The following is a 57,671-nucleotide window of genomic DNA, read 5'->3' on the forward strand; positions in this document are numbered from 1 at the left end:
TTTCAGTTTGGTTTCTAATTTCTTTTTGACTTTATAATCTGTAAGATCGAATTGAACGGGAACAACACTTACAAAATTGTGTTCGAGGGCCCAAACATCGGTATCTTTTCCTTTATCGAAGTTTTTAAATTCGCCGGTAAGCCAGTAATAACTTTTTCCTGAAGGGTCTTTGCGCTCATCAAAATCTTCTACATACTTCGCATATGCTTGCCGGCAAACTTTTACGCCTTTAATTAAACTTGCATCTACATTGGGGAAGTTTACATTGAGGCAAAGATGTTTGTCCTGCTTGCCTTTAAGCAGCTGCTGCACAATCTGGCGGGCATACTGTTTTGCACCGCTGAAATCGGCTTCCATACTGTAGTTGAGTAAGGAAAACCCAACCGACGGAATGCTTTCAATACTTGCTTCAATAGCTGCACTCATAGTACCGCTGTAAATAACATTAATACTGTGATTGGCACCGTGGTTAATACCGCTGAGGCAGATATCGGGTTTGCGGTGCAAAACTTTATCAACTGCAAGCTTAACACAATCTGCAGGTGTACCACTGCACTGCCATGTTTCTACATCATCCATTAAATGCACACGCTGTAAACGCAATGGAAAACCAATCGTAATGGCATGGCCCATTCCACTCTGTGGTTTATCAGGAGCAACCACCACTACTTTTCCTAAATCTTTTACTGCTTCCACCAGGTTGCGGATGCCCGGTGCGGTTACGCCATCATCGTTGGTAATGAGGATGATGGGTTGTTCTTTCTTTTTAATACTCTTCGCCATAAACTGTTCCTTTCTTATACAGCGTAAAAGTGAGATTTATTAGGGAGTTGGCAAAATATGGTCTGCACCATGTTGAATAAGATCATCTGGATTTGTAGAATAAAGTACGCTGTTGTTTTGTTGATGCGTCTTTGTTATCAATACTCATGTGGAAATTTGTGAGCAGTGATGTTAAGGGGAAGAAATAAAAATTTGTCAAGCTAAAATAATTAGTATATTAGCGCCATAAAAATTAGTAAGCTATGGCAATTGCTAATCAAAATCTCAAATACCTGCGCAAGCTGCGTGGGTGGACCCAGGAAGAGTTTGCACAGAAGATCGGTATCAAGCGTTCGCTGGTAGGCGCCTACGATGAGGAGCGTGCCGAGCCGAATTATGATGTGCTGGAAACAGTAAGCGATCTGTTTAAAGTAAGTATTGATGATCTGCTGCGTAAAGACCTGAGCGAAACCAAGGGAAGTTATCTTGCCAAACGCCGTCAGTTAAAGATGATGGCAGAAACCAATGTCATTCATTTTGTGCCGGTAAAAGCAGCAGCAGGTTATCTCAATGGCTATGCCGATCCGGAGTTTCTGGACGAGCTGAATACTTTTACATTACCCATGCTCAGCGGCGGTACTTATCGTGCATTTGAAATTGTGGGCGATAGTATGTTGCCAACACCCAGCGGCAGCGTAATTGTGGGAGAGAAAGTGCATAACCTCGATGATGTTAAGAACAACAATGCCTACATCATCCTCAGTAAATCGGAAGGGGTGGTGTACAAGCGGGTATTGAAAAGCAACCGCAGCAAAAACAAACTTACTTTGGTAAGCGATAATCCCACTTATCAGCCATATACAGTAAATGCTGAAGATGTCCTGGAATTCTGGAGTGCGCAAATGGTATTGAGCCGTGTAAACCAGCAGCAGCGTTGGGATGTTACCAATCTGGCTTCTTTGGTAACCAACCTGCAGGATCAGGTAAATAACCTCAAGAAGAAAATGAATTAAATGAAATGAGTTGCCCCCGGCTTAAGTCGGGCAACTCATCATATTAAGCCGCTCATCCAAATCGAAAAGGGTGAGCGGTTTTGTTTAGTAGCTTGCCTCTTTATGAAACTGATTGTAACCCTTATCTCACTGCTTGCCACCCTTCATTTGTTTGCCGGAAATGAACCGGAAAGAAGTCTCCAGGCCAATAAAATTTTACAGGCTCCAAAAATTGATGGTGTGTTGGATGAAGCCTTTTGGCAAACAGCACCGGTTGCAGAAAACTTTATCGTAAACAGTCCAAATTATGGTGAGCCATCGGCATACAAAACCAAAGTGTATGTTGTGTACGATAACAGCTCTATTTACATTGGTGCTTATTTGTACGACGATCCGAAACTGGTGCGTACGCAGTTAACTGCACGAGATAAAGAAAACCTGCAGGATGTAGATTATTTTTCAGTTTTCTTTGATACGTATAACGATGATCAGAATGGGTTTCAATTTTTAGTTACAAGCAGAAACGTACAAAGCGATGGCCGTTTGAGTCCAAACAGAAATTCATCGTTTGGTCCGCCTAGCGACTATAGTTGGGATGCAGTTTGGGAAAGTAAAGTAACCATGCGTGAAGATGGCTGGGTTGTGGAAATGAAGATTCCTTATTTCTCCCTTCGCTTTGCAAAAAAAGAAAAGCAGGATTGGGGGCTTAACTTTCAGCGTTATGTCCGTCGCAGTAACGAAAGCTCTTACTGGAACAACATCAATCCTAATCAAAATGGTTTTGTAAATCAGTTTGGCCGTTTAAGTGGTTTGGAAAATCTTACACCTCCTTTACGTTTATCGTTTCTGCCTTATGTTACGGCGGGCTACAGAACAGTACCAACTGCAAAAGGAAGAGTAAATGAGTTTTTGCGCAACGGTGGTATGGATGTAAAGTATGGCATCAACGAAAGCTTTACATTGGATATGACCTTGATCCCCGACTTTGGACAGGTGATAAGCGATAACGTTGTAAATAATCTTACGCCTTACGAAGTACAGTTCCAGGAAAACCGTCCCTTCTTTACCGAAGGCACAGAAATATTTAATAAGTCAGGGTTGTTTTATTCACGAAGGGTTGGTGCAACGCCATCAGGTTATTACAAAGCAAGAAGCATGGGCTCAACAGACAGCACACGTATTATTTCCAACCCCGGTGTTGTGCAGTTGTTCAATGCAACAAAGTTTTCAGGAAGAACAAAACAGAAGCTGGGCATTGGTGTATTTAATGCAGTAGGTGCGTCGATGTTTGCTGAAATTGAAAACACCAACACAAAAGAAGTTCAGCGTGTACAAACAGAACCTTTAACCAATTACAATTTAATCGTCATCGATCAGGCGTTGAAAGGTCGTTCATCAATAACACTAACCAATGCCAATGTTACACGCAGCGGTGTAGCAAGAGATGCAAATGTAACGGGGCTGGATGTGTACCTGTTTGATAAGCGAAACCGTTATGGTTTACAAGGTAAATTCGATTACAGCAAAATATCAGGGCTGAATCCTTATAATGGATTTAAAACAATGTTGAGTCTTGGAAAAGTAAGTGGAAAGATCCAGTACAATTTCTTAAGTAACATAGAAAGTGACCGCTACGATCCGAATGATCTTGGTTATCTCGGTGCTCCCAATAAAGTAAATCATCAGTTTCGCATCAGCTATAATCAGCTAACTCCAACGGATAAATTTATCTCGTACAATTTTAATTTTACTGTGCGGCACGAGATGCTGTATAAACCGTTTGTGTTTACCAATGTGCAATACAATGCAGGAGCGTTCTGGTTCTTTAAAAATTTTTGGGATCTGAGTGCAACCGCTATTTATCAACCACTGTGGCAGAAAAATTATTTTGAATTACGTACACCCGGCCGTTACCTGCGGCAGGTGCCCTGGGGCTTTTTACGTTTGAGTGGAAGCAGCGACAGCCGCAAGCGTTTGTTCTTCCGTTATGCATTTGGTTTTGCAGAGTCGGTTGATATTAAGAACGATCCTTACATTGTTGCCAACCCAGGATTACGTTATCGTTTCAGCGATCGCTTAAGTATGGATATCGATTGGCGTTTGCAGGACGATCGTGGACAGTTTGGTTATGCATTTATGCGTGAAGCAAACGGTGAACCTATCATCGGCCGCAGACGTAACCGTGATGTTACAACACTCATTACCGGCATTTACAATTTTACCAGCCGCATGAATGTAACCTTGCGTGCACGCCATTACTGGAACAAAGTGGAGTATGTAAGTTTCCATAATGTAAGTAATGATGGCTGGTATCTCGACCGTGCTTTTATTCCGGGGCAGGATCAAAACTTTAATGCTTGGAATGTGGATGTGTTCTATACCTGGGATTTTAATTACGGAAGCCGTTTTGTTATTGGTTGGAAAAACTGGCTGGCAAATGATTACCCGGTTAATGGCGACCGTTATAAAACGTATTGGGGTAATGCTGCACGTGTTTTGGCATCACCACAAGGAAATGAATTTACTGCACGGATGATCTTCTTTATCGATTCGCAAAAGCTGAAGAGAAAACGAAATCAGCTGTAAGCCGATAGTGGTAAGTAGCGAGTCCTGAACGTCCTTCGACTTCGCTCAGGATTGAAGGGTGGTTGCTGATTGGATATTGGAATTTGTCTCTTGATTTTCTTTCCTAATTCAAACCATAAATATCTTTCGCCAAACGAAACGTGTTGCAATGCGCTTCAACAATAGTTCGTACATCGGGCGAATAACCACCACCCATTGCAACGGTACAAGGTATTTGATGTTGCTGCAGTTTGCTGAACACAATTTCATCACGCTGTTTGCAGCCCTGCATGGTTACTTTCAATTTACCAAACTTGTCTGTTTCTAATATATCAACACCGGATAAGTAGAAAACAAAATCAGGCTTTACTTTTTCAAGCAGCATATCCAATGTGTTTTGCAAAAGCGGAAGATAAATGCCGTCATCTGTACCATCTTTCAAACCAATATCAAGGTCGCTGGTTTCTTTGTGGAAAGGATAGTTGTGTGCACCATGCATACTAAAGGTAAATACACTGTTGTTTTGTTCAAACAGTTTTGCAGTGCCATTGCCCTGGTGCACATCCAGATCAACAATAAGAATTTGCTTTGCCAGTTTTTGATGTAAGAGATAATTGGCTGCGGTTGCAAAATCGTTGAGTAAGCAAAAGCCTTCGCCTCTGTCTGCAAATGCATGATGTGTTCCTCCCGCAACATTCATGGCTATGCCGTTTTCAAATGCCAGATGACAGCAATCGATGCTGCCTTGTGTAATGATGAGTTCACGTTCTGTTAATGCAGGCGATTGCGGAAAGCCGATATGCCGTTGCTCTTTTGCAGAAAGCGTTTGTTGCTTTAATTTATCCAGGTAGTTTTTATCATGTGTAAGCAGAACGATCTCATCGGCGCAAACAGTTGGTGCAAATAAATTCTTCTGTGTAATGCTTCCTTCGTACAGCAGCTGTTCAGGTATCAGTTCGTATTTCAACATAGGGAAACGATGACCTTCCGGCAGCGGATGTGCATAAATAGGAGCATGGGCGATATGTAAAATTCTGTTACTGATGATGCACGTATTTATTGCAGTTCAACCAATCGCTGTTCAGCAATGGCAAATATTTTATCTTTCTTCTTCGGACGCACAGCGTGTAAACCTGTGAATCTTCCAAAAGCCGGTAATACGGCATGCTGTTCGCCAAAATAAAAACAAGGAAAACGTAATGATTGTTTACCCAATCCTGCTATGTGAATGCCCGGATGAATATGCCCGGTAAAAATGTACTGACCTGTTGTTGTTGCTTCTTCCGGTAGTTCATGCATAAATGCAAACGGTCCGTTTACAAGTTGTGTTTCATGAACAACGATCGTATTCGCATCGTACCAATTTGGTTCCAGAATATCGTGATTGCCTTTTACCAAATGAATGGGTAGGCTTGCAAGATCGTTACGCCATTTTTCAAACAGTTTTATTTCGTTGTTGATGTGGCTGTGAAAAAAATCGCCCACAACGATTAATTGTGCGGGTTTAAAAAACTGGATCTGTGTTACCAGCCTGTGCAGATCTTCTTTAAAAACTGTTTGCGGTATTCCAATGCCTGCTTTGCGAAAATGCCCGCTCTTGCCAAAATGAATATCCGATACAATGAGCCAGCGTTCTTCTTCCCAAAAAATACAGCGCTCAGGCGAAAGCCAGAGAGTTTGATTGAAATGTTGAAAATATGTTGGCTGTTGCATGCTGGCATGCAAATGTAAGCTGTGCTTTTCTACGCATGTGTTGCAGAAATGATTTATTTTGAAAGAAAAACGGCATGGAGCAAAAAGATTATCTGCAAGGTTCGTATGTGGAACCACCATCAACGCCACAAGGCATTAATGTATTAACCATTCTGAGTTTCATCGGGAGTGCTTTCCAGATTGTTACTGCTGTGATTGGTTATTATATTATTCCTTTTAGTGTAAAGCAGGTAAATGAACAAAGGGCGCTGGAGAAAACAAGAGAAATGAAACCTTTCAGAGGATTTTTAAAATGGTCTACCGATACTACACTCCGACAGTACGAAATACGTGAAGCGATATTGATTGTTTCAATTATTACAGCACTCATTTGCATATGGGGTGCCATGCAAATGCGTAAGCAAAAGAAAATCGGATTTACTGTTTATTCAATCGGGGAGTTTGGCTTTCCTTTATTTTCAGCATTGGCCATTGATGTATGGTCTTCTGTTTTCGGATTTATTATTGCAATTGTGTTTGTGCTGCTTTTCTGGTTTCAACGAAAGTATTTGACCGAATAATAAAGAAGCCCCGTTCGGGGCTTCTTTATTTATGTTCACTTTTGTTATTGTCCGATTGTTGTTCGGGTTCTGCAGGAGGCAAGGTTGCAATATTTTCTTCGCACCATTTGTACAATGCATTCTTTTGTTCTTCGGTAAGTTTTGCATTTGTATGAATAAGAGTGTAACTCTTCAATGGCATCTTTCCTTCCTTCACTTCATCCATAATTTCATTAAACTTTCTACGCTGGCGTTTGGCTGTATAGCCCGCAAATTCCGAAAAGTTTAATTCTTTTTTTCCATCATTCACATGATCGGCCAACCACCATGCAACAGGTTGTACATTGGCATACCACGGATATACAGTGTTGTTGCTGTGGCAATCGTAACAAGCTTCTTTAAGAATGGATGCTACATTATCGTTAACTGCAAACTTAGTGCTGATGTCGTTTGCGTATGGACCGGCAGAAATATTTTTTTCAGGACGAATAAATTGAATGATGACCAATGCCGCAATTAATACGTAAACTATTTTTTTAAGCATAGGAGGTTGTTTTGATAAATGTAACGATAAAGTTGAACTTGTGAAGTGTTCTAGAATAGTTTACGGTGCTTAATCCTTCATCAGTTGTGCCTGCATTCGACGGATGCGGTCTTCAATATTTTCGGAAGAGAGATTGTTGCGGTTTAATCCATCGGCAATAATCGGAAAACAAAGCGGCGTAAATTTTTGCGGAACGGTGATAACAATTGTACTGTTGCCAATACGTGTAAATGCATTCCGCAAACGAACTTCTTCCATTTGCTGATCGAATACTTCCTGGTAAGCCTGCCGCAACAATACATTTTTTGAATCGTATTCGCTGAACACGTTGAATAACAAACTTGCTGAAGCCTGCAAGTGTCTTGCTTTCTTTTGTTCGCCGGGAGCAGTTTGTGTAATGAGGCCACCAATAACTGCAATATCTCTGAACTTGCGTCTTGCCATTTCTGTTGCATTAACGCTTCGTTGAATATCGGCAGTAAGATCATTGAGTGTAAACAATTCGCTTGCATTGGTATCGTCAACAGGTATGGGTTGATCGCATAGTAATTCAAATCCGTAATCGTTCATGGCAATGGAAAAAGTAAGCGGAGCAATTTTACCAATGCGGTAGGCGAGGATCGCACTCATAGCTTCATGCACCTGCCGCCCTTCAAAAGGATAAACAAGTAAGTGATAACCATCTTTGCTTTCGTGATGTTCGATAAGCAGTTCATTATCTTTTGGAATATGCGACAACTGTTGCTGCAATTGAAACAAGGAGGAGAGATGAACAAGCTCCGGTGCCTGATTTTTTGACCCCATTATTTTACCGGCGTCAGCAACATCATTGAACGTTTCTCTTAACTTACGGCCAAGGTTAGCCGTTAAACTCATGCGGCCTCCGTTCCAGCTGGGTACAATTGTTTTTTTAGAAGTTGATTTCTTTACCAATACGGTCATGTCTTTTATCTGTAGCAATTCAAGATTTCTTCCGGCCAACGTAAAGCAATCGCCGGGTTCTAAACGGCTGATGAAATATTCTTCAATTACTCCAACATAGCCACCGCTTTGCATTCTTACTTTCAGCATGGCATCACTTACAATTGTACCGATGTTTAAACGATGCTGCATTGCAATACGGCGACTTGTTATTTTGTACAGCCCGTCGATTACTTCAATCTTTTTATAATCATCGTATTGTTGCAAAGCTTTACCGCCTTCTGTTAAAAACTTCAATACTTCTTCCCATTCTTCCTGCAACAGATCACGGTAGCAGTAAGTCGATTTTACTTCTGCAAAAATTTCTTCTGGTTTAAAACCATCTGAAATTGCAAGCGTATTCAAATACTGTATCAGCACATCAAAGCAAAGCAGCATCGGTTCTTTGCTTTCGATGAGTTCTTCATCAATTGCATTTTTTAAGGCAGCTGCTTCTACTAATTCCAGCGAATGTGTTGGCAGAAAATAAATTTTACTTACAGCATCGGGGCTATGACCGCTACGTCCTGCTCGTTGCAGAAAGCGTGATACACCTTTCGGCGAGCCAACTTGTATAACGGTCTCGACCGGCCGAAAATCGACACCCAGATCGAGGGAAGCCGTGCAAACAACTGCTTTGAGTTTGGCAGTATGTAATGCTTCTTCCACCCACAAACGTAGTTCCTGTTCTATACTGCCGTGATGCAATGCAATAGCTCCTGCAAACTCAGGTGCATGATTGAGTAACTCCTGGTACCAACGCTCACTCATGCCTCTTGTGTTGATGAATATGAGTGTTGTTTTACTTTGTTCAATAATGGGAATTACTTTGTGTATGAGTTTTATTCCTAAATGACCGGCCCAAGGGTAATTCTCTATTTCATCGGGCAAAACAGATTCTACTACGATCTGTTTTTTCATTTGCGCTTTTACAATAACGCCTTCTTCTCTAATTGCTGAGAGCAATACATCTTTCGCATCGCTTAAGTTGCCGATGGTTGCACTAATGCCCCAGATCATTGGTGGCTTAGTCGCCATTGACTTCCGATGGCTATTCACAATTCTACTGATTGCTAACTCAACCTGTACACCTCGTTTACTTCCCATCAGTTCGTGCCATTCATCAACAGCTATCAGTTGCAGATTTTTAAATGCATCGGCATAACCTTTTTGTGCAAGAAACAAATGCAGACTTTCAGGTGTAATGATGAGTACTTCGGGTAATTGTTTTTTTTGCCTTGCCCGTTCTGCCTGCGTTGTATCGCCGTTGCGGATACCAACAGTCCAGCTCATGCCCAGTTCCTCAATCACTTCTTCCATTGCCCGGCCAATATCTTTTGCCAAGGCACGCAAAGGAGTGATCCACAAAAGCTGCAGGCCATTTTTTGATTTGCTTTTATAATCGGTTGGATGCTGGTTAATGAAACGGATAACGGAACCAAGAAATACAGAAAATGTTTTACCGCAACCGGTAGGAGCATTTACCAATCCGCTTTTACTAGAAACAATATGTTGCCATGCTTCTTCCTGGAACGGAAAAGCATGATGGCCTTTGGCCGAAAGCCAGGAAGCAATGCATTGATAACCAGGAGTGAGATAAAGCTTCATAAACGATTGACAAATCTAAGTTATCTCGTTGTTTGTACAGGTACTGCCACAAATGTTGAAAGGAATATATGACAGCAAAATATATCTGTTGAGGCAGTTGTAAGAACACATTATTTCTTTTATTTTCATACTTTACTGATAAGCCAGTTGCTAAATGCATTTGATCCGGTCTATCCCAATCCTCTGAAACCTTCCACTACCTTTTAAGATCGAACTTCAACTTACGTGTAATATACAGTTATGTCTGTGTGTTTATAGTTTTATCCACTCCTTCCCAAAACCAGCATCGCACAATCCTTTTTTCCGGGCAAACCACCCAAACTAAAACCACTGTTTATGTTGCAACTGCTCCGCTTGTCAGTTAATCAGCATGCCTTAAATGCACTGCTAACGCCTTTTTATTTCCTGATCCAATCAAAAAAACTATTGCTTCGTTTTGCAATGCTTGTGATAAGTGTTGGGATGATGAGTGGGGTTGTTGGGCAGGCAACAGTGATTAGTGATAAACCTGATTATGCGCCCAGATCGAATGCAGTCTTTACTGGTGCGGGTTTTCAGGCATTTGAACAAGTGCAGCTAAAGGTTAAAAATCTCAACAGCCCTTGTAATACAGTTACTGCTGATTCTTCCTATTTACCGTGGACAGTCGTTGCTGATGCAAATGGTGCGTTTGTTACAAATTGGACGGTTTGTGATTGTCCTGGGGATTCACTAAGGTTAAAAGCAACTGGAATAACAAGTGGGTTAATTGCTTATGCATATTTTACTGATGGTGTAATATATCCAAGCGGAATTTCTGTTCCGGCAAATTCTGATCAAAATTTGTGTTTGAATTCTACCGCATCTCCGATCACGGCAACAATGACAACTTGTGAGCTAGGAGGAGGAGCAAGTAGCTACATCAATATTACATATACTTGGTATTACAATACTTCAAATACAAACGTAATTAGTGGTTCAACTGTTACTGTTCAAACCTCTAGTAGTTTAACTTCACAAACGACTACAAATAGTTATACACCATTAACTACTACTACCGGAACAAGATATTATTTTTGCAGGGTTACATTTACACCTCGTGCAGGAAGTGGTGGTCAATGTGGGCAAAACAATGCTCCTGGTTATCCATTTACCACTAATCCAGTTGCTATTAATGTCAATACCATTGATTATGCAAACCTTCAATTTCCGTCAAACGCAAATTTTTGTGCGGGCGGGGATTTTACTGCTTATGGACAAGTATATGAACCGGGCATTACAGAAGGTGGTGGACAGGGTTCAGGTGTAGAAGTTCAGTTTGGTTACAATACTTCTAATACTAATCCAGAAACATGGACAAATTGGAGTAATGCTACTTTTAATACTCAAGTAGGAAATAATGATGAATATACATTTACATTTTCAACTTCCACTCCAGGTACATACTATTATACATTTCGTTATAAATTAAGCTCGTGTACATCTTGGCAATACGGTGGTTACCCCAACGGTTTTTGGAATGGAACAACGCAAAACAGTGGTGTACTTACGGTAAATTCTAATCACACACTTTTACATAATTCCGGATCTCTTTCTCAATCTATTTGTGAAGGCACTGCAATAGCTCCGATTCAATACTCATTTGGCGGTGGTGCAACAGGAGTTACCGTTTCCGGATTACCTGCAGGGGTTAGCCCTTCAATAGTTGGCAATACTGTTACGCTTAGTGGTACACCAACAGTATCTTTTGGAACATATAACTATACCGTTACTACTACGGGTAATAGTTGTACGACACAAAGTATTGGAGGTACAATAACTGTTAAGAGTAAACTTAATGTTATTAATCTTGATCCTCCGTTAACCCCTTCTATCTGTTTTGGTAATTCTTATACTGCTTATTCTGAAGTATACGAGCCGGGAGTAACAGAAGGCTCAGGGCCTGCAAGTCCTAATATTGTGGCAGAATTCGGCTATGGAACAACTAACGATGTTGGCTCGTTTACATGGGCAACTGCAGCTTTTAATGGTCCCGCAAGTCTTTTCAGCTATGATGGATATCTGTACACATTTACTCCTCCTGCCGCAGGAGTATACTATTATACATTCAGGTACAGTTTTAATGGATGCGATTGGCAATACACTCCGCAGGTGGGAACACTTACTGTTGATGTACCGCATACATTAACCCTTGCATCTGGAGATAATACCCAGGAAGTATGTGAGGGTACAGCAATTACTGCTATACAATACGAATTTGGAGGAGGTGCAACCAGCGTAAATGTTTCAGGATTGCCAGCAGGTGTGAGCTCGTCTATTGCTGGAAATGTATTGACAATTAGTGGTACACCCACCGTGCAGTTCGGTACGTTTAATTATACAGTTACAACAGTCGGCGGTAGTTGTCCAACTCAAAGTCTTGGGGGTACAATAATTGTAAAAAGCAAACTTGACTATGTCAATCTTCAATACCCTTTAACCGCTACTGTTTGTCTTGGACAATCTCTTACAGCGTATGGCCAGGTTTATGAGCCAGGTATAACTCCGGGTAGTGGTTCGCCAAGCACAAATATTATTGCCGAGTTTGGATACGGCACCACAAATAATTCCGCTTCGTTTACATGGGTTACCGCATCATTTAACAGCTCAGGTAGTAACGGAAATAATGATGAATATCAGTACAGTTTTACTCCAACAGCTGCAGGCAACTATTATTATACGTACAGATATAGTTTTAATGGATGCGATTGGCAGTATGCAAGTGAAATGGGCACTTTAACTGTTAATGAGGCGCCTGTAATTACTACTGTTTACAGTAATATCTCAAAAAATAATGATCCTGGTTTTTGTGGTGCTGTTGTAACATATACTGCCGCTAATGCATCAGGATCACCGGCTCCAAACTTTACTTATTCGCATCCTTCAGGTTCGTTGTTCCCTGTTGGAACAACTACAGTTACGGTAACTGCCACCAATAGTTGTGGAACAGATGCAAAAAGTTTTACAGTAACCGTTACAGACAACGAAGATCCAACCATTACAGCACCGGCAACAGTAAATGTTAATGCAGATAATGGAAGTTGTGCAGCAACAAACGTATCACTTGGCACTCCGGCCACCGGCGATAATTGTGCAGTTGCAAGTGTAACAAACAATGCGCCTGCAAGTTTCCCTGTTGGATCAACAACTGTAATCTGGACAGTAACTGATGTACACGGAAGAACAGCAACCGCAACGCAAGTTGTAACGGTTACTGATAATCAGGATCCAACCATTACTGCACCAACTGCAGTAAGTGTAAATGCAGACAATGGAAGTTGTACTGCAACAAATGTTGCGTTAGGTTCAGCAACTACCGCTGACAATTGTGGCGTAGCAAGTGTAATCAACAATGCACCTGCAAGCTTCCCTGTTGGTTCAACAACAGTAACGTGGACAGTAACTGATGTACACGGAAGAACAGCAACCGCAACGCAAGTTGTAACAGTAATCGATAATCAGGACCCAACCATTACAGCACCGGCAACAGTAAATGTTAATGCAGATAATGGAAGTTGTGCAGCAACAAACGTATCACTTGGCACTCCGGCCACTGGCGATAATTGCGCAGTTGCAAGTGTAACAAACAATGCGTCTGCAAGCTTCCCTGTTGGTTCAACAACCGTAACATGGACAGTAACAGATGTAAACGGAAGAACAGCAACCGCAACACAGGTTGTAACAGTAACCGATAATCAAAATCCTGTTATTTCTAATACGCCTTCTAATATTTCGGTGTATACAGGCGCAGGAAGCACAACATGTAATAAAATTGTTACCTGGACTGCGCCTACTCCTTCGGATAATTGTGCAATCAGCACATTTACAAGTTCGCATACAAGTGGAACTACGTTTGCTGTGGGAACAACAACAGTAACTTATACTGCAACAGATGTAAATGGCAACTCTGTAACTTCTTCTTTTACAGTTACAGTAATTGATAATACAAATCCTGTTGTTAATGTTCAAAACATTACGCTGAATCTTACTGCAGCAGGAACCGGAACTATTACTGCCGCACAAATAAATAATGGATCTACAGATAACTGTGGTATAGCAAGTGTTGTTTTAAATAAAACAAACTTTACCTGTGCAGATTTAGGTAGTCAAACAGTTACTCTCACAGTTACAGATATTCACGGCAATTCAGCTTCTGCCAATGCAACTGTATTGGTTAAAGATATTACTCCGCCAACTGTACTTACAAAGAATATCACTGTAAATCTTGATGCTGCAGGCAATGCAAGCATTACAGCAGCCCAAGTGGATAATGGTAGCAGTGATGTTTGCGGACCTGTTACGTTGAGTGTGAGCCCTGATGCGTTTAATTGTAGTAATGTTTCTCTACCTGCTCCAACTGAATTATTTATTACAGAATATATAGAGGGTAGTTCTAATAATAAAGCGATTGAGATATATAATGGTACTGGTTCTTCAATCAATTTAGGTACAGGCGGATATGCAATTCGTGTATATTTTAATGGATCAACTTCATTTACTTCAGTTAGTTTAACAGGAACTATAGCCGCAGGTGATGTTTACGTGATTGCAAATGGATCATCAAATGCATCAATATTAAGTCAGACAGATCAAACAAGTTCTGTAATGTCATTTAATGGAAATGATGCAGTTGCATTAGTTAAAGGTTCGACGATAATTGATGTTATTGGTCAAATAGGAACTGACCCCGGTACAGAGTGGGGCACTGGATCAACTTCAACAGCGGATAATACAATCAGACGCAAATCTTCAATTAATAAAGGTGATAATAATGGTTCAGATGCATTTAATCCTGCAACTGAATGGGATGGATTTGTAACTGATGCTACAGGTGGCTTAGGTACTCATACATTTACAACTGGAGCCGTTTCGGTTACCTTAACTGTAACCGACGGCAGCGGTAACCAATCTACAGGAACAGCATACGTTACTGTTATTGATAATATTGCTCCATCGCTTACACCTGCAGCCAATCAAAATGTAAATCTTGGCGCAAGTTGTTCAATTGTTGTGCCGGATGTACGTGGTACTGCAACAGATAATTGTGCAGGAGTTACAATTACACAAAGCCCTGTTGCCGGTTCTACAATTTCTTTAACACACGATCAAACAACAAATATTACTGTAACAGCAACGGATGCTTCGGGCAATACAACTGTAAAAACAGTTGTGTTAACAGCGAAGGATGTAACGCCGCCTGTGTTAACGCCAGCAGCTAATCAAAATGTAAATCTGAATACAAGTTGTTCAATTGTTGTTCCGAATGTTATTGGTACTGCAACAGATAATTGTACCGGGGTAACAATAGCGCAAAGCCCTGTAGCAGGAACAGTTATTCCGTTAGCACATAATCAAACGTACAACATAACCGTTACCGCAACCGACGCTGCAGGCTTAACAGATATTAAGACGGTTGTATTAACAGCGAAAGATGTCACTGCTCCAACAGTAATTACAAAAAATATTACTGTTCAGCTCGATGCAAGTGGAAATGCTTCAATTTCTCCGGCTGATGTGAATAACGGCAGTACAGATAATTGCGGAACTGTGAATTTAGTATCAGTTACTCCATTTACGTTTAATTGTAACAATACGAATCAGCCGTCGGCATTAGAATTGATAATTTCGGAATATGTTGAAGGCGGAAGCCCTAACAACATAAAATATCTTGAAATTTATAATGGTACATCATCATCGGTAAACCTTGCAAATTATTCTTTGAGGGTTTATTCAAATGGATCAAATTCTGTAACAGCGTCTAATACATTATCAGGAACACTTGCTCCTGGTGCTACTATTGTTTATAAAAACACTTCTGCTACTGGTTATTCAGGTGCAGCTACTTCACTGGGAATGATGACCTTCAATGGTAATGATGCAGTTGCTTTGTTTAATAACACAACTAATCAATTTGTTGACATTATTGGTAAAATTGGGAATGATCCCGGAGCTGCCTGGACAGGCACAGGAGGCTATACAACAGTAGATGCCACATTACGGCGAAAGTCTAGCGTGAGAAATGGTATCACAACAAACCCATTAGGAATTGGTGCTAATGCATTTACAACTTTAACAACAGAATGGGATCTATTTACAACCGATGATGTTTCTGGTTTAGGTAATCATTTCATGAATACTGGTAATAAGAATACAGTAACACTTACGGTGAATGATGGTAATGGTAATCAGGCATCAGGATATGCATATGTAACCGTTGAAGATAAAATTAAACCTGTTATCACCAACAATGGCGATAAGACAGTCAACACCGATCCTGGTGTGTGTGGTGCAACAGTAACTGTAAGTGCAAGTGCAACCGATAACTGTTCAGTAGGAGCAGTAACGGGCGTACGCAGCGATGGTCTAGCATTAACCGCCTTGTATTCAGTTGGCACAACAACCATCAAATGGAATGTTACGGATATAAATGGTAATGCAGCAATTGAAATAACGCAAACCATTGTGGTAACAGATAATGAAAAACCTGTTATCACCAGCAATGGCAATAAGACAGTCAACACCGATCCGGGAGTATGTGGTGCAACAGTAACAGTAAGTGCAAGCGCTTCTGATAACTGTTCAGTAGGTACACCAACCGGAGTTCGCAGCGATGGTCTTGCATTAACAGCGTTATACCCTGTAGGCACAACCACCATCAAATGGAATGTTACAGATGTAAATGGTAACGCAGCAATAGAAGTAACCCAAACCGTTGTGGTAACAGATAATGAAAAACCGGTTATCACCAGCAACGGTAATAAGATTGTCAACACCGATCCTGGAGTGTGTGGTGCAACAGTTGCAGTAAGTGCAAGTGCAACAGATAATTGCACAGTTGGTACACCAACCGGAGTTCGCAGTGATGGTAAACCATTAACTGATTTATTCCCAGTTGGTACAACCACTATCAAGTGGAACGTTACCGATGTAAATGGTAACGCAGCAATAGAAGTAACACAAACCGTTGTGGTAACAGATAATGAGAAACCTATTATTACCAGCAATGGCGATAAGACAGTCAACACCGATCCGGGAGTATGTGGTGCAACAGTTGCAGTAAGTGCAAGCGCAACAGATAATTGTACAGTAGGTACACCAACAGGCGTTCGCAGTGATGGTCTAGCATTAACGGCCTTGTATCCAGTTGGCACAACCACTATCAAGTGGAATGTTACGGATGTAAATGGCAATGCAGCAATTGAAGTAACGCAAACCATTGTGGTGACAGATAATGAAAAACCTGTTATCACCAGTAATGGTAATAAAACCGTCAACACCGATCCGGGAGTATGTGGTGCAACAGTTGCAGTAAGTGCAAGCGCAACAGATAATTGTACAGTAGGTACACCAACAGGCGTTCGCAGTGATGGTCTAGCATTAACGGCCTTGTATCCAGTTGGCACAACCACTATCAAGTGGAATGTTACAGACGTAAATGGTAACGCAGCAATAGAAGTAACCCAAACCGTTGTGGTAACAGATAATGAAAAACCGGTTATCACCAGCAATGGCGATAAGACAGTCAACACCGATCCGGGAGTATGTGGTGCAACAGTTGCAGTAAGTGCAAGCGCAACAGATAATTGTACAGTAGGTACACCAACAGGCGTTCGCAGTGATGGTCTAGCATTAACGGCCTTGTATCCAGTTGGCACAACCACTATCAAGTGGAATGTTACCGATGTAAATGGCAATGCAGCAATTGAAGTAACCCAAACCGTTGTGGTGACAGATAATGAAAAACCAACTGCAATAGCACAAAATGTAACCATCTATCTGAATGCAGCAGGCACAGCAAGCACAACAGCCGCAGCAGTAAACAACAGCTCAAGTGATAATTGCGGCATAGCAACATTGTCACTATCGAAAACAGACTTTAACTGCAGCAACGTAGGTACAAATAATGTAGTGTTAACAGTTACAGATGTAAACGGCAATAGTTCAACAGCCAATGCAGTTGTAACAGTGGTTGATAATATTGCCCCGACAGCAATATGCAAAAACATAGCAGTTTATCTTGATCAGTCAGGAACGGTTTCTATTGCAAATAATGCATTGAATAATGGCAGTTATGATAATTGTACAATTGCTGGATATAGTCTTTCGCAAACCCTGTTTACAGCAGCAGGCTCATATACTGTAACCATGACGGTAACTGATGTGAACGGCAACTCATCAACATGCTCTGCTACAGTTACTGTAGATAAACGCCCTGTTACACTTGTATACACAGGTGATTACAGCGAACAGTATTCAGATCAGCAAACGCTTACAGCGAAATTAACTGACCAGATGACCGGCAACTCATTAAGTGGTAAAACGATTTCATTTACTATTGGATCGCAAAACGTTACAGCTGTAACGAATGCATCGGGCATAGCTTCAGTAACATTAATATTGACTCAGAATCCGGATGTTAGCGGGTATAAGGTTAATACCTCATTTGCCGGGGATGCAACTTATTCTGCTGGAAGCGATGAGGACGACTTTGATATTCAGGATGAAGATGCAAGAGCAGAATACATCGGTACACAGTTCCAGGCTACTTCCAGTGCAACAAGTGGTACAGCAACTGTACAATTACAGGCAAGCATTCTTGATATAACTGCTGTAACCGGTAATTCTGCAACGGATGCTTATGCTGGTAATATAACCAATGCACGTGTGAAATTTGTATTATACAATGGAAGTACGTTTACGGACATATCAGGTTGGTTAACACCTGCATTAATTAACAGCAGCGATTCGAAAGTAGGTGTAGTGTCTTATAATTGGCCGGTAAATATCAATACTGCAGATGCTGCTCAATATAACGTAGGTATTGTAATTGATGAAGGATACTATATAGGCGAAGCTCCGGTTAATACGATTACTGTTGTTACTGTATATAAACCTTTGGGTGATTTTGTTACAGGCGGTGGATATATTATGCCTACACAGTCTGGAGGTACTTATGCATCAACTCCGGGTTTAAAAATGAACTTTGGTTTAAATGTGAAGTACAATAAGAAAGGAACAAACCTGCAGGGAGGTGTTAATATGATTTTCCGTAGAAATGTAGGGGGGGTAATACGTACTTACCAGATTAAGTCTAATTCAATGACATCATTGGGTACTAGTGGCACATCAACACCTGTAGTTGACCGTTATGCTGAGTTCTTATCAAAGGCCAATCTTACTGATGTTACAAATCCGTTGGCTCCGGTTGCTTTGGGTGGTAATCTTGATTTACGTGTAAGCATGCGTGATCGTGGAGAGCCGGGCAATACAGATGAAATTGCAGTAACTCTCTTTAACGGAGGCACTTTACTGTTTTCAAGCAAATGGACAGGTTCCAATACGCAACGAATGCTGTTAACGGGCGGTAACATTGTTGTACGTGGCGATAATTATGGAACAGCTCCTGCAATAAGGATGGCAGATCCAACACCTGTCATAACTGCTACTGATATATTCAACGTAAAAGTTCTCGGCAACCCATCGCTCTCAAGTTTCCGTTTGCAATTGCAAAGCAGCGATAAGCAACAGAAGATAACGGTGAAAATTGTGGATGTGAATGGACGTATTGTTGAGGTGAAAGAGAATTTGTATGCAGGCCAGGTAATTGAAGTGGGATCGAAATATACACAGGGTACTTACTTTGCAGAGGTAATGCAAGGAACAAACCGCAAAGTGGTTAAGCTCATTAAAATTGCAAGGGAATAATAAATAGAGGTACGAACAGATAGACGACAAGGCCGGTTGCGAAAGCAGCCGGCTTTTTTATTTTTATGCGAAAGATAATGTTGAAAGAAAAATCTTTCAGTCAAGTGGTAGTAACTGATTGAAAGATTTTTGGCGGTTATTCCTGCATCGGTCGCTGCAATACTTTACTTCGTTCCAGACTTTTTCCCATTTTTTGCGCCAGCTAAAATGTCGCTGACAAACGATGCAGATTTTTTCGGGCAAATGTTTTTTCTTGTGCGTCATGTATAACTAACACTTACAAGAATGCTTTGTTGTAACCCGGGTAGAGAATGTTATAGGGCGTGCTCTTAGTTCATTCTTGAAACAAGATTGTTGCTCCGTTTCAAAATGTAAATACGTTTGTTTTCGAAATAATCGGGTTTGCCGCTTGTACTGTTTAATACCGGTCTGAAATCAAATTCGGTAAATGAACGATAAGTACGCTCATTCAGGTGTTGCATCAGTTGTGTATCGTAGCGTAAAAGTAATTGCACAAAAAAACGAGTGAGTTCATAACCTCTGTATGCAACATCCGATGGTCGCCCGTAAGTAAGATCGGTAAAGCCTTTTGTAAAATTCGTTGCCGCCACTGTTCCCGTATTAAAGAATGTAGCTGTGTAAAATAATGAAAGGTCTTTGTATTCGGGTTTTGTAAGATCCTTCATGCCATCCCATGTAGGCATACCAATCAATTCCATGGGATATGTTTTGTGAATTTTCTGTGCAACATTCACCAGGTTTAAACCAAATGCTTCATCGAGTGAACCACAGATAAGCACATTGGTTTTTAAACTGTCGAGTTGTGAAGTAAGATCGGCAGTTGTAAAGTTGTCGTTCAGGTTAAGCGTTTTCCATTTCAGTAACGAAGAACCATTGCTTCCTTTATTGTATTTAGTAAAATAGGAAGCAAGCCTGTCGTCCGAAGTTCCTTTTCTGCGCACATACAAAAGATTTGCAGTAGGGTTGGTGCGCATAATAAAATTATAGATCGCTTCGCAATGTGCCGGTAAAGTTGAGTTTACAATAATTGTAAAGGGGTTGTTAGTTACACCACCATCGTTTGGAAATGTTGCCGAGATAAACGGAATGTTTTTTAACAAAGCCAGATCCGACAAGGTTCTGTATTCAGCACCACTTACCGAACCAATCATCAGATCGAGTGAATCGAAACTGTTACGGCTGCGGAGTTTATCAAGACTTTGATCGGCCGAACGCAGATCGTACACTATTACCTCCAACGGAGCAGTGCTGTTAATTGAGTCGGCAGCCATTAATGCACCTTGCACAAAATCCAGACCCGGCAACAGGTGCCTCGGCATCTGGTTGGTAAATTTATAGGTTGCACCGGTAAACGATGAATCGAGATACAAGCTGGCAAAAATACCTACACGATATTTTTTAACAGCATTCTGTGCCGATGCAAGCAAACCCGTTGTAACAAGTACAAGTACAAATAATAGTTGTTTCATATAGTCGATCTACGTTCTGCAGATGATTATTCCCATTCAATGGTTGCAGGCGGTTTGCTGCTGATGTCGTACACCACACGGTTAATACCACGCACTTTATTAATAATCTCGTTGGAGATATGTGCAAGGAATTCGTACGGTAAATGTGCCCAGTCTGCCGTCATACCATCAACAGATGTTACAGCACGTAAGGCCAACGTAAACTCATACGTACGTTCATCGCCCATTACACCTACGCTCTGAACAGGTAATAAAATAGCACCTGCTTGCCATACTTTATCGTATAAACCATGTTCTTTCAATCCACCGATGAAGATCGCATCTGCACGTTGCAATAAATCTACTTTCTCTTCTGTTACTTCTCCCAAAATACGGATGGCTAAACCAGGGCCGGGGAAGGGGTGACGGTTCAGCAGCTCGGCAGGAATTCCAAGTTCTGCACCAACACGGCGAACTTCATCTTTAAACAAATATCGTAAAGGCTCTACCAGTTCCAGTTTCATGGTATCGGGCAAACCTCCCACGTTGTGGTGCGATTTAATTGTTACGGAAGGACCGTGTACACTTATACTCTCAATCACATCCGGGTAAATGGTTCCCTGTCCTAACAGTTCAACACCTTCAATTGCATGTGCTTCACGGTCGAACACTTCAATAAATGTGCCGCCAATAATCTTCCGCTTTTCTTCAGGATTACTTTTTCCTGCAAGCTTGGTATAAAAATGCTCACGTGCATCAACACCTTTTACATTTAAGCCAATGGTATTATAGGTATCGAGTACTTGTTGAAATTCATCTTTACGCAACACACCATTATCAACAAAAATTCCTGAAAGGTTTTTGCCAATAGCTCTGTGTATAAGAGTAGCTGCAACGGTTGAATCGACACCGCCGCTTAACGCCATAATAACCTTGCGGTCGCCGATTTGTTTTTTTAACGATTCAACAGTTTCATTTACAAAAGAAGCAGGAGTCCAATCGGCTTTGCAACCGCAGATCTCCATCAGGAAGTTTTTAATAATTTTCTTTCCTTCTGTTGAATGGTATACTTCGGGGTGAAACTGCAAACCGTATAACGGGTTACTGTAACCGCCGGTTGCACGAAAAGCAGCAACAGGAATAGAATCGGTTACTGCCATTATTTCAAAATCCTGGGGTAACTCAAGGATGCTGTCGCCGTGGCTCATCCACACTTGCGATTTTTCGCTGAGACCATTTAATAAAATATCCGTTTTTTGTATTTGGAGCGATGCACGTCCATACTCTCTTTTTTCACTTTTTTCAACTCTTCCGCCTAATTGTTTCGCAGTAAGCTGGGCACCATAGCAAATGCCGAGTACAGGCAACGATTTTGTAAGTAATTCCACATCTACCACAGGAGCCTTTTCATCGTTTACCGAAAACGGACTGCCCGAAAGAATAATGCCTTTAAGGGTATCGTCTTTTACAACAGGTTTGTGATAAGGAGCAATTTCGCAGTAAACATTGGCTTCACGAACAGCACGTGCAATTAATTGTGTGTATTGCGAGCCGAAATCGAGGATGAGAATCTTTTCTGTCATGGTGCGGCGAAGGTAACAAAAACAGGCATGCCCCGAAGCGAACTATTAAGGCTTATGTGGAAAATAGGTTTATCCTTTTCGTTTTTTGGCCTCTTGTTTTTCCATTACTTTTGTTTGGCTCCTGCTTTAACCAATCTGAAAAGTGCGCAAAAACACTTGTTTTCTGCGTGCGCCTTATTATCTCAACTATTAAATTAAAACAACAAACATGCGTATTGCTTTTCTCCGCAGTGTATTTATTGCATTAACATTTTTATTTATTCTTACTTCCTGTCGTTGGCGCAGTGTGCGTGGCAATGGTGAAATTGCTACAACAAACCGCAGCGAACGTGATTTTAAGAGTGTAAGAACAGGTGGCTCTTTTGATGTGTATCTTACTCAGGGCGATAATTTTGAAATTAAAATTACGGGCGATGAAAACCTGTTGCGTTATGTAGAAACCAAAGTTGAAAACGGGGTATTACGTATACATACCCGTAAAGGTGTAAACATCCGCCCTACAGAAGATATGAAAGTGCATATTACGGCCCCTCGTTTTGCAGAAGTTAGTTTGGCCGGCAGCGGTAAAATTGTTGCAGAAACAAACCTTACCTCCGATTCTAAAATAAAATTCAGTATTGCTGGTAGTGGCGATATTTTAATGAAAGAGGTGAATGCCCCACAGGTGGCCGTAAACATTGCAGGAAGCGGTAAGGCAGAAGCTGCCGGAGCTACACGTGATATTGATATTGATGTGGCAGGAAGTGGTGATGTGATCATGAAAAACCTGAAAGCTGAAAATGCAAAAGTGGAAATAGCCGGTTCGGGCAATGTGTGGTTGTATGCAAGCTTGAAGCTGGATGTACGTGTTGCCGGTGGAGGAGATATTCACTATTACGGAAACCCAACCGACATCAAATCGAAGCTGGCAGGTTCGGGTAACCTGATAAAAGAAGAGTGAGTTTTGTCATTTTTCTGTTATTTGACCTTTTAAAGGCAGCAACAGACCTCATTTATAGAAAACGATTTGGAGCCGGTGCTTACCTTTGCACCGGCTCCGTCTTTTAATCCAGTCCAGAAAAAGACATATCCGCTACACAGAAAACAGCAAACTGTTCCCGATTGTAAATAAATGTTGCCCGTTTGAGAACAAATCTTTTAAGGTGTTTTTGGTTAATGCAAATCCTCCGTTTCGGAGGATTTCTTATTTCAGGTATTGTTGCGCCAATGATCTTGGAGCAACAGAGCAATAGCTGCTAACAATTACATCGTACAACAAATTTTTTTTTATTTTTTTGAGGTAGATGAACGTCCAGCCTTGTAATCCCCATTTGTTTGGTACGGCCTTTATAATTGTTTCATCGATGAGGCAATAAACCGATTGTTCAGTAGCTGTAAGCTTTACACAGGCAGTTTGGTTTAACTCATCAAGTGTAGCTACAATTTTCTTTTTTACACGAAACGATCGTTTATCGAAATGCGGCTCTTCCTTTACTTCGGCAAATGACAGAAGCATTGCACAAAAATCTTTGTTCGAAATCATACCAAAAGATAAAGCCCTGCTGCTTAAATGCAAAGCAGATCAGTAACTTCTTTTTTGTTTGTTCGTATACTGTTAAAATAGTTTAGTGGTTGTTTGTTGTTGCCGGCGGATGAAGTGTATAAAGCTGCTGTTCTATTTTTGTTTTGTATTAAACCTTATGTCATCAATTTTACCGGTAAAGCTATTGGTAGCTGCTGCTTTTTTATGGGCTGCTGCAAACGGGTACGCACAAACGCCTGCCGGTAAAGATTCTTCAAGAACTATTCTGTCTGTATCGGGTACACAGCTTCCCAACAATTCGTTATTGCACAATTTTACGAACGAACCAATAATAGAAACCGACTCCGTAGATTTTATACTTCCGTTTAGCCGGGCAGGAAATCTTATTTTAATTAAGGCCAAAGCCGATAAAATTGAAGGCAGTTTTATTCTTGATACCGGAGCACCGGGATTGATTTTAAACACAACTTATTTTCGTGATTATCCGGTACTGGAAGGAACAGGCAACGGGGAACAGAGCGGAGGTATTACAGGAGCCATTACCGATTACGGACGAACCATGATCCGTAAACTTTCGTTTGGTGCTGTGCATTATCATAAAGTAGAGGCCGACCGCATCAGCCTTGGGCACATCGAAAACAGTAAGGGTATTAAAATTTTCGGATTACTCGGCGTACAGCTGTTCAAACATTTTGAAATGATCATTGATTACGAAAACAGCGAAATTCATCTTCATCACATCTCTAAAAAAGAAGCTAAAACATACCAACACAGTATGCTCAGCGATACTTCAGCCTATTCCGTTTTTGATATTAACCTGGTTGATAATAAAATTCTCACTTATGGAAAAGTAGGGGGTAAGCGACTTACTTTTTTAGTTGATACCGGTGCCGAATCGAATGTTATCGACAGCCGTTTATCGGAAAATGTTCTCGACAGTGTGTCTATTAGCCGTCGTATTACATTAAATGGTGCAGGCAATGCAAAAGTAGATGCGTTGTATGGCGATATGCGCAACTTTACAATTGGCGACCGTGCTGTAAACAGTATGCCGGTATTGGTAACCAATATGGCAAAAATGTGTTTTTCTTATAACCGTTGCCTCGATGGAATGTTGGGCTTCGATTTTCTTTCGATGCATAAAATTGGATTTAACTTTGTAAAGCGTAAGATGTACATATGGAAATAAGGCAAGCCATATCTTTCTTTTCTTTACTGCGCAGGTTGCTACTGCTGCTGTTTCTGCTTTTTGGCAGTAACGTGTACGCACAACCGCCTGTAAAGTCATTTGTGGTTAAGAAAGGATACATCTACATTACACTCAGTAAAAATATTCCGGTAAATGAGCTTGAAACATTCATCCGGCATTATAATCTGGAAGAACTCGATCTGAAGAGCTTTTTCAAAAGCAGCCGTCCCGATTCGTTGATCAAACTTGGATGGACCATTGTATTAAACAATGGCGAAATGCTTGTGTTAAGCAAAAGCATGGAGCCTGCCGATCAGTTAGGTAACCCGGTTGAAAAAATTCTGTTAGCTCAAAAACGGATTAACTACGGGCAAGGGGCCTCAAACAAAGAACCGCTGTATGGATTCAATCGCTTTATCCATAAATATGCGTTTGCAGTAAAAGACTCGGTTGTTACTTTCTTTATGAAAGACAACCTGCAGGCTAAGCAGGTAATGCTGGCCGGTACGTTTAACAATTGGCAGCCCGATGTGTTACCAATGATAAAAACCGATAGTGGCTGGATAGCTTTTGTAAAACTTGCCCCCGGCAAACACTATTATAAATTTATTGCCGATGGTAAATGGACGATCGATAAGGATAATGAACTGGTAGAAAACGATGGAGAAGGAAATGATAATTCGGTTTATTACAAAACTAATTTTGTGTTTGCTTTGAAAGGTTATGCCAAAACAAAACACATGCTGCTTGCAGGTAGTTTTAATAACTGGAACCCCGAAGAAATTGTAATGGAGCGATGGGGCGAAGGTTGGCAAAAACAGATTTATCTTGCAGATGGTACCTATACTTATCGTTTTATTGCCGATGAACAATGGTTTACCGATCCGTTTAATCCCGATCAATACCCCAACGAGTTCAATGAAACCAATGCAGTGATTTGTATTGGCAAGCCGGTTGTGTTTTTCTTAAAGGGAAATCTTACAGCAAAGAAAGTAGTGTTGAAAGGTTCGTTCAACCAATGGAAAAATTATGAACTGCAGATGAAGAAAACAGACAGTGGCTGGATTTTCTCGTATGTACTGGGGCACGGTAATTATGAATATACTTACGAAGTAGATGGTAGCGATATTGCTGATGCTGTAACGAAGAGGAAGTTGCCAAACGAAACGCTCATTATTGCACCAAATCATACATTCCGTTTAAAGGGATTTGCAAATGCAAAGCAGGTTTGTATTGCTGGTGATTTTAATAATTGGTCGCCCAATGGTTTTCTTATGCGCAGGGAAGGGGATGAATGGGTTGTAGAACAGCATTTGCTGCCGGGGAAACATGTGTACAAATTTGTAATTGATGGTAAATGGTATATTGATGCTGCTAATGAATTGCGGGAGCCAAACGAATTTGGCGAGGAGAATTCGGTGTTATGGAAAAGCGAATGAATGAAACTGTAAGTTTTAAAACCATTTACTTAGCTGAATGCTGCCACAAATTTTTCCACTTCATCCGGAGTTAAGATAATTTTTCTGTTATCAGTTATGCGCAACAGTACAGCGTTATTTCTCCTGGTAGCATACCAGGTCATGCTTCCGAAGCTGCTGTTGGCAAATTTGCCATAGTAACCAAATAATCCACCAACTGCAAATGTTCTGATGCTTCCTGAAAGACTTCCGTTGCTTAACAGTTCAACAGACTTTATCGTGTTGCGATGAATAACAACAGATGAAGCCGGTCGTTTAATTACGAGTGTGTCTGCTGTTAATTCGTAAGCAGCAGGATGAAACAAATAAGCAATCAGATAAATTATGGTCAGCAGAATAATCGTTAAAAACGGTGCAATGTTTCTAACATCTTTCAGTATAGTAAAATGAAAAAAGATGAGTGATGCAAACAAAACTGTGATGGCAATGGTAATGCCTTTTGCCAAAGAATCGAGCGATGTTTTATAAATACCCGTATTCATTGTTGCTGCAAAATTGTTTGCTTTTGTTTTCAGCTCTGATCTGTTTATTTACCTGCAGCATAGTTAATGCCGCCCAATACATGTTTTAAAAAAGCTTCTTCTTTATACGACTCATCGGTGTGGCCTAATGCGGTATAAAAAGCACGGCCGCCATCGAACGAATGACACCATGCCATTGGATGATAAGCGCCTTCTTTACCACCTTCGTAACTGCTTTCATCAATTGTTAGTAACACTTTTACTTCGGCATTCCTGTTTTTAAAATTATACCATTCATCAAAGCGCTCCCAGGTTTTGGGTAAGTGTTTGGTTGAGATATGTGGCTCGTTGGTTACATTTAGTTTTGCTTTTTGTTGTTTGGGATGGCTTGCAAAATAACCACCTACCAACTTTCCATACCATGGCCATTCGTATTCAGTATCGCTTGCTGCATGAATACCCACAAACCCTTTTCCTGAACGGATATAATTTTCAAAAGCGGTCTGCTGGTCGCTGTTTAGTATATCGCCGGTGGTACTGAGAAAAACAACTGCGTCATATTGCTTTAATGTTTTTGCAGAAAAGAACGATGCATCTTCTGTTGTGTCTACCAAAAAGTTGTTATTCTTTCCCATCAGGAGTAATGCTTCTTTTCCTTTTGGAATAGATGCATGACGAAACCCTGTTGTTTTTGAAAACACAAGTATCTTTTTCTTTTGTTTAATTGTTGCAGAAAAGAAAAATGGCAAGCAAAGGAGCAGTAAGAAATTATATAAACGCATAGCAAGACTTTTTTTAAAGATCGGATTATTATTTCACTCTATACACAGGGTAACGTAAATGCATTGGCTCATAGTAAGGTGAATTTTGATAAACAAAATTCAATTGGGTACTACCGCTTTTTGCAAAAGCAGTATCGGTAGCTTTTCGTTCTTCCAGCTTTTGTTTTACGGCGGGGTTTTGTTTTAAAAAAGCTTCTGCTGTTTCTTCAAATACATAACTGCTGTAACCTTCTTTCTGCCCTAGTATACCATCGAAAAAATTCCATGCAAAATAACTGTCATCGCCGGTTGGTTCCAGTACTTCCATTATAAAGCGATTTGCTTTTTGATTCATTGGAATATACCAATCGCCTTTACGGAATTTCATTTGCTGAACTGTTTTGCTCGTTTTCACTTCACTGTTAAGATGATGGCCTTCATATGGTCGTGGACTGGCTTTATACTCATCAATACGGTAAATCTCTACTTCAATTGTTGAATCCTTTTTCAACTGCTGCATCTGCACTTTATTTACCTGTAACAGTTCAATTACTTTCCACCAACCCTGCGGAATAATGTAGGCAGTTGGTCTATCGATCATTGTTTTCGGGTTAAAGAAATTGTAGAACCTGATCATTTTATCAAAAGGCTTCGTACGATCGTAATACAAACGGGGTAGTCCGGAGATATTGCTGGGCTTACGTCCGGCTTCATATCCTCTGTATAATATTTCTGTAAACTTCGAACGGTCGAGTGTAAAACCAACAGGGAACTGTGTTTGTGTTAGCTGTTCTTTTTGTTGTTGTGCACGTACTTGTTTAATAGCAGCTTGATTGTTGCCCGCAAACTCCATCATACTCACCATTAACTGGTAAGTTGCTTCCACACGTTGCGCATAAGGCTTCAGCATATGTGTTTCGGGTACAAATGCAAACGTATTCCACAACGATGCATAACCACTGCTGTAACGGGGGCCATCCCAGTATGCGCTCCATCCATTCTCCGGACTATCGCTAAAATTGTTTACATAAGGCAAAAGATCGTAGCCCTTTGTTTTCATGCTTTTGTAAATAGCGGGTTCAAATGTTTGGTTCAAAAACTCACCCATCTTACCACCCAGTTTGTTGTGTTGCGATGTAAGCAAGGTCATTACATGCTGGTAATCTGCACCATTACTTACATGATTGTCGATAAAAATATCGGGCTGTACCAGGTGAAAGATCTGCGCAAAGCTTCTTGCTTCTTTTGAATCGTTCTTAATAAAATCCCGGTTAAGATCAAAATTTTGCGAGTTACCACGGAAGCCTTTTTCAACCGGGCCGTTTTGATCGATACGATACGTTGTTGTACGGTTAAGCGATCCGCCAATATTGTAAACAGGAATGATTGCCAGTACAACATTGTCTGGCAGCTTTGTTTTTTTGTTGATAATATCTTTTACAAGTGAAATGCTTGCGTCAATGCCATCAGGTTCACCGGGATGAATGCCATTGTTAATAAGAACGATCACTTTATTTTTCAGCTGCCATTGCAACGGCAAAAAACTTTGATCGCTGCTCACCAATACGAGATGAAGGGGCTCGTTGGCATCCGTACTGCCCATTGTACTCATTGAAACAATGGGAGAGGCTTTGTCGATTTGTTTCCATGCAGCAATGGCTTCGTAATAGGTTACGCTTTCGGTTCCTTTCGATGTTTCGTAACGGGTAACGGGTAATTGTGCTGTTGCATGTAATGTGAGTAAGATGGATGCGAGTAGCAGTTTTTGTTTCATGTGCTCAAAATACCAATAAAAGCAAAAGAGTCCTGACATGCAGGACTCTTTTATATAATCGGTTATAACTGCTTACTGCACCACAAATGTTTTGGTACTGATGCTGTTTTTGTTCGTTATTTTCAGCACATACATTCCTTTTCGGATGTTAACCGTTTCAAGTGTAACAATTGTTTTGCCAGCGGGTAACACTATGTTGCTGATGATGCGTCCTGTTAAATCTGTTACCTGTATAGTACTGTTAGATGTAAATGCACGATCGAGTTGAAGAGTGGTAGTGGATTGCGTTACAGGATTAGGATACAAACGGAAACCATCACTTGCATTGTTTGTAATGCTTGTAACAGGGGTTGTTGTAAGCAAACCCGTGCAACTCCAAACAGCCGATACCCATTCCGGATGGTCGATAAACGGATTACGGTTGCCCTGTATTACAAATACAGAATCGTTGCGGTCAATTTCTTTCTGACTAACGGGGTCCTGTACATGCCATTTGTATAAGAGTTGAAGATGCCAGTCGTCAAAAACCTGGTACGATGTGCCGTTTAATACAGCGTTGGCAGTTCCATTATTTTGCCATCCCGCAACAGCATTTTCATAACGTGTAGCCATATAGAGTTGTGCACGGGCAAAATCGCCTTTGTAAGCATCGATCGGTTCAAAAACAATTCCTGTGTAACTAAAATTATTACCTGTTCCCAGCTTGCTTCCGTTTTGTGTTGTTGTTGTTGCACTTGCAACTTCGCCAAAAGGATAATTACTTCTGATGTTGTTTACATAGCCGTCCGTGGGGAAGAGGTGATTGATATCGCTGTACATCGGATACCCATCAGCAAACCAGCTGGAAGGAAAACTATGTTCACGGTTAAAGCAATCCCCTTCTTTACTGTAGTTACCACATTGGTTGGTTACAAATGTAAAAGTGTATGGTTCTGCACCATTCGGGTTGTCGCTGTACATATCCCATACAATGTCGGCAGTATTGGCATCGTTCCTGCGTTTATCGGTTCTTGCATGCGCTTCCCACACCCCGGGTGTATAGGTTAACTGAGTTGAACCGGTAGAAATAATACCTGCCAATGCTGTTTTTAATGAAGAACAGCTTAAGCCGTTTGCTGCATCGTAATAGTTTGCAGGCAGGTTGCCGTTTGTATTGGTTGTTGCTTTTGAATCGATATAAACCTGTGTTGAATAATAAGGTTCACCGGTACATTCTGCATTGGCAGAAAAGATAAAGAAGTAATAAGTTGTGTTTTTTGTTAAACCTGTTGCTGTAAATGTTGTTGCAGAACTGTAAGAAACAACAATACCTCCGCCTAAGGACTGCCCGGTTGTATAAGTTGTGCCGTTAACAGGAGCAGCACTTAATGAATTAACGCTGTTGCGAACTACGAGGTAACGATTGGCAGATGCCGCAGCTGTAAAAGATCCGCTGATACTCGTGTTGGTAGCCGTAAATCCCAGGGCTGTTGGAGCTGCTGTTGGAGTTATACATGCAGGTAATGCAGTTGTGGCTGCTGATGCTGTAAGTGCTGATGTGATTAAATAGTTTGGCCCGCCCGAACAGCTTGAATTGTTATATGCATAAACAAAATAATAATAAGTTGTTGCTGCCGTTAAGCCTGAAGCATTAAAATTTGTTGAAGAGCCTGTTGTAATAACTGTTCCTCCACCCAGCGATTGACCTGCGGTGTATGCCGTGCCATCCAGAGGTTGAGAAGACAGGCTGGAACTTGTGCTTTTTACAACTAGGTAACCATCTGCTACAGGCGATGCGGCCGAAAAACTTCCGCCCATACTAGTGGTTGCAGGCGTAAGGTTTAACGCAGTGGGCTGGGCTATTGGTTCGGTACAGGCAGGAGAGGTGCTTGCAGCTGTCCATGTAACATCATCAATAACTATTCGCAAGCCACTTGTTATCTGTTTTATTTCCAGGTTAAAAGTGCCTGTAATATTGATGTTGTTGATTGTGGCCGTTGCAACTGTAGCAGTTGGATTTGCTGTGCCAACCAAATTACCATTTATTCTTATTTCCAACACGCTGCCACTACCCGTAAATACCTGCAAATGTTTAAAGCTGAGATTGCCAACGCCATTTGGGATATTGTTACATGTTACAGAGCCGTTGCGGATGCAAATTGCTTTATTACTGCTGGTAATAACCTGGTCGGTACGTGCATCCGTTGCCTGCCAGGCTAAACCATTATCACCAGTCCAGTCCCTGGTTGCATAAGCGCTGGATGATGCTGGAATATTTGTAAACGTTTCAGTACCCTGTGCTGCCAAGGAAAGCACAAAGGCAAAAACTAAAATAAGCGTTACGTAAAGTTTTCTCATTGCTTCGTTTGGTTATAGTATAAGATAAAAATAAAAAAACCCGTCTGAAACAGACGGGTTGAAGAATATCTTTCGATTAAATGTGTACAATTATGCTAAAGCGTTCACTTTCTTCGTAAGCTTACTCTTTAAGTTAGCAGCTTTGTTCTTGTGAATAACACCACGCTTTGCCAATTTGTCGATCATCGCGGCAACAGCAGGTAATTGCTCACCAGCTTCTTTGCCGGTTGTAATTGCCTGGAGATCACGGATAGCGTTACGGGTAGTTTTACCGTAGTAACGGTTACGATCTCTGCGCTTTGCACTCTGACGAACGTCTTTTTTGGTAGCCTTATGATTTGCCATATCTTATTTTTTCGGACGGCAAAGGTAGGGGAAAAATTCAAAAATCAGCGGAAGTAGAAGAGTTTTTTTACTTGCCTTCAGAATTTGACTGATCTATTAATCGAAACACCTGTTTTTTGAGCTTCTGTTATAAAACTACGCAAACGTTCCCACACCGAAATTTTAGAAAAGAGTTACTGTTATTATCCTGTAAAGCACCTGTTTCTGTTAACAGATGTTTGTTCTAAATGCCTGTGAATTAAAGCAAAAAATGACAAAATGAAGTAGGTTATCTGAACGGTCATTGATGAAAACAACCGATATTTGTGCTCCTTTTTAAAGATTGATACGATCATTTTCTTGCACATGAAAGATTTTCAATACATCACCGCCTCTCATCCGCAGTTTATAGAAAGTTTATACCAGGATTTTGTAAAGGATCCCAACAGTGTTGACCCTGAAATGAAAAAATTCTTCGAAGGGTTCGATTTTGCTGTTGGCAGCGGAGCTGCAAACGGAAGCGCTTCTCCCAACGGGGCTGCTTCAACAACTTCAGGCAGCACTGCATTCGGTATCGACTGGATGCGTGAAATTATGGCTTACCGCATGATCCTTGGCTATCGCAACAAAGGTCATTTGCTTGCTAAAACCAATCCTATCCGTAAGCGTAAAGACCGTGGTGCTAATATTGAACTGGCGTTTTATGGTTTCAGCGAAGCAGATCTCGACAAACCGTTTCACGCAGGGCAATTGATTGGGTTGGGTACAACATCACTCCGAAATATTCAGAATCATCTGGAGAAATGCTATGCTTCGCATGTAGGTGTGGAGTTTAAATACATCAGCGATCAAAAGAAAGTAGATTTCTTAACCAATGCTTTTGAAAAAGAGTTTCATCAACCATTGGCTATTAATAAACGTCGCCGTGTTCTGGAAAAATTAAACCAGGGTGTGATGTTCGAAAAATTCCTTCACACCAAATACATTGGGCAAAAGCGTTTTTCGCTTGAAGGTGGTGAAACAACTATTGCAGCATTAGACGCAATTATAAATACAGCTGCAAACAACGATGTGCAGGAGGTTGTAATTGGTATGGCACATCGTGGACGTTTGAATGTGCTCGCCAACATTATGGGCAAAACCTACGAACAGATTTTCAGTGAGTTTGAAGGTACTGCCAAGTTGGACCAAACCATGGGTAGCGGCGACGTAAAATACCACATGGGTTATGGCAGTGAAGTGGAAACGCTGGATGGCAAAACCATTCACCTTAAATTAATGCCAAACCCTTCGCATCTTGAAGCGGTAGATCCTGTTGTGGTTGGTTTCAGCCGTGCAAAGGCCGACATTATGTACGGCAGCGAATTCGATAAAATTCTTCCTATTCTTATACATGGCGATGCTTCAGTAGCAGGACAGGGTGTTGTATACGAAGTATTGCAGATGAGCTACCTCAAAGGTTATTACACCGGAGGTACTATGCACTTTGTAATTAATAACCAGATTGGCTTTACTACCGATTTTAATGATGCCCGCAGTGCCGACTATTGTACGTCGCTTGCATCAATGGTGCAGGCGCCCGTATTTCATGTAAATGGTGATGATGCAGAAGCAGTGGTGAAGTGTGTAGAAATTGCAACACGTTATCGTCAGGAGTTTAACAGCGATGTGTTTATTGATATGGTGTGTTATCGTAAGCACGGTCATAACGAAGGTGATGATCCGAAGTTTACGCAACCGCATTTGTATGCGTTGATCGATAAACATCCGAACCCACGGGAAGTGTACACCAATTACCTGCTGCAAAACGGCGAAGAAGATGCAAAAGCATTAGCACAGGAAATGGAAAAGAAATTCTGGAGCGATTTGCAGGAACGTTTGGATGAAGTAAAACAAAATCCACTGCCTTATCACTACCAGGCTCCGGAACTTGCATGGAAAAGTTTACGCAGAGCAACAGCAGAAGATTTTTTACAATCGCCTGTAACTGCAATTAAAGATGCAGCGTTTGATAAATTGTTTACTGCAATCATGAATGTGCCTGCCGACTTTAAACCCTTGAAGAAGGTTGAAAAGATCATCCAGGATAAAATTAAACTTTACAACGACGAACAAAAAATAGATTGGGCAACAGGAGAGTTATTGGCCTATGCCAGTCTTATTGCAGAAGGAAACGATGTGCGTATGAGCGGACAGGATGTTCGCCGTGGTACATTCTCTCATCGTCATGCTGTTTTGCGTGATGAGAATACAGACAAAGCTTACAACCGTCTTTCGAATATTGAAGGGGCAACCGGTCATTTCCGTATTTATAACTCTTTGCTGAGTGAGTATGGTGTACTTGGGTTTGAATATGGTTATGCTATGGCCAACCCCAATGCATTGGTACTATGGGAAGCTCAGTTTGGTGATTTCAGCAATGGAGCACAAACTATGATCGATCAGTTTATTGCAGCAGGCGAACAGAAATGGAACCGTATGAACGGTGTTACCATGTTATTGCCTCATGGATATGAAGGACAAGGCCCTGAACACAGCAGTGCACGTTTAGAACGTTACCTGCAAATGTGTGCAGAGCTGAATATGATCGTTACCAACATTACAACTGCAGCAAACTTCTTCCATGTATTGCGTCGTCAGTTGGCATGGTCGTTCCGTAAACCATTGATCAATTTTGCACCAAAAGCAAATCTGCGTCATCCGGGAACCTACTCGTTGAAAGAAGAATTTTTGAATGGTGGATTTAAAGAAGTGATCGACGATCCAACAAGTCCTGATGCTACACAGGTGAAGAAAGTATTCTTCTGCAGTGGTAAAATGTATTTCGATCTGGCAGAGCGTAAAGCAAAAGACAATCGTACAGATGTGGCGATTGTTCGTCTAGAACAGATCTATCCTTTACCGGTGCAACAGCTTACTGCGTTGTATAACAAGTACAGCAAAGCAACCTGGTTCTGGGTACAGGAAGAGCCGCTCAACATGGGTGCAGCATCGTTCCTGCAAATGAATCTGAAAGACATCAACTACGGTGTTATCAGCCGCCAGGCATCTGCGTCAACTGCAACAGGATACAACAAAGTACACCAGCAGGAGCAGGCCGAAATTATTGAAACAGCATTTACGCTTTAGTAATCAGCTAAAGCTTTATCTAACCCTTGACCGAAACGGCCAAGGGTTTTTTTATTAGCGTCTGCACAATTACCAATGGATACTGCACACTTATAACTATTTTTTGGGGGCGAATACATTGTGCCGTATTTTGAACTGTTACTCAAACACCCGAAATAAATGTCCCTGAAAAATTCCCCAGCGCTTACCTTCTTTGTACTTCTTTCTTTTTCACTTTTTAGCCTGCAGGCTCAGCAGAATCCTTTCTTCAATCGGGTAAGTAAATCAAAAACCAAAGTAAAGCCTGTTATCAATGCAAGAGTTACCGGTACTGATAGTATTGGATTTGGCGGTGAACCGGGAGTGGTTTGGGAGCGATTGGTTGGCGAAGTGTTTCCGGAACATTCGTCGTCAATCTATGTTGACGGGTTAGAAAAACTAAGTGATGGCAATTTTGTTTTTTGTGCATCATTTGCCACTGGCATTGCTGGTAATGAATTTCGTAGTCTAATTGCTAAAATAACAACGCAAGGTCAGCTTTTGTGGAAAAAGGAGTTAGGTTTTCAGAATATGAATTTGCTTTCGCCTATTTATCCAACTACTGATGGCGGAGTTATTACATTCGGCACTATTTCGCAACTTGACTCTGCATTTAATTTTAATACAACAGTTGTAAAGCTTACCTCAACAGGGGCAATTGAGTGGCAACAGGTGTTAACATCATCTATAAACAATTGGTATGAAACAATATCGGCTAGCAATGATGGAGGTTACATTGTAACGGGTCAAGCAGTTGTTTCTTTTACAGATAGTTGCTTGGGCAATATACAATATGATTCAACTTACTCGATACTTACAAAACTCAATAATCAGGGCCAATTTCAATGGACAAAAAAGAATTTCATTACTGTTTCCAGTGATCCTGGCTTCTTCCAAAAAATCACGAGAGTCAGTAGTGGGTATTTATTAATGAGCAGCTATTTAGTGAAGCAAAAAATTGGTTCTTGCTTTTCTTCGGAAAAAGGAGAACAGGCTTTGTTAATAAAATTTGATAACAATGGAAATTTGCAATGGAAAAAAGAGTATGGGGGAAAAAGGAATGATCTTGTATTGCATATGAGATTGCTGCCCGACTCAACCCTTTTACTTTTAGGCTCAACTAATTCAACAGATGGCGATATGTCAGGAATTCATTCCGATTCGTTAAAGAATGTAGCCTGGAAGCTAATATTAAACGACACAGGAAAGATAATTAGTAATCAAGTGTATGGTTTAGGGAAAGCAAAATACCCTTTTTTCATAGGGAGCTGCGTAAATAGCGATTCATCCTATTTGTTGCTTGGGTTAGAGGATGTTTTTGATTCGACAGGTAATCAAGAACTATATGACAGTCACATAATAAAAATAGGCAAAAACACAGTTGAGGAATGGAGAGCACTATATCCAAATAAATACATCACTTTTATTGAGCAGTCTAATATAAATAATTGGATGTTTGCTGGCTCTCTCGGTAATTTCGAAACCGACATTTTCGGTCGTCTCGGTACCACCAGCAACATCACCGGCTCTGTTTATTACGATCTCAATAAAAACAATACAAAAGATGCAAATGAACCGTATGCGAACAGGCATCTCGTAACATCCGAAAAAAATAATTACAGCCGCAGCAGTGTTGCACAAAACGGATGGTTCAGAAATGATGTTGATACAGGTATATACAAAACAACTGTAAAGCTTAACAATGATTATTATTTATCGGTGCCGGCCGAAAGGCAAACAACATTTACATCGCTTTTTCAAAACGATACTGTTCATTTTGCTATGCAACCTGTAGCAGGTAAACGGGATTTAAGTATAAATCTTTTACCGCTTACTCCTGCAAGACCGGGCTTTAATGCTTCGTATAAACTCATCTTCCGCAATAACGGTACAGATACCATTACAAACGGAGCAGCTGTTGTGCTGAAAGATTCACGCACTACTATCGTATCAACTGTTCCTGCAACCACGGTTGTTCGTGGCGATAGTTTAGTGTGGTTGTTTGGTGCCTTCAAACCATTTGATGAATACACGATCAATATCGAACTGAAAACTGCAGCTCCGCCAACGTTGAATAATGGCGATACATTACGTTATGTGGCAGCCATTATTCCTTCAACGGGTATCGGTACCGATCTTACACCGTTGGATGATACGGCACGACTTGCACAGGTTGTTGTTGGTTCTTACGATCCTAACGATAAGCAGGAAAATGTTGCGGGAAAAATTCCATTGGCAAAAATTACAAGCGGAGAAGATATTCAATACCTCATCCGTTTCCAGAACACCGGTACAGATACTGCATTTACAGTACAGATAACCGACACACTGGATGCAAAACTCAACTGGAATAGTTTTCAAATGATCGCAGCCAGTCATCCCTATAAAATAACGGTGAAAGATGGTAATAAAATTACCTGGACGTTCAGTAACATCAATCTGCCCGACAGTAACCGAAACAGTTTGTTAAGCAACGGTTTTATTTCATTTAAAATAAAAGCCAAAACAAGCCTGGCAGCAGGCGATTATTTCCAAAATAAAGCTTCTATTTATTTTGATTATAATTTGCCTGTTATTACGAATACTGCTACCACTGTTGTGTCAACAGCCGTTATTACTGCTGTAAGACTGGTTGTAAATACAGATATGCAATTATTGGCAATGCCCAACCCATCAGGTGGCGATCTGTATATAAAATTAAGTGGCAAACTGAACGGTAAATTCGAGTACACTGTTGTAGATATGTTTGGCAGGGTGCTTCAGCAAAAAGCACTGGAGCGGAGCAGCTCTTCAGACGTGCAGCTCATACCGTTGCGGTTGAACAATCTGAGCAAAGGGGTTTATTTCATTATAGTCCGTCAAAAAGAAAAACAATGGAAACAGCAGATCATTATTCAGTAGAAAGAAGCGGTACTACAGACGGCAGGCTATATCGGCCAAAATGCAGTTTGGCTTTGTTTTTTTAATTATTTTCATTACCTGATCATTGTAAAAACATTTTTCAAATTCAATCAATATGAAGAGCAAAGTAAAGTTTATTGCTTGCCTGTTACTCACTATCTGTACGCAACAACTATCTGCACAGTCTGTACCGGTTAAGTCGCCCGACTCAAGACCCATCCTGCTTAAGGGTGTAGAGCACTACGAAAAAGGGGAATATAAGAATGCGGTTAAGGAGTTTGGCGCTGTACACGCAAACGACACCAGCTATTTGTTATCCCTCTACGAAAAAGCATTGGCCCTGCAACAGGATTCATCGTACTCCGAAGCGTTGCAAACCATTAATCTTGCATTAACCGGTTTTCATACAGAAAGTATACACGACTATTTTGTATTAAAAGCCAACATTCTCGATGATATGGGAAAATCGGAAGAGGCTTTGCGGTTGTATGATTCGATCTTAAAAATTTTCCCTGCTTCGCAAACAATACGTTCGCAGAAAGTAACTACACTTGTTCGTTTGAAACGATACGATGAAGCCGAAGCGCTTGCAAAGGAATGTGTGGTAATGAATTTTCTCAGTCCGCTGCACCATTACAAAATGGGTGTTGTTGCATACCAGCAAGGTAAAATTGTACCTACTTTAATGGCAATGATGATGGCGCAGGTGGTAAGCCCGTCAAACAATAATGTAAACAGAATTGTTACCTACCTCAGCAGTATAAGTAATGCAAAAGATGAAACACTCGAAGCACAGCAACGACGTACAGGCGACAACTACCCCGACAATTTCAGCAGGGTTGAGCAGATCATTTTTTCAAAAGTAGCATTCGATAAAGGTTACAAAGTAAAATTCAATCTTGATGACAATATCTTCAAGCAGATCAATGTAATGCTGGAGAAACTGGAGTACGATGAATCGAGCGACGATCCGTATATGCAACTCTATGTTCCTTATTTTAAACAGGTGTTTGCCGATAAAAAAGTAGAGGTAATGCTTAACCATGCATTCAGTGGCTTAACCATCGATGCAATTGCTTCTTACATGAAGAAAAATAAATCGGAAGTATCGGCTTTTGGTAAAGAAGCATTTGCATATGTGGATATGATTCGCAGTACAAGAGTCATCAATTATAAAGAACGGCAAACGGCTCCACGCTTTTATCATTTTGATGAGAATCGTTTTTATGCCGAAGGTAAAATGGTAGGCGAGGGTGGCGAAGGCTACTGGAAATTTTATTTTCCTGATGGCTATTTGAAAGCGGAAGGAGAATTGCTGAATAACGAACGCAATGGCACCTGGAAGTTTTATCACGAAACAGGTAAAGTGGAAAGCGTAGAGCAATTCAAAAAAGGAGTATCAGACGGACCGGTAACAGTTTATTATTCAACTGGTGCATTAAAAAGAACACTTGCTTATAAAGATGGAAAAGCTGAAGGTGTTGCAAAAAGCTACAGCTTATACGGAGTGGTAACCAACGAAGAAAATTATGTAAACAATGAGCAGGATGGCAAGCAGACATATTACTATAACGATGGTAAAATAAAATCGGAATTTAATTACAAGGCCGGTAAAGCAGATGGCCCTTATGTAATGTACTATGGCAATAAAGTTATTAAAGAGCAGGGAGGTTATAAAGAAGATGAGCTTGATGGGGAAGTGAAAGTATTTTTTACAGATGGAAAGCTGAAAGGAATTTACAATTACAGCAAAGGAAAAACAGTTGGCACCTGGAGTTATTTTCATCGTAATGGAAAACCAGATTATAAAGTTGAAATGACGGAGAAAGGAGCACAGGGCGAAGTGCTGCATTACGATGATAAAGGTGGTCTCTCTTCAAAAGAAACCTACAAGGATGGTATTAATATTGGTGTAACAGAGTATTATCATAAAGGCAAACCATACGTTTATTATAAGAGCAGTGCAAAAGGAAAAACCAACGAAGTGCGTTATGTTGATTCGTTAGGTAACGAAAAACTGCTGAATAAGCGTTCGGGGAAAGTATGGCCTGTTGCTTTTTATAGTGCCTATGGATATAAAATGAGTGATAAGCAATTTAACCAGGACGAAGAACTTACAAATGAAGCACTTTATTATAATACACAAGGTGTGCCTGTTTTAAAAGAATGGTATAAAGATGGTTTGCTCGAAGGCAAAACGCAATCCTGGTATTACAATAAAACAATAAAAGAGGAAACGGAATATGTTGCCGGTAAAAAAACAGGCATAGTCAAATCTTATTTTCCAAACGGAAAATTATCTACTGTTTCGTTTTACGATGAAGATGTGCTTGTAGATTACCAATTTGATTATTCAATTAAAGGAGCATTGCAGAGTAAATACTTTTTTGCAGGTGGTGAAAAGACAGGATATGGCATCAGCAACTATGCCGATGGTACACCATTTTACGAAGAACGTTATCTGAATGGCTGGATTACGGAAGTAACCCAATTTGATGCAAACGGCAAACGTATGGCTCCTATCCGTTTCGAAAATGGTAAGGGAATCTACAAGCTGGTTTATCCCAATGGCAAAACATATTACGAGTTGCCTTTGTTAAACGGCGTATGGGAAGGAATGCAGAAATCGTATTACCCCGATGGAAAGTTGATGAATGAGATTATGTTTAAGAACGATGAGAAGAACGGCGTTGCAAAATACTACTACTTAAACGGTAAGCTTAGCCTGGAAGGGTCTTATCTCTACGATTTAAAAACAGGTGTATGGAAATCGTACAGCGAAGAGGGTGTGCTGGAGTACGAAGAGTATTATGTAGATGGTTTTCAGGAAGGGAAAGCGAAATACTACGATAACGGAAAACTCGAACGTGAAATTGAATATAAAGAAGGCGACAGAAATGGAACTGCAAAATATTATGGAGAGTCCGGAGAAACAGCGTTTGAGATCTATTATGACGATGGAATGATTACTGCATATGCTTATCCCGACCGTACAAAGAAAATGCAGAAGCCGATACAGCTTGTTAATTTTACCGGAACAATTGAGCCTTATTACAGTAATGGTAATAAAGCAGCGTTTATAGAAGTGGCGGCAGGTGTTTACAATGGCAAGTTCCGGTTGTATAACGAAAAGGGAATTGTTACATACGAGTCAACCGATGAGTACGGTTATACAAATGGTGCGGTTAAATCGTTTTACGATAACGGCAAGCCGAAAGTTGAGTATACACAAACCTACGACTTAACAGATGGCGTGTTGAAAGAGTATTACCCCGATGGAAAAATAAAAACAGAAGCAACCTACGATGCGGGCAACTTACACGGCTTATATAAAATTTACGACCAAACAGGTAAGTTAATTGAAACACGTGTGTATTACCAAGGCTATATAAGAGAAATTAAAAAGTAATTGAATGAAGATTTTATTTTCAACAGTGTGCTTATTCTTTTTTGCAGGAGTATTTGCGCAGAATAAAAAGATAGATGTAAATGCTGTTATGCAGCAGTTTCCCGATGCAATGGCGGTATGGCTTGAGCGTAAAACCGATATTGAACTTACGTGGAAGAACGGTGAAATAAAAGTGCAGCAGCAGGAGTTTGAAGATATGCTCTTTACAAAAGATGAGTCTTCGAACTTTGCAGGATCGAACAGTGTGTATTTCAGTTATTTTTATAAGCTGAAAAACTGGGATGCATTTACACTGTTACCCGATGGCAAAAAAATTAAAGTAACCAACTCTACAACGAAGAGCCGCAGCAGTTTTGTTTTTTACGACGATTCAAAAGAGATTGAGTTTCTGTATCCGGCAATCAGCAAAGGAGCAAGAGGTGTTACCAATGTGGAGTATGAGTTAACTGATCCGCATTTACTTTCTCCGTTTTATTTCGAAAATTATTTTCCTACAGCTTCAGGTACAATCTCCATTACATATCCCGAAGAGCTGGAGTTGAATTATCTCGTTAAGGGAAATAAGGATATTGTACAGGTTAAAAAAGAATCGAAGAAAGGTAAAACCACACTTACGTTTGAAGCGCACAATGTTGCTCCTGTTAATTTTTATGGGGATGCACCGCCTTCTTCTTATTTTTTAACACATGTGATCTTTTACATTCAAAAAGCAAAAACAACAAAGGGTGGATTGGAGCCATATCTTGGTACAACAAAAGAGCTGGCGAAACACTACTATTCAAACATTGCCGAACTGGATATTGCAGGCGGCAAAGAAGTGAAAGAAGTTACAGATTCACTTATTAAAGGATTGCGTACGCAGGAAGAAAAAGCGAAAGCTATTTACAAGTTTGTACAGCAGAGTGTGCGTTACATTGCATTTGAAGAAGGTATGGGAGGGTTTGTTCCCCGTAATCCGGAACTGGTTTGTACACGCCGCTATGGCGATTGTAAAGATAAATCGGCCTTGCTGGTATCGATGTTGCGTTATGCAGGATTGAAAGCTGAGTTTACCTGGATCGGTTCACGGCAATTGCCTTATCGTTATTCAGAAGTGCCGTTGCCCATTACCGACGATCATATGATCTGTGCATTAGAGCTGAACGGAAAAACAATTTTTCTCGATGCTACCGATTCGTACATACCGTTCGAAACACCCGCATCACACATACAGGGAAAAGAGGCATTCATTGTTTCAAGCCCCGATCAGTTCAAGATCATTACAGTACCCACTGCAGAGCCCGGCTATTCTTTGTTTGATGACACGACCTACCTGCGTATCGAAAACAAACAGTTAAAAGGGAAAATTAAAATTCATACAACCGGTTACGAAACAAACGATCTGCTGCACAGGCTCGAATCCCGTACCGGCAAAGCGAGAGAAGAATATTTGCAGGCTTATTGTTACCGTGGCAACAACAAAGTGTCTATTAAAAATATTAAAGTGGATATTGATACGCTGGCACATCATGCAGTGATCTCTGCCGATTTTGAATTACCGGATTATGCCAAATTTTTAAGCAACGAAGTGTACATCAATATGAATCTGCTGAAGATTTACACGGGGCAGGAAATTGATTATCCGAAACGGAAAATTCCGATTGAGTACGATTTTAAATCAACAATGCGGCATGTGGTAGTGCTCGATCTTGCAGATGGTTATAAAGTAAACGAAGTACCTGCATTAAAAAGTTACCAGAACGATGTATGGGGTGTACAGCTGAGCAGCAAACAGGCCGACGGTAAATTGTATTACACCCGTGAGTTTAAGAACAATAATTTATATCTCTATCCCGATGCGTTTGAAAAATGGAACAAGGTTTTGGAAAACCTGTTTCCTGTGTACAAACAATCAACCGTGATATCAAAATAAAACAACGACTTATTAAATAACATTTCATGAAAAAAGTAACCCTGTTATCCTTTAGTCTTTTTCTGTTGCTGCATGTTGTTGCACAAACTACAGTAACATACAAAGGCTTTACACTGGCAGCTAATCCCGAGCTGCACAAAGTGGCAAATGAGTTTACAACAGAAAGTGCGGTATTTGTAAAAGATGCACGCAAGCTGGAGCTTGTTCCTTCGCCCAAAGGCATCGATTTTTACAGCAGCTATCATAAAATTATCCGTGTAAACGATGAAAAGGGAATTGAGAATTTCAACAAGATCTATATTCCTGTAAGCAGTTATATGGAGCTTGTGCAGATAAAAGCAAGAGCAATAACACCGGGTAATAAAGTAATTGACGTTGCACCCGATGCAATTAAAGATTATAAAGATGAAGATGGTGAGTTTAAAATTTTTGCTGTTGATGGTATAAGCAAGGGTACTGAAATTGAATATACCTACACCGTAAAACGTTCGCCGTTTTTCTTTGGTAAAGAAGTTGTACAATCACGTTTTCCGGTGCAGGAATCTTCTGTTGAAATTGTTTCGCCTGCTACCATCAAGTTCGAGGCAAAGTCGTTCAACATTAAAACAGAACCTGCAGAAGAACTGGACGAAGAAAAAAATCAACGTGTTATCCGTTTTACCGCTGCTAATGTGCCTTCGTATACCGATGAGAAGTATGCCAATGTGCGACCCGGCCTGATACAGGTACAGTACAAATTATCGTACACGCAAAACAGGGGTATGAACGTGCGCATGTTTACCTGGAATGAGTTGGCAAAAGATGTGTATGATAGCTACAACCAGTTCAGCAAAAAAGAAAAAGAAGTTGCAAAAGATCTGTTGAAGAAGACTGATATCAAAACAGCAACAACAGATGAACAGAAAATAAAGCTGATTGAGAACTATGTAAAGAACAACATTAAAACAGGTGAAGATGTAGATGGTGAAGATTTTGAAGATTTCAATAAAATTCAACGTAACAAAATTGCTACCAATAAAGCCATCAGCCGTTTAACCTGCGCAATGTTGCAGGAAGTTGAAGTGAAATATGAAGTTGTTGTAGCGGCCGACAGAGAAGAGTACTTAATTGAACGCAGTTTTGAAAACTGGAATCATGCACAAAACCTCGTATTGTATTTTCCTGCAGTAAAACAATACATCGCACCATCGTCTTATTTGTTCCGTTACCCGTTTATTCCACCATCATGGGCAGGTACAAACGGTTTGTATTGCGTACCTGTTGAGGTTGGTGAAATGAAATCGGCAATGGCAGAAGTAAAAGCTATTCCGATGATGGCTGCTTCAAGAAGTCATCACGACCTTGAAACAGAACTTACTTTTAACAAAGCAGGCGATACTGTATTTGTAAATACTAAGCACATTCATTCCGGTTACGATGCAGCGTACTATAAAGCACAGTTTATTTTTCTGCCGCCCGATGAACAGAAAAAGTTTTTAAAAGAAATGGCAAAGAATTCGGGCAAAACAGAAAACATCATCAGCCATGAATTAAAAAATAAAGAACTGGAAATAACAGATGAGGATAAGCCATTTGTGGTTGACCTGAAACTGGCATCGGTTGATTTGATTGAAAATGCCGGCAGTAAGATTTTATTGAAAGTAGGAGAGTGCATAGGGCCACAGGTGGAAATGTACAACGAACGTGAACGCCAGTTTGATATTGAAATTGATTTTCCGCATTTCCTCAATCGCAAAATTGTACTGAATATTCCTGAAGGATATAAAGTAAAAAACCCCGACGATCTGAAGTTTAATCTGTCGTACAGCAGTGGTACAAAAACAACCATGGCGTTCATCAGTACATGGAAGCAGGAGGGTAACAAACTCATTATTGATGTTACAGAACAGTACAACCAGATAAAATGGCCTAAAACCGATTACGACAATTTTGTAAAAGTAATTAATGCTGCCGCCGACTTTAATAAGGTAGTGCTGGTACTCGAAAAGTAATAACGAACAATCATTCAGTTTAAAATGCCCGGTTCAATCCGGGCATTTTTATTTTATATCGGGCAACAAAGCAGGTTATTTCTTAGGGAACAATTGATTTTTCCCCGAAATTTGCAACACTTTCAACCAATCAGTATGATAGATATAAAAGTTCCGACCGTAGGTGAGTCAATTAGTGAAGTAACATTATTAAAATGGACCAAACCCAACGGTGCATGGGTAGAAAGAGATGAGGTAATTGCGGAACTGGAAAGTGAAAAAGCAACATTTGAAATTAATGCTGAGCAGGCCGGTGTATTGATTTACGGAGCACAGGAAGGCGATACCTTAAAGATTGGTGATATAGCCTGCCAGATCGATGAAACTGCTCCTAAGCCCGAAGGCGCTGCCGCCCCTGTTGCTGAAGCTCCAAAAAAAGAAGAAGCAAAATCGACTGCTCCGGTTACAGCTGTAGCAAACGATATTAAAGCTACTCCTGTAGCTGCTGCAATTATTGCCGATAAAAAAGTTGATCCGCAAAGCATTAAACCATCGGGCACCGGTGGCCGTATTTTAAAAGATGATGTGTTGAACGCATTGTCTAACCCCGGCAAACAAGCATACAAAGCTGCAGAATTGAACAGCCGCAATGTACGTAAGGAGAAAATGAGTAACCTGCGTAAAACCATCAGCCGCCGTCTTGTTGAAAGTAAGAACACCACTGCCATGCTCACCACTTTTAATGAAGTGGATATGGGCCGTATTATGGAAGTTCGCAGCAAATACAAAGACAAGTTTAAAGAAATGCATGGTGTAAACCTCGGCTTTATGAGCTTCTTTGCAAAAGCATGTGCTATTGCATTGGGCGAATGGCCTGCAGTAAACGCCTACATCGATGCAGAAGAAATTGTGTACCACGATTATGCAGATATTTCTATTGCCGTTTCTACACCACGTGGTTTAACAGTACCTGTTATGCGCAATGTAGAAAGTATGAGTATGGCCGATGTTGAAAAGAAAGTTGTGGAGCTTGCAGGTAAAGCAAGAGATAACAAGTTAACAATGGAAGAACTTACCGGCGGTACCTTCACAATCACCAATGGTGGTGTGTTTGGTTCGTTAATGAGTACGCCCATTATTAACCTGCCGCAAAGTGCAATTTTAGGTATGCACAAAATTCAGGAACGCCCAATGGCAGTAAACGGCCAGGTTGTTATCCGCCCCATGATGTATTTGGCATTAAGTTATGATCACCGCATTATAGATGGAAGAGAGAGTGTGAGCTTTTTAGTAAGAGTAAAAGAATTGCTGGAAAATCCCGAACTGTTATTGTTCGGAAAAGATCCGGTAAAGACTCTGTTGGAAGTATAAAACACCTCGTAACTTCTAACGGTTACTTGCACATGAACGTTCTGCCATCAGCAGAACGTTTTTAGTTTTATCAATCCTTATTCTTTTCTTTGCGGGTATGAGCCGTTATTATTCCTATATCAATTCTGCCAAAGAAATTATTGCGGCTTACAGCGGTGCAGAGCCTTTTGCATCGCATCTTAAAAAACAGTTTGCAGCCAACAAAAAGTTTGGAAGTAAAGACAGGAAACAGATATCGCAGCTTTGTTATTGTTATTTCCGTTTAGGTAATTCATTACCGGAATTTACAGTTGAAGAAAAGTTGCTGGCAGGTTTGTTTCTCTGTAATCGGTCTTCGAACGATCTCCTCAAGCATTTAAAGCCAGAGTGGAATGATGTAATTGAAACAGCTTTTGAAAGCAAATTGCAGATGATGAAAAGAGATGTAAATGCATCAACTGTTTTTCCATTTACCGGTGAGTTGAGTGCAGGAATTGATGTTGATGAATTTGCATTCAGTCACCTGCAGCAACCCGATCTTTTTCTTCGCATACGCCCCGGTAGAAAAGAAACCGTACTGCATCAATTAAAAGCTGCGGCTGTTTCATTTCAAATGCAGGGCGATACTACGATTGTACTGCTCAATGCAACAAAGATCGAAGAGCTTATTATGCTCAATAAAGATGCAGTAGTACAGGATTACAGTTCGCAAAGAGTGGGTGAATTACTATTAAACCTTAAACCTCAAACCTTAAATCCTAAACCCTCTGTGTGGGATTGCTGTGCAGCCAGCGGTGGTAAATCCATCATGGCAAAAGATATATTGGGTGATATTGATTTAACCGTAACCGATGTGCGAGAAAGCATTCTTATCAACTTAAAAAAGCGCTTTGCTGAAGCCGGTATAAAGAATTACAACAGTAAGGTGGTAGATCTTTCCAATTCACCACTCACTATTCACTATTCACCATTCGATCTCATCCTCGCCGATGTTCCCTGCTCCGGTTCGGGAACATGGGGAAGAACACCCGAACAACTTTCTTTTTTCAACAACGGATCAATTGAAACATATAGTGCATTGCAACGAAAGATCTGTTTTAATGCAATAACGAAATTGAAACCGGGCGGCTACTTTCTCTACATCACCTGTTCTGTGTTTAAAAAAGAAAATGAAGAGAATGTGCAATGGCTGCAAAACGAATTGAAACTGCAATTGATAAAACAGGAATTATTGATCGGCTATACAATAAAAGCTGATACGATGTTTGCTGCTCTATTGCAAAAGCCGGAGTAAGCTTATTGTTTTATGAAACCGCTACTGCTGTAACGTTCGCCGTTTTTAAAAACTACTAAAAGATATTTTCCCGATGGCATTGTACGAAGGTTGATCTGTTTGGTTGCAGCTCCGCTTGGTTTATTGTACAACTCCTGTTGCACAACTTTGCCTTGTACATTTACGATTTGTATTACAAAGTTGCCATTGCTTTGCTCTTTAAACTGTGCAAATAATTTGCCTGTACTTGCCGGGTTGGGGAAGAGTTTTATTTTTTCATTACTTGCTGCGGGATCAAGAATGTTGGTAGTTGCACAACTGCTGCCTGCTGTTACCGAAACCGAATCGATGGCATATGCACGATAGCTTGTTGTATTGGTATCCATTACCTGTGTAATTCGGTATTGAATAATGCCGCTTACCTGCATTGCATCATTTATTGAATAATTCTGTGCAGAAAAAACAGTTCCTTTCGCCGCTACTGTTTGTATTACAGAATAATTTGTTTCGCCGGGAAGCTTTCGTTCAACTTTGTATTGCATCGATGCAATGTCTTTACTGCCCCATTGAATAGTTGCAGTACAATTATTAACAGAACTGTTTGCTGTTGAAAGTTCGGCAACAAGTAAACCCACTGCAGTCTTCATGTCGGGTAAGCCGTAACCATATTGCGGTTGTGGCGAAAGGTATTTGTCGCTGCTTTTGTGCAGTGTTGTAATTATTTTTTGATTGTTTACTTCGGGAAACAGTTGCCACAAACAAGTGGCGAGTCCGGCCATATTGGGTGCAGAGAAAGAGGTGCCGTTGCTTGTGCCGGGAGTTCCTGAGGTTGTTGATATTGTTGCTCCTTGTCCTAATGAAACAACGTCGGCTTTCACCTGTCCGTCACTTGTTGGACCAAAGCTGGAAAATGCAGCAATAAGATTACTGCTGTTAACAGCACCAACTGCAAGCACACTATCTCCATCTGCAGGCGCAACTAAAAATTTCCAGCTTTTATCACCTTCGTTGCCGTTACTGTTTACAACAAGCAAACCTTTTTTTGCAGCCATATCGGCATGCTTACTCACAATAGTTGTGTTGCCATTCATTTGTGCATAAGTATGATCGTACGCTGTGTTGTCGAAAGTGGAATAGCCAACAGAAGAAGAGATCACATCAACACCTGCACTGTCTGCATATTCTGCTCCAAGTGCCCAATTGTATTCTTCAATTAATTGCTCGGTAAAAACATCTTCAGTACGTAACAGGAAAAAAGAAGCATGCGGTGCAGAACCTGTAAATACTCCCGGTTTGTTCGATGCAACTGTAGATAAACATTGCATGCCATGGGCGTTATCTTCGTTTACACTTACTTCATTCAATACAAAATCTTTGGTTGCAAGAAAGCGGTTTTGTAAGCGAACACTATCAAACAATGGGTTGGTTAAATAACCAAAGAAGCCTCCATCTAAAAAAGCCATATACATATTATGGCCGGTTGCGCCAATGTTATGCAGAAAATCACCATTGTGCATTTTCACCTGTGTAGAAGAAGCGCCGTATTGAAAAACATCAGCGGCTATTTGTTGGTTTCGTTCGTTAGCAGGTAATGCTGTTACAACAGGATTGTTCTTTACAATTTTGCCTTTATAAGTTGAGCGTAAAGCAATGCTGTCTTTCGATTTTACAAAAGAAAAACTGTTGATCTTATTCAAGGCAGCTGCATCTGTTGTCTGTATCATAACAGCATTGATCCAACGTAAGCGTCCAAGGATAGTTACAATGCCGGCAGTGCGGATGCTGTCAACATATTTTTCAACAACAGGCAAATCAGTACTGTCAATGGAAATGTTGTAACGTGTGCGTCGTTCAATTGCACGTGCAGATAAATAAGCCGAAGGTTGTGTAAGTGAAAAACCTGTTTCAGATTTACTTGTTAGGTAAACTATGTATTTGCTCTGCTGGCCTTTACTGTTTATTGCAAAAAGCAATAATACAAGTATGGTAAAGTAAAGCCGCAGGTAATTCATGCAAACACAAATTCAGAATTAGTTTTTGTCGATCATCCACATTTTAATACCAAAACCAATGCGAACGGGATTGTAAGTAACAACTACGTTTGGAGCTGTGCCGGTTGTACGGGGGTTAGGTTGATTTTCCCATAAAATAAATTCTTTGTACACCAGGCCAACATTCTTTGCATACTTTTCAAGCGAAAGTTCACGTGATGCAAATGAGGTGTCGGTTCTCATTGGAACATTTTCTGCTGAATCGATATGCAGAACAGTAGTAACATCGGGAATCGTGTTTGCGCCGATCTTTTCGCTGGCATTTAATGTGCCGTATTTGAATTCCCATAAATCCATATTGGCATCAATGCTTAACGGAAACTCCGGGTTAAACGGACGATCGGGTAAATAAGAATTGCCTTTCCAAAGAAAACCTTCTTTAACAGGAAGCTTTAAACGAAGTACACGAAGATTGTTTTCGGTTACTTCAAGCCCTTTATCAACAGGCGTAATGGTGTATGTTCCGTTTTGTACCCATGGGCCAATACCCAACGAGTCGGTAATATAAGTTGCCACAACCCAAGTTGGTCGGTTTTGATTATCGGTCGATTGACGTTCAACCAAATGTTTTACTCTGTATCGATGGGTTTCTTCTGCTTTGCCGGAATTGGTAAAAACAAGTGAGTCTAAACGATAAGTAATATATTTTCCTGTCTGGAGGGGAAGGAGTTCGTCAATTTTCATGGTCTCCAGTGTTTCGCTTTGTTTACAACTGAAGAGAAGGGTAAGCATGCAAACCGCAGCAAGGGTTATTTTTCGGAAGAGAACGGTTTTACTTCGATTGAATTTCATAAAGCTAAGTTAGTTAATGATTTCGGGTTTTGTATGTTGTTAAGTGTCAAAACCACCGCAGTTTGCTGCACGAAAAAAGGTACGCACTGCGTACCTTAAACGTTTATCCGGGAAAATCATTGTATTAAAAGATCGGTTTTCGCATAATGATGCCGCCACCTACAACTTCGTCGCCTTCGTAAAATACTGCGCTTTGGCCCGGAGCAATTCCTTTTGCGTCTTCATAAAAACGAACATTTACAGTACCATCCTCATTCGGGTAGAGGTTTGCCAGCGTTCCTTTGTCTTTATAACGGATTTTGGCGGTTACTTCCATACCTGGCGTAAGGCTGTCGTATTTCAACAGGTTAAGTTTTCCTACCTGCATTTCCATACGGTTCAAATCTTCTTCATCGCCCAGTACAACAGTATTTGTTTCGGGAACAATTTCTGTTACAAATACAGGTTTACCAAACGTAATATCTAAACCTTTTCGTTGCCCGATGGTGTAAAAAGGATAGCCTTTATGCTGACCGAGAACTTTACCCGTTTTATCTACAAAATTTCCGCCGTTTACCTGCTCTTCCAATCCTTCTACCCGGCGTTTTAAGAAACCACGGTAATCGTTGTCGGGCACAAAGCAAATTTCATAGCTTTCGGCCTTTTTTGCCAGTTCGGGATAGCCATAGTCCAGAGCCATTTGGCGGATCTCCGTTTTACGGTAATTACCCAAGGGTAATAATGTACGGCTCAGCAGGTCTTGTTCCAGCCCCCACAAAACATAACTCTGATCTTTGGTTTCATCTTTTCCTTTGCTGATGTAGTAACGGCCATTTTCATGTTGATGAATATTGGCATAATGCCCGGTTGCAATAAAATCGCAATTCATGGCATCGGCACGCTTCAGCAAAGCACGCCACTTAATATGTGTATTACATAAAACGCAGGGGTTGGGTGTACGGCCGGCTAAGTATTCATCCACAAAATTGTTGATCACAAAATCGCCAAACTCATCTCTAATGTCGAGGATATAATGTGGAAACCCATGTTGCACTGCTGCAGCACGTGCATCGTTAAAACTATCAAGGTTGCAACAGCCAGTTTCCTTCTTACCCTTTGCGCCTGTTCCACTGCTGGCATAATCCCATGTTTTCATGGTAATGCCCACTACTTCGTAACCCTCATGGTGCAACATGAGAGCCGTAACGGTACTGTCGATACCGCCACTCATTGCTACTAAAACTTTTCCTTTACGGCTCATGATAAAAATATTTTCCTTGCTTTTTTACAAAGACAAGATGCAAAATTACAGGAAAACAGCGGTTGAAGACGAAGGCGTCGAACTGTGGAATAAAATCTGAATACTTGTTAGTGGTTATGCTGAAAAAATACCTACTTTGGCCGTTCGATTAATTAAGTACATAAAAAATAAGCTATGATCAAGTTACAGGTTATCGGAAATTTGGGAAGGGATTGTGTTACCAACACAGTGAATGGAAAGAACGTTATGAATTTCACCGTTGCACACACAGAAAAGTTTAAAGACAGTACCGGCGCACAGCGTGAAAAAACGATTTGGGTTGATTGTGCCTATTGGAGCGATCGTACAGGTATAGCACCATACTTAAAAAAAGGAACACAGGTATATGTTGAAGGTGCACCCGAAGTGCGTACTTACCAAACACAGGATGGCAAAAGCGGCGCAGCATTATCGGTTCGTGTATCGAGCATTCAGCTTTTAGGCAGCCGTTCATCTGAAGGAAACGGCGGTGGTGGTTATCAGCAACAGGGTGGTGGTTACAGTGCACCATCTCCATCAATGGAACCACCAATTGGCGGCGATGTAGCAGATGACTTACCGTTTTAATAAATAGAGATAAAATTCTTAAGAGCCTCGTTTACAAATTGTAACGAGGCTTTTTTTATAGTATGCCTTCGTCGGCAAAACTATAATAACCTTCTTCGCTTACAATAATGTGATCGATCACATTCATATCCAGTAACACAGCGGCTTCTTTAATTTTTCGGGTAAGCATTTCGTCGGCACGGCTGGGTTTTAAACTGCCGCTTGGGTGATTATGACAAAGCACAATGTTTACAGCGTTGTGTTCAAGGGCTTTTTTGAGAATGATGCGTGGATCGGCAACGGTGCCGGTTATGCCTCCTTCGCTGATAACTTCCAGGTGATTGATTTTGTTTGCCCGGTTGAGATAGGCTACAGCAAATACTTCGTGAAGTTTGTCTTGCAGTTGAGCCATGAAGAAATGTGCAATATCGGCACTCGTTTTTACGCTATTTTTAAGTGTTTCTACTGATTTTCGTCTTCGGCCAAGTTCCAATGCTGCAGCAATAGTAACAGCTCTGGCCTCTCCAATACCGCTTGTCTTCATTAATTCTTTCAGGCTTAGTTTGGCTAATTCACTTACATCATCTTTTGCTCTGGATAACAGCTCTTTAGCTACATCTACTGCAGATTTTTTTGAGGTTCCGGAGCCAATTAAAATGGCAATTAATTCTGAGTTACTAAGTGCATCCGGCCCTTTTAATAAGAGCTTTTCACGTGGTCTGTCGTCCTGCGCCCACTGTTTAATTGTAGTTTTGGTGTCTTGCATATTCCAAAATAGCATCTTAAATTTAAAAATCCAATTCATCCGAAAAACCATCAATGTATGCAAACTCATCCCAAAACTGCAGGTATGCGACTGCGTTCCTCTTTTCTCCTTTTTGCTATTGTAGGTAACCTTATCTTTTCTGCTGTATTTGTATTATCAACCGGTGTTCATGTTGTAAAGTCGGGTAATACAATGCAGCCATCAACTACTGTTGAAAAAGAGCCGGTTAAAGAGAAAATGCTTGTGTTAGCTCAAATTAATTAAAGCCTGCCCGCAGGCAGTTTAAAAAATTGGCGGAAAACTTATTCTGTTTTCAAAAAGTTGGACAACCGCCATAAGTCCCGCAATATGTTGCGGGACTTTTTTATTGTTGAAAAACGGTGATGAACCTTATCTGAAAGTTGATTTTAAGCGCTTATCTTCGCCGCAATTTTTATCCCCTTTACAAACAAAAGTTCATGAATCCTTCTGCCAAGATATTCTCAGGCACAGCGTCGAAGTACCTTGCCGAGAACATTGCAGCCAAATTCGGTGTTCCGTTAGGTCAAAGTATTACGCAAAAGTTCAGCGATGGTGAAATTCAGCCCATGTTCCAGGAGAGCATCCGTGGCGATATTGTTTTTCTTATCCAGAGCACATTTTCGCCTGCCGACAATATTCTTGAGCTCCTACTCATGATTGATGCGGCAAAGCGTGCTTCGGCTTACAAGGTAATTCCGGTAATTCCATATTACGGATATGCCCGCCAGGACAGGAAAGACAAACCACGTGTAGCAATTGGCTCCAAACTTATTGCCAACATGCTGGAAGCAGCCGGCGCCGATCGTGTGATTACCATGGACCTGCACGCTGCACAGATCCAAGGCTATTTCGATATTCCGGTAGATCACCTGGAGTCGTCCTCAATTTTCATCCCTTACATTGAAAGTTTAAAGCTGGAAAACCTTACCTTTGCGGCCCCCGATGTGGGTAGTGCCAACAGGATCAGGGAAATTGCCAGCTATTTTGAAGCAGAAATGGTTATTTGCGATAAGCATCGTAAACGTGCAAACGAAATAGCAAGCATGGTGGTAATTGGAGATGTAACAAACAGAGATGTGGTATTGATTGATGACATCTGCGATACCGGCGGCACACTTGTTAAGTCGGCAGCTCTTTTAAAAGAAAAAGGCGCAAGAAGTGTAAGAGCATTAATTACACATCCTGTACTAAGTGGTAAAGCATACGATAATATTAATAACAGTGTGCTCGAAGAACTGGTTGTATGCGATACTATTCCGCTGAAACAGGAAAGCCCCAAGATCAAAGTACTCAGCGTATCCGATCTGTTTGCTGTGGCATTGCGCAACGCTTTTGAAAATAAGAGCATCACCAGCCTGTTTATCCACTCGCAAAGAAGAGATAAATAAGCTGCAAAAAGTAAACTTTTAAATTAGATAAACAATGAAGACAATTACTATCGAGGGTCACTTGAGGACCGAAAACGGGAAGAAAGCCGCCCGTCAACTTCGCTCTCAGGAAATGGTGCCTGGTGTAATTTACGGAGGCTCTGAAGAAGTTAATTTCTACGCTCCTGCCAAAGCATTAAAATCTTTGGTTTACACTCCCGATTTCCAGGTAGCTGAAGTAAAGGTTAATGGCAAGAGCTACAAAGCAATTTTGAAGGATCTGCAATTCGACAAAGTAACAGACTCATTAACACACATCGATCTGTTGGAACTGGTTGAAGACAAAAAAGTAGTTGCAACTATTCCTTTGAAATTTGTTGGTACTTCTAAAGGTGTTAAAGATGGTGGTAAACTCATCACCAAAATCAAATCAATTAAAATCAAAGCTTATCCTAAGTATTTGAAAGAAGCAATTGAAGTTGATCTTACTCCTTTGGAACTGAACGGTAACATTCGTGTAGAAGACATTAAGGCAGAAAACATGGAAGTAATGAACTCTCCACGTATTCCTGTTGCTTCTGTAGTAATGACCCGTCAGCTGAAACAGGAAGAAGCTACAACTAAAAAATAAGCGTAAAGGTTATACAACATTAATCCCCCTTTATACGAGGGGGATTTTTTATTTTAGCTGGTTATACAATACTGAACTTTGGGATAATGAAATTTTTGATTGTTGGATTGGGAAATATAGGAGCGGAGTATGCACACACCCGCCACAATATTGGTTTTGATGTTGTGGAAGCATTGGCTGCAAAATATGCAGCAACATTTCGTACCGATCGGTTAGCTGCGGTAACAGAATTTAAAATAAAAGGAAAGCAGCTGATTGTAATTGAACCATCAACTTACATGAACCTGAGTGGCAAAGCCGTAAAGTACTGGATGGACAAAGAGAAGATTCCTGTTGAACAAGTGCTTGTGGTGGTAGATGAGTTGGCTTTACCTGTTACCAAACTTCGTTTAAGGCCGGGCGGTAGTGATGCAGGACATAATGGATTAAAGAGCATACAGGAACTATTGCAAACAAATACTTATCCACGCTTACGGTTTGGTATTGGTAATAATTATCCCAAAGGAAGGCAGGCCGAGTTTGTATTAAGTAAATGGAACGAAGAAGAGTTGCCGGTTGTTCAAAAAAAAATAGCCGCAAGCGTGGAAGTAATTGAAAGCTTTGTGCTAACGGGTATTGAAAGGACAATGAATCATGCAAACAAAATTGAAATAACACTTTAAATTTCAACTTCCAGATAGTACCTTCGTCGGTACACCAATTCTCCGGAGTTGCTTTTAAAATCTCCTGTCCGCCGAAAATACCATTACCTTAAACCAGATTCTGAACCAAAACAATCGAACCAATGAAAATCTTTTGCGTAGGCAGAAACTACGTTGACCATGCCAAAGAACTAGGAAACGATGTGCCGGATGAGCCGGTAATTTTTTTGAAGCCGAAAAGTGCATTTCTGCAGCCGCATATGCCTTTTTATTATCCCGAATTCACAAACGAACTGCATTACGAAGTAGAGTTGGTATTAAGGGTTTCAAAGAATGGTAAATATATTCAGGAGCGTCATGCATCTAAATACTACAATGCCATTACTGTTGGTATTGACTTTACCGCAAGAGACATTCAGGCCGAACTGAAAAAGAAAGGTTTGCCTTGGGAAATTGCTAAAGCCTGGGATAACTCCGCAGCGGTAGGTAAATTCATCGACCTGAAGCCAGGTATGAACATCAACGATCTTGATTTCAGTTTACAGAAGAACAAGGAAATTGTACAGCAAGGAAATTCGAAAGATATGATGTTTACATTCGATCAGATCGTTTCTTATGTGTCGAACTTCTTTTCTCTCAATATCGGTGATCTCATTTTTACAGGTACACCGGCAGGGGTGGGCGAGTGTGTGGTAGGCGATTTTTTAGAAGCTTATTTAGACAAAGAAGCTTTGCTGGAAGTTGAAGTCAAATAATTTCAAGCAACAAGTTTTAATACAAGCCATTCCTTAAGGGATGGCTTTTTTGTTGCTTACATCCGTTATTTTGCAGCATAATTGCCTGCACATGCTGAATGATGAATTATTGTTAAAAACGTACCGCCTCATGTGTTATGCTCAACACATGGCATTTACTTATGAAGCCAACCGTTCGATTTGTAAATATGTACACTCTACTTCACGTGGGCATGAAGCGATACAACTTGCTACTGCTTTTCAATTAACCACTGCCGATTGGGTTAGTCCATATTATCGTGATGAAAGTTTGTTGCTTGGTCTTGGTTTTGACCCCTGCGAATTAATGCTTCAACTGTTGGCAAAAGCCGATGATCCGTTTACAGGTGGACGGGAATATTATTCGCATCCGAATTACAGGGGAAACGATAAACCGAGTATCATCCATCAAAGCAGTGCAACAGGTATGCAGGTAATTCCTACTACCGGTGTGGCACAGGGGCTGAAGTATTTACAGGCAATAAAATCAGATCAACTAAAAAAAACAAGTGAAGGGCAATCCCCGGTTGTTGTTTGC

General features: G+C 40.7%; 39 protein-coding genes (2 of these 39 running past the window's edge). 21 read left to right on the forward strand and 18 right to left on the reverse strand.

From position 1 onward, the window contains the following. Positions 1-783: the 5' portion of a 5'/3'-nucleotidase SurE gene (gene surE, locus ESA94_RS20060; RefSeq protein WP_129132738.1), read on the reverse strand. 6 nt of this gene lie to the left of the window's left edge; only the first 783 of its 789 coding nucleotides appear in the window; it begins with the start codon at positions 781-783; its stop codon lies beyond the left edge, outside the window. 242 nt (positions 784-1,025) lie between these two features. On the opposite strand from surE, the gene ESA94_RS20065 reads away from it, so the two are divergent. Together ESA94_RS20065 and ESA94_RS20070 are read left to right on the forward strand one after the other, a co-directional pair. Beyond that, positions 1,026-1,775, forward strand: coding sequence for an XRE family transcriptional regulator (locus ESA94_RS20065; protein ID WP_129132739.1), 750 nt, complete (start codon positions 1,026-1,028; stop codon positions 1,773-1,775). A 102-nt stretch (positions 1,776-1,877) separates the two neighbouring features. Further along, positions 1,878-4,340, forward strand: coding sequence for a DUF5916 domain-containing protein (locus tag ESA94_RS20070; RefSeq protein WP_129132740.1), 2,463 nt, complete (start codon positions 1,878-1,880; stop codon positions 4,338-4,340). Positions 4,341-4,443: 103 nt separating this feature from the next. Here the strand turns inward: ESA94_RS20070 and ESA94_RS20075 are convergent, their stop codons facing one another. After that, complete coding sequence (locus ESA94_RS20075) at positions 4,444-5,289, reverse strand: histone deacetylase family protein (protein WP_205756027.1); 846 nt, start codon at positions 5,287-5,289, stop codon at positions 4,444-4,446. 86 nt (positions 5,290-5,375) lie between these two features. Then, positions 5,376-6,032 carry a ligase-associated DNA damage response endonuclease PdeM gene (gene pdeM / locus ESA94_RS20080; RefSeq protein WP_129132742.1) on the reverse strand — a complete coding sequence of 219 codons (657 nt, stop codon included), beginning with the start codon at positions 6,030-6,032 and terminating at the stop codon, positions 5,376-5,378. 74 nt (positions 6,033-6,106) lie between these two features. On the opposite strand from pdeM, the gene ESA94_RS20085 reads away from it, so the two are divergent. Then, on the forward strand, positions 6,107-6,592 hold the full coding sequence (locus ESA94_RS20085; protein ID WP_129132743.1) for a hypothetical protein: 486 nt from the start codon (positions 6,107-6,109) through the stop codon (positions 6,590-6,592). A 25-nt stretch (positions 6,593-6,617) separates the two neighbouring features. On the opposite strand, the gene ESA94_RS20090 is transcribed toward ESA94_RS20085, so the two are convergent. Then, the gene (locus ESA94_RS20090; RefSeq protein WP_129132744.1) at positions 6,618-7,115 is read right to left on the reverse strand and encodes a heme-binding domain-containing protein; all 498 of its coding nucleotides are present in this window, start codon (positions 7,113-7,115) and stop codon (positions 6,618-6,620) included. A gap of 69 nt (positions 7,116-7,184) precedes the next feature. Then, complete coding sequence (locus ESA94_RS20095; RefSeq protein WP_129132745.1) at positions 7,185-9,683, reverse strand: ligase-associated DNA damage response DEXH box helicase; 2,499 nt, start codon at positions 9,681-9,683, stop codon at positions 7,185-7,187. Positions 9,684-10,019: 336 nt separating this feature from the next. Between ESA94_RS20095 and ESA94_RS20100 the strand changes: the two genes are divergently transcribed. Beyond that, on the forward strand, positions 10,020-19,406 hold the full coding sequence (locus ESA94_RS20100) for a lamin tail domain-containing protein (RefSeq protein WP_129132746.1): 9,387 nt from the start codon (positions 10,020-10,022) through the stop codon (positions 19,404-19,406). Positions 19,407-19,502: 96 nt separating this feature from the next. Here the strand turns inward: ESA94_RS20100 and ESA94_RS21820 are convergent, their stop codons facing one another. The 3 genes from ESA94_RS21820 to guaA form a co-directional block, all read right to left on the reverse strand. After that, positions 19,503-19,670, reverse strand: a complete 168-nt coding sequence (locus tag ESA94_RS21820) for a DUF2256 domain-containing protein (protein ID WP_129132747.1) — start codon at positions 19,668-19,670, stop codon at positions 19,503-19,505. Between the two features lie 65 nt (positions 19,671-19,735). Then, positions 19,736-20,896 (reverse strand): ABC transporter substrate-binding protein, encoded by a 1,161-nt coding sequence (locus tag ESA94_RS20110; RefSeq protein WP_129132748.1) that lies wholly within the window; start codon positions 20,894-20,896, stop codon positions 19,736-19,738. Positions 20,897-20,922: 26 nt separating this feature from the next. Continuing rightward, positions 20,923-22,458, reverse strand: a complete 1,536-nt coding sequence (guaA, locus tag ESA94_RS20115; RefSeq protein ID WP_129132749.1) for a glutamine-hydrolyzing GMP synthase — start codon at positions 22,456-22,458, stop codon at positions 20,923-20,925. 208 nt (positions 22,459-22,666) lie between these two features. Here guaA and ESA94_RS20120 point away from each other — a divergent pair, with 208 nt between their 5' ends. After that, positions 22,667-23,398: a head GIN domain-containing protein gene (locus ESA94_RS20120; protein ID WP_129132750.1), complete on the forward strand. Its 732-nt coding sequence runs from the start codon at positions 22,667-22,669 to the stop codon at positions 23,396-23,398. A 243-nt stretch (positions 23,399-23,641) separates the two neighbouring features. On the opposite strand, the gene ESA94_RS20125 is transcribed toward ESA94_RS20120, so the two are convergent. Next, positions 23,642-23,953 (reverse strand): MmcQ/YjbR family DNA-binding protein, encoded by a 312-nt coding sequence (locus ESA94_RS20125; RefSeq protein WP_164972808.1) that lies wholly within the window; start codon positions 23,951-23,953, stop codon positions 23,642-23,644. A 184-nt stretch (positions 23,954-24,137) separates the two neighbouring features. Here ESA94_RS20125 and ESA94_RS20130 point away from each other — a divergent pair, with 184 nt between their 5' ends. Next, on the forward strand, positions 24,138-25,169 hold the full coding sequence (locus ESA94_RS20130) for a pepsin/retropepsin-like aspartic protease family protein (RefSeq protein WP_164972809.1): 1,032 nt from the start codon (positions 24,138-24,140) through the stop codon (positions 25,167-25,169). Continuing rightward, a complete protein-coding gene (locus ESA94_RS20135; RefSeq protein ID WP_129132753.1) occupies positions 25,160-26,608 on the forward strand; it encodes a hypothetical protein in 1,449 nt (482 codons plus the stop codon). The genes ESA94_RS20130 and ESA94_RS20135 overlap by 10 nt, the downstream gene beginning before the upstream one ends. 29 nt (positions 26,609-26,637) lie before the next feature. Here the strand turns inward: ESA94_RS20135 and ESA94_RS20140 are convergent, their stop codons facing one another. The 5 genes from ESA94_RS20140 to rpsT form a co-directional block, all read right to left on the reverse strand. After that, on the reverse strand, positions 26,638-27,129 hold the full coding sequence (locus ESA94_RS20140; protein ID WP_129132754.1) for a PH domain-containing protein: 492 nt from the start codon (positions 27,127-27,129) through the stop codon (positions 26,638-26,640). A 44-nt stretch (positions 27,130-27,173) separates the two neighbouring features. Further along, a complete protein-coding gene (locus ESA94_RS20145) occupies positions 27,174-27,890 on the reverse strand; it encodes a ThuA domain-containing protein (RefSeq protein WP_129132755.1) in 717 nt (238 codons plus the stop codon). Positions 27,891-27,918: 28 nt separating this feature from the next. Continuing rightward, a complete protein-coding gene (locus ESA94_RS20150; RefSeq protein WP_129132756.1) occupies positions 27,919-29,643 on the reverse strand; it encodes a M14 family metallopeptidase in 1,725 nt (574 codons plus the stop codon). A gap of 72 nt (positions 29,644-29,715) precedes the next feature. Beyond that, positions 29,716-31,980 (reverse strand): endonuclease, encoded by a 2,265-nt coding sequence (locus tag ESA94_RS20155; protein ID WP_129132757.1) that lies wholly within the window; start codon positions 31,978-31,980, stop codon positions 29,716-29,718. Positions 31,981-32,070: 90 nt separating this feature from the next. Next, positions 32,071-32,325: a 30S ribosomal protein S20 gene (gene rpsT / locus ESA94_RS20160; protein WP_129132758.1), complete on the reverse strand. Its 255-nt coding sequence runs from the start codon at positions 32,323-32,325 to the stop codon at positions 32,071-32,073. A 345-nt stretch (positions 32,326-32,670) separates the two neighbouring features. On the opposite strand from rpsT, the gene ESA94_RS20165 reads away from it, so the two are divergent. The 7 genes from ESA94_RS20165 to ESA94_RS20195 all read left to right on the forward strand — a co-directional run bounded on the left by ESA94_RS20165 (position 32,671) and on the right by ESA94_RS20195 (position 48,287). After that, positions 32,671-35,433: a 2-oxoglutarate dehydrogenase E1 component gene (locus ESA94_RS20165; RefSeq protein WP_129132759.1), complete on the forward strand. Its 2,763-nt coding sequence runs from the start codon at positions 32,671-32,673 to the stop codon at positions 35,431-35,433. Positions 35,434-35,592: 159 nt separating this feature from the next. Beyond that, entirely contained in the window at positions 35,593-38,352 is a 2,760-nt protein-coding gene (locus tag ESA94_RS20170) for a T9SS type A sorting domain-containing protein (RefSeq protein ID WP_129132760.1), read from the forward strand. Positions 38,353-38,467: 115 nt separating this feature from the next. Further along, positions 38,468-41,761 carry a toxin-antitoxin system YwqK family antitoxin gene (locus ESA94_RS20175; RefSeq protein WP_129132761.1) on the forward strand — a complete coding sequence of 1,098 codons (3,294 nt, stop codon included), beginning with the start codon at positions 38,468-38,470 and terminating at the stop codon, positions 41,759-41,761. A 4-nt stretch (positions 41,762-41,765) separates the two neighbouring features. Beyond that, positions 41,766-43,673, forward strand: coding sequence for a DUF3857 domain-containing protein (locus tag ESA94_RS20180; RefSeq protein WP_129132762.1), 1,908 nt, complete (start codon positions 41,766-41,768; stop codon positions 43,671-43,673). 26 nt (positions 43,674-43,699) lie between these two features. Next, a complete protein-coding gene (locus tag ESA94_RS20185; RefSeq protein WP_129132763.1) occupies positions 43,700-45,664 on the forward strand; it encodes a DUF3857 domain-containing protein in 1,965 nt (654 codons plus the stop codon). A gap of 135 nt (positions 45,665-45,799) precedes the next feature. After that, a complete protein-coding gene (gene odhB, locus ESA94_RS20190; RefSeq protein ID WP_129132764.1) occupies positions 45,800-47,014 on the forward strand; it encodes a 2-oxoglutarate dehydrogenase complex dihydrolipoyllysine-residue succinyltransferase in 1,215 nt (404 codons plus the stop codon). A gap of 97 nt (positions 47,015-47,111) precedes the next feature. Beyond that, on the forward strand, positions 47,112-48,287 hold the full coding sequence (locus ESA94_RS20195) for an RsmB/NOP family class I SAM-dependent RNA methyltransferase (protein ID WP_129132765.1): 1,176 nt from the start codon (positions 47,112-47,114) through the stop codon (positions 48,285-48,287). Between the two features lie 2 nt (positions 48,288-48,289). Here ESA94_RS20195 and ESA94_RS20200 read toward each other — a convergent pair whose 3' ends face one another. The 3 genes from ESA94_RS20200 to mnmA all read right to left on the reverse strand — a co-directional run bounded on the left by ESA94_RS20200 (position 48,290) and on the right by mnmA (position 52,349). After that, complete coding sequence (locus ESA94_RS20200) at positions 48,290-50,278, reverse strand: S8 family serine peptidase (RefSeq protein WP_129132766.1); 1,989 nt, start codon at positions 50,276-50,278, stop codon at positions 48,290-48,292. Positions 50,279-50,296: 18 nt separating this feature from the next. Next, positions 50,297-51,001 (reverse strand): hypothetical protein, encoded by a 705-nt coding sequence (locus tag ESA94_RS20205; protein WP_164972810.1) that lies wholly within the window; start codon positions 50,999-51,001, stop codon positions 50,297-50,299. Between the two features lie 232 nt (positions 51,002-51,233). Beyond that, positions 51,234-52,349 (reverse strand): tRNA 2-thiouridine(34) synthase MnmA, encoded by a 1,116-nt coding sequence (mnmA, locus tag ESA94_RS20210; protein WP_129132768.1) that lies wholly within the window; start codon positions 52,347-52,349, stop codon positions 51,234-51,236. A gap of 174 nt (positions 52,350-52,523) precedes the next feature. Here mnmA and ESA94_RS20215 point away from each other — a divergent pair, with 174 nt between their 5' ends. Then, complete coding sequence (locus tag ESA94_RS20215; RefSeq protein ID WP_129132769.1) at positions 52,524-52,955, forward strand: single-stranded DNA-binding protein; 432 nt, start codon at positions 52,524-52,526, stop codon at positions 52,953-52,955. Between the two features lie 55 nt (positions 52,956-53,010). On the opposite strand, the gene radC is transcribed toward ESA94_RS20215, so the two are convergent. Continuing rightward, a complete protein-coding gene (gene radC, locus ESA94_RS20220) occupies positions 53,011-53,700 on the reverse strand; it encodes a RadC family protein (RefSeq protein WP_129132770.1) in 690 nt (229 codons plus the stop codon). A 57-nt stretch (positions 53,701-53,757) separates the two neighbouring features. On the opposite strand from radC, the gene ESA94_RS20225 reads away from it, so the two are divergent. The 6 genes from ESA94_RS20225 to ESA94_RS20250 form a co-directional block, all read left to right on the forward strand. Beyond that, a complete protein-coding gene (locus tag ESA94_RS20225; protein WP_129132771.1) occupies positions 53,758-53,964 on the forward strand; it encodes a hypothetical protein in 207 nt (68 codons plus the stop codon). A gap of 194 nt (positions 53,965-54,158) precedes the next feature. Next, positions 54,159-55,109: a ribose-phosphate pyrophosphokinase gene (locus tag ESA94_RS20230; protein WP_129132772.1), complete on the forward strand. Its 951-nt coding sequence runs from the start codon at positions 54,159-54,161 to the stop codon at positions 55,107-55,109. A 34-nt stretch (positions 55,110-55,143) separates the two neighbouring features. Next, on the forward strand, positions 55,144-55,719 hold the full coding sequence (locus tag ESA94_RS20235; protein WP_129132773.1) for a 50S ribosomal protein L25: 576 nt from the start codon (positions 55,144-55,146) through the stop codon (positions 55,717-55,719). A gap of 86 nt (positions 55,720-55,805) precedes the next feature. Next, a complete protein-coding gene (pth, locus tag ESA94_RS20240) occupies positions 55,806-56,381 on the forward strand; it encodes an aminoacyl-tRNA hydrolase (protein ID WP_129132774.1) in 576 nt (191 codons plus the stop codon). Positions 56,382-56,503: 122 nt separating this feature from the next. Then, entirely contained in the window at positions 56,504-57,115 is a 612-nt protein-coding gene (locus ESA94_RS20245; protein WP_129132775.1) for a fumarylacetoacetate hydrolase family protein, read from the forward strand. Positions 57,116-57,263: 148 nt separating this feature from the next. Then, positions 57,264-57,671, forward strand: partial view of an alpha-ketoacid dehydrogenase subunit alpha/beta gene (locus tag ESA94_RS20250; protein ID WP_240671114.1) — the 5' portion only. The gene runs 1,602 nt beyond the window's last position; 408 of the gene's 2,010 nt are visible here — the first part of the coding sequence; its start codon is at positions 57,264-57,266; its stop codon lies beyond the right edge, outside the window.

The sequence above is a fragment of the Lacibacter luteus genome (genome assembly GCF_004118265.1).
Taxonomy (GTDB): Bacteria; Bacteroidota; Bacteroidia; order Chitinophagales; family Chitinophagaceae; genus Lacibacter; species Lacibacter luteus.

Excerpts from the sequence above, each read along its gene's own strand:
- ESA94_RS20065 (WP_129132739.1), top strand. The coding sequence starts at position 1,026 with ATGGCAATTGCTAATCAAAATCTCAAATACCTGCGCAAGCTGCGTGGG.
- ESA94_RS20070 (WP_129132740.1), top strand. The coding sequence starts at position 1,878 with ATGAAACTGATTGTAACCCTTATCTCACTGCTTGCCACCCTTCATTTG.
- ESA94_RS20075 (WP_205756027.1), bottom strand. The coding sequence starts at position 5,289 with ATGTTGAAATACGAACTGATACCTGAACAGCTGCTGTACGAAGGAAGC.
- pdeM (WP_129132742.1), bottom strand. The coding sequence starts at position 6,032 with ATGCAACAGCCAACATATTTTCAACATTTCAATCAAACTCTCTGGCTT.
- ESA94_RS20085 (WP_129132743.1), top strand. The coding sequence starts at position 6,107 with ATGGAGCAAAAAGATTATCTGCAAGGTTCGTATGTGGAACCACCATCA.
- ESA94_RS20090 (WP_129132744.1), bottom strand. The coding sequence starts at position 7,115 with ATGCTTAAAAAAATAGTTTACGTATTAATTGCGGCATTGGTCATCATT.
- ESA94_RS20095 (WP_129132745.1), bottom strand. The coding sequence starts at position 9,683 with ATGAAGCTTTATCTCACTCCTGGTTATCAATGCATTGCTTCCTGGCTT.
- ESA94_RS20100 (WP_129132746.1), top strand. The coding sequence starts at position 10,020 with ATGTTGCAACTGCTCCGCTTGTCAGTTAATCAGCATGCCTTAAATGCA.
- ESA94_RS21820 (WP_129132747.1), bottom strand. The coding sequence starts at position 19,670 with ATGACGCACAAGAAAAAACATTTGCCCGAAAAAATCTGCATCGTTTGT.
- ESA94_RS20110 (WP_129132748.1), bottom strand. The coding sequence starts at position 20,896 with ATGAAACAACTATTATTTGTACTTGTACTTGTTACAACGGGTTTGCTT.
- guaA (WP_129132749.1), bottom strand. The coding sequence starts at position 22,458 with ATGACAGAAAAGATTCTCATCCTCGATTTCGGCTCGCAATACACACAA.
- ESA94_RS20120 (WP_129132750.1), top strand. The coding sequence starts at position 22,667 with ATGCGTATTGCTTTTCTCCGCAGTGTATTTATTGCATTAACATTTTTA.
- ESA94_RS20125 (WP_164972808.1), bottom strand. The coding sequence starts at position 23,953 with ATGCTTCTGTCATTTGCCGAAGTAAAGGAAGAGCCGCATTTCGATAAA.
- ESA94_RS20130 (WP_164972809.1), top strand. The coding sequence starts at position 24,138 with ATGTCATCAATTTTACCGGTAAAGCTATTGGTAGCTGCTGCTTTTTTA.
- ESA94_RS20135 (WP_129132753.1), top strand. The coding sequence starts at position 25,160 with ATGGAAATAAGGCAAGCCATATCTTTCTTTTCTTTACTGCGCAGGTTG.
- ESA94_RS20140 (WP_129132754.1), bottom strand. The coding sequence starts at position 27,129 with ATGAATACGGGTATTTATAAAACATCGCTCGATTCTTTGGCAAAAGGC.
- ESA94_RS20145 (WP_129132755.1), bottom strand. The coding sequence starts at position 27,890 with ATGCGTTTATATAATTTCTTACTGCTCCTTTGCTTGCCATTTTTCTTT.
- ESA94_RS20150 (WP_129132756.1), bottom strand. The coding sequence starts at position 29,643 with ATGAAACAAAAACTGCTACTCGCATCCATCTTACTCACATTACATGCA.
- ESA94_RS20155 (WP_129132757.1), bottom strand. The coding sequence starts at position 31,980 with ATGAGAAAACTTTACGTAACGCTTATTTTAGTTTTTGCCTTTGTGCTT.
- rpsT (WP_129132758.1), bottom strand. The coding sequence starts at position 32,325 with ATGGCAAATCATAAGGCTACCAAAAAAGACGTTCGTCAGAGTGCAAAG.
- ESA94_RS20165 (WP_129132759.1), top strand. The coding sequence starts at position 32,671 with ATGAAAGATTTTCAATACATCACCGCCTCTCATCCGCAGTTTATAGAA.
- ESA94_RS20170 (WP_129132760.1), top strand. The coding sequence starts at position 35,593 with ATGTCCCTGAAAAATTCCCCAGCGCTTACCTTCTTTGTACTTCTTTCT.
- ESA94_RS20175 (WP_129132761.1), top strand. The coding sequence starts at position 38,468 with ATGAAGAGCAAAGTAAAGTTTATTGCTTGCCTGTTACTCACTATCTGT.
- ESA94_RS20180 (WP_129132762.1), top strand. The coding sequence starts at position 41,766 with ATGAAGATTTTATTTTCAACAGTGTGCTTATTCTTTTTTGCAGGAGTA.
- ESA94_RS20185 (WP_129132763.1), top strand. The coding sequence starts at position 43,700 with ATGAAAAAAGTAACCCTGTTATCCTTTAGTCTTTTTCTGTTGCTGCAT.
- odhB (WP_129132764.1), top strand. The coding sequence starts at position 45,800 with ATGATAGATATAAAAGTTCCGACCGTAGGTGAGTCAATTAGTGAAGTA.
- ESA94_RS20195 (WP_129132765.1), top strand. The coding sequence starts at position 47,112 with ATGAGCCGTTATTATTCCTATATCAATTCTGCCAAAGAAATTATTGCG.
- ESA94_RS20200 (WP_129132766.1), bottom strand. The coding sequence starts at position 50,278 with ATGAATTACCTGCGGCTTTACTTTACCATACTTGTATTATTGCTTTTT.
- ESA94_RS20205 (WP_164972810.1), bottom strand. The coding sequence starts at position 51,001 with ATGAAAATTGACGAACTCCTTCCCCTCCAGACAGGAAAATATATTACT.
- mnmA (WP_129132768.1), bottom strand. The coding sequence starts at position 52,349 with ATGAGCCGTAAAGGAAAAGTTTTAGTAGCAATGAGTGGCGGTATCGAC.
- ESA94_RS20215 (WP_129132769.1), top strand. The coding sequence starts at position 52,524 with ATGATCAAGTTACAGGTTATCGGAAATTTGGGAAGGGATTGTGTTACC.
- radC (WP_129132770.1), bottom strand. The coding sequence starts at position 53,700 with ATGCAAGACACCAAAACTACAATTAAACAGTGGGCGCAGGACGACAGA.
- ESA94_RS20225 (WP_129132771.1), top strand. The coding sequence starts at position 53,758 with ATGCAAACTCATCCCAAAACTGCAGGTATGCGACTGCGTTCCTCTTTT.
- ESA94_RS20230 (WP_129132772.1), top strand. The coding sequence starts at position 54,159 with ATGAATCCTTCTGCCAAGATATTCTCAGGCACAGCGTCGAAGTACCTT.
- ESA94_RS20235 (WP_129132773.1), top strand. The coding sequence starts at position 55,144 with ATGAAGACAATTACTATCGAGGGTCACTTGAGGACCGAAAACGGGAAG.
- pth (WP_129132774.1), top strand. The coding sequence starts at position 55,806 with ATGAAATTTTTGATTGTTGGATTGGGAAATATAGGAGCGGAGTATGCA.
- ESA94_RS20245 (WP_129132775.1), top strand. The coding sequence starts at position 56,504 with ATGAAAATCTTTTGCGTAGGCAGAAACTACGTTGACCATGCCAAAGAA.